The 56,685-nt window shown below is 60.2% G+C and carries 51 protein-coding genes and 1 pseudogene; 34 read left to right on the forward strand and 18 right to left on the reverse strand.

The genetic code is table 11. From position 1 onward, the window contains the following. Positions 1-214: 214 nt before the first annotated feature. On the forward strand, positions 215-1,147 hold the full coding sequence (locus tag C9383_RS06175; RefSeq protein WP_090365966.1) for an IS110 family transposase: 933 nt from the start codon (positions 215-217) through the stop codon (positions 1,145-1,147). Between the two features lie 176 nt (positions 1,148-1,323). Here the strand turns inward: C9383_RS06175 and C9383_RS06180 are convergent, their stop codons facing one another. The 4 genes from C9383_RS06180 to C9383_RS06190 all read right to left on the reverse strand — a co-directional run bounded on the left by C9383_RS06180 (position 1,324) and on the right by C9383_RS06190 (position 4,267). Next, on the reverse strand, positions 1,324-1,929 hold the full coding sequence (locus C9383_RS06180) for a TetR/AcrR family transcriptional regulator (RefSeq protein ID WP_060754529.1): 606 nt from the start codon (positions 1,927-1,929) through the stop codon (positions 1,324-1,326). A gap of 63 nt (positions 1,930-1,992) precedes the next feature. Further along, a complete protein-coding gene (locus C9383_RS28110) occupies positions 1,993-2,154 on the reverse strand; it encodes a hypothetical protein (RefSeq protein WP_159438925.1) in 162 nt (53 codons plus the stop codon). Between the two features lie 33 nt (positions 2,155-2,187). Beyond that, positions 2,188-2,976, reverse strand: a complete 789-nt coding sequence (locus C9383_RS06185; RefSeq protein WP_060754527.1) for an MlaA family lipoprotein — start codon at positions 2,974-2,976, stop codon at positions 2,188-2,190. Continuing rightward, positions 2,969-4,267 (reverse strand): serine/threonine protein kinase, encoded by a 1,299-nt coding sequence (locus C9383_RS06190; RefSeq protein ID WP_060754526.1) that lies wholly within the window; start codon positions 4,265-4,267, stop codon positions 2,969-2,971. The genes C9383_RS06185 and C9383_RS06190 overlap by 8 nt, the downstream gene beginning before the upstream one ends. A 236-nt stretch (positions 4,268-4,503) precedes the next feature. Here C9383_RS06190 and C9383_RS06195 point away from each other — a divergent pair, with 236 nt between their 5' ends. Next, the gene (locus C9383_RS06195; protein WP_090365963.1) at positions 4,504-4,872 is read left to right on the forward strand and encodes a hypothetical protein; all 369 of its coding nucleotides are present in this window, start codon (positions 4,504-4,506) and stop codon (positions 4,870-4,872) included. Positions 4,873-4,970: 98 nt separating this feature from the next. Here C9383_RS06195 and C9383_RS06200 read toward each other — a convergent pair whose 3' ends face one another. Then, complete coding sequence (locus tag C9383_RS06200) at positions 4,971-6,524, reverse strand: glycoside hydrolase family 17 protein (protein ID WP_090365962.1); 1,554 nt, start codon at positions 6,522-6,524, stop codon at positions 4,971-4,973. 332 nt (positions 6,525-6,856) lie between these two features. Between C9383_RS06200 and C9383_RS06205 the strand changes: the two genes are divergently transcribed. The 3 genes from C9383_RS06205 to C9383_RS06215 all read left to right on the forward strand — a co-directional run bounded on the left by C9383_RS06205 (position 6,857) and on the right by C9383_RS06215 (position 9,871). Continuing rightward, the gene (locus C9383_RS06205) at positions 6,857-7,708 is read left to right on the forward strand and encodes a glycine betaine ABC transporter substrate-binding protein (RefSeq protein ID WP_060754523.1); all 852 of its coding nucleotides are present in this window, start codon (positions 6,857-6,859) and stop codon (positions 7,706-7,708) included. Between the two features lie 196 nt (positions 7,709-7,904). Further along, entirely contained in the window at positions 7,905-8,216 is a 312-nt protein-coding gene (locus C9383_RS06210; protein ID WP_003190001.1) for a DUF485 domain-containing protein, read from the forward strand. Further along, a complete protein-coding gene (locus tag C9383_RS06215; protein WP_060754522.1) occupies positions 8,213-9,871 on the forward strand; it encodes a cation acetate symporter in 1,659 nt (552 codons plus the stop codon). The genes C9383_RS06210 and C9383_RS06215 overlap by 4 nt, the downstream gene beginning before the upstream one ends. Before the next feature lie 702 nt (positions 9,872-10,573). On the opposite strand, the gene gltA is transcribed toward C9383_RS06215, so the two are convergent. Beyond that, the gene (gene gltA / locus C9383_RS06235; protein ID WP_060754521.1) at positions 10,574-11,863 is read right to left on the reverse strand and encodes a citrate synthase; all 1,290 of its coding nucleotides are present in this window, start codon (positions 11,861-11,863) and stop codon (positions 10,574-10,576) included. Between the two features lie 362 nt (positions 11,864-12,225). On the opposite strand from gltA, the gene sdhC reads away from it, so the two are divergent. The 11 genes from sdhC to C9383_RS06295 all read left to right on the forward strand — a co-directional run bounded on the left by sdhC (position 12,226) and on the right by C9383_RS06295 (position 26,232). Next, on the forward strand, positions 12,226-12,600 hold the full coding sequence (sdhC, locus tag C9383_RS06240; RefSeq protein WP_016979564.1) for a succinate dehydrogenase, cytochrome b556 subunit: 375 nt from the start codon (positions 12,226-12,228) through the stop codon (positions 12,598-12,600). Beyond that, the gene (gene sdhD / locus C9383_RS06245; RefSeq protein WP_003172805.1) at positions 12,594-12,962 is read left to right on the forward strand and encodes a succinate dehydrogenase, hydrophobic membrane anchor protein; all 369 of its coding nucleotides are present in this window, start codon (positions 12,594-12,596) and stop codon (positions 12,960-12,962) included. Before sdhC ends, sdhD begins: the two co-directional genes overlap by 7 nt. A gap of 3 nt (positions 12,963-12,965) precedes the next feature. After that, on the forward strand, positions 12,966-14,738 hold the full coding sequence (sdhA, locus tag C9383_RS06250; RefSeq protein ID WP_060754520.1) for a succinate dehydrogenase flavoprotein subunit: 1,773 nt from the start codon (positions 12,966-12,968) through the stop codon (positions 14,736-14,738). An 11-nt stretch (positions 14,739-14,749) separates the two neighbouring features. Further along, entirely contained in the window at positions 14,750-15,454 is a 705-nt protein-coding gene (locus C9383_RS06255) for a succinate dehydrogenase iron-sulfur subunit (RefSeq protein WP_003172807.1), read from the forward strand. 261 nt (positions 15,455-15,715) lie between these two features. After that, entirely contained in the window at positions 15,716-18,547 is a 2,832-nt protein-coding gene (locus C9383_RS06260) for a 2-oxoglutarate dehydrogenase E1 component (RefSeq protein WP_090365959.1), read from the forward strand. Between the two features lie 44 nt (positions 18,548-18,591). Next, positions 18,592-19,818 carry a 2-oxoglutarate dehydrogenase complex dihydrolipoyllysine-residue succinyltransferase gene (gene odhB / locus C9383_RS06265; RefSeq protein ID WP_060754518.1) on the forward strand — a complete coding sequence of 409 codons (1,227 nt, stop codon included), beginning with the start codon at positions 18,592-18,594 and terminating at the stop codon, positions 19,816-19,818. 98 nt (positions 19,819-19,916) lie between these two features. Beyond that, entirely contained in the window at positions 19,917-21,353 is a 1,437-nt protein-coding gene (gene lpdA / locus C9383_RS06270; RefSeq protein WP_090365957.1) for a dihydrolipoyl dehydrogenase, read from the forward strand. A 204-nt stretch (positions 21,354-21,557) separates the two neighbouring features. Continuing rightward, entirely contained in the window at positions 21,558-22,724 is a 1,167-nt protein-coding gene (sucC, locus tag C9383_RS06275; protein ID WP_060754516.1) for an ADP-forming succinate--CoA ligase subunit beta, read from the forward strand. Then, positions 22,724-23,605 (forward strand): succinate--CoA ligase subunit alpha, encoded by an 882-nt coding sequence (gene sucD, locus C9383_RS06280; RefSeq protein ID WP_003172813.1) that lies wholly within the window; start codon positions 22,724-22,726, stop codon positions 23,603-23,605. The genes sucC and sucD overlap by 1 nt, the downstream gene beginning before the upstream one ends. 419 nt (positions 23,606-24,024) lie before the next feature. Further along, a complete protein-coding gene (gene brnQ, locus C9383_RS06290) occupies positions 24,025-25,338 on the forward strand; it encodes a branched-chain amino acid transport system II carrier protein (protein WP_060754515.1) in 1,314 nt (437 codons plus the stop codon). A 165-nt stretch (positions 25,339-25,503) separates the two neighbouring features. Next, positions 25,504-26,232 (forward strand): DUF599 domain-containing protein, encoded by a 729-nt coding sequence (locus C9383_RS06295; protein ID WP_060754514.1) that lies wholly within the window; start codon positions 25,504-25,506, stop codon positions 26,230-26,232. 108 nt (positions 26,233-26,340) lie between these two features. Here C9383_RS06295 and C9383_RS06300 read toward each other — a convergent pair whose 3' ends face one another. Then, the gene (locus C9383_RS06300; RefSeq protein ID WP_090365956.1) at positions 26,341-26,616 is read right to left on the reverse strand and encodes a hypothetical protein; all 276 of its coding nucleotides are present in this window, start codon (positions 26,614-26,616) and stop codon (positions 26,341-26,343) included. 158 nt (positions 26,617-26,774) lie between these two features. On the opposite strand from C9383_RS06300, the gene C9383_RS06305 reads away from it, so the two are divergent. The 4 genes from C9383_RS06305 (at position 26,775) to C9383_RS06320 (ending at position 30,490) form a co-directional block, all read left to right on the forward strand. Then, on the forward strand, positions 26,775-27,251 hold the full coding sequence (locus tag C9383_RS06305) for a PaaI family thioesterase (protein WP_060754512.1): 477 nt from the start codon (positions 26,775-26,777) through the stop codon (positions 27,249-27,251). Further along, complete coding sequence (locus tag C9383_RS06310; protein ID WP_090365954.1) at positions 27,248-27,700, forward strand: PaaI family thioesterase; 453 nt, start codon at positions 27,248-27,250, stop codon at positions 27,698-27,700. The genes C9383_RS06305 and C9383_RS06310 overlap by 4 nt, the downstream gene beginning before the upstream one ends. Before the next feature lie 89 nt (positions 27,701-27,789). Beyond that, positions 27,790-29,694: a molecular chaperone HtpG gene (gene htpG, locus C9383_RS06315; RefSeq protein WP_060754543.1), complete on the forward strand. Its 1,905-nt coding sequence runs from the start codon at positions 27,790-27,792 to the stop codon at positions 29,692-29,694. Between the two features lie 67 nt (positions 29,695-29,761). Beyond that, a complete protein-coding gene (locus C9383_RS06320) occupies positions 29,762-30,490 on the forward strand; it encodes a dienelactone hydrolase family protein (protein WP_090365953.1) in 729 nt (242 codons plus the stop codon). A gap of 61 nt (positions 30,491-30,551) precedes the next feature. Here the strand turns inward: C9383_RS06320 and C9383_RS06325 are convergent, their stop codons facing one another. From C9383_RS06325 to C9383_RS06355, 7 genes are all read right to left on the reverse strand, one after another. Beyond that, on the reverse strand, positions 30,552-31,418 hold the full coding sequence (locus C9383_RS06325; RefSeq protein WP_090365952.1) for a pirin family protein: 867 nt from the start codon (positions 31,416-31,418) through the stop codon (positions 30,552-30,554). 64 nt (positions 31,419-31,482) lie between these two features. Beyond that, positions 31,483-31,899, reverse strand: a complete 417-nt coding sequence (locus C9383_RS06330) for an OsmC family protein (protein ID WP_090365950.1) — start codon at positions 31,897-31,899, stop codon at positions 31,483-31,485. A 202-nt stretch (positions 31,900-32,101) separates the two neighbouring features. Next, the gene (fabB, locus tag C9383_RS06335; protein ID WP_016979549.1) at positions 32,102-33,322 is read right to left on the reverse strand and encodes a beta-ketoacyl-ACP synthase I; all 1,221 of its coding nucleotides are present in this window, start codon (positions 33,320-33,322) and stop codon (positions 32,102-32,104) included. Between the two features lie 11 nt (positions 33,323-33,333). Continuing rightward, positions 33,334-33,849 carry a 3-hydroxyacyl-[acyl-carrier-protein] dehydratase FabA gene (gene fabA, locus C9383_RS06340; RefSeq protein WP_003210552.1) on the reverse strand — a complete coding sequence of 172 codons (516 nt, stop codon included), beginning with the start codon at positions 33,847-33,849 and terminating at the stop codon, positions 33,334-33,336. Positions 33,850-34,098: 249 nt separating this feature from the next. Further along, positions 34,099-36,000: an ATP-binding protein gene (locus tag C9383_RS06345; RefSeq protein WP_090365949.1), complete on the reverse strand. Its 1,902-nt coding sequence runs from the start codon at positions 35,998-36,000 to the stop codon at positions 34,099-34,101. Beyond that, the gene (locus C9383_RS06350) at positions 35,997-36,923 is read right to left on the reverse strand and encodes an ABC transporter substrate-binding protein (RefSeq protein ID WP_090365948.1); all 927 of its coding nucleotides are present in this window, start codon (positions 36,921-36,923) and stop codon (positions 35,997-35,999) included. The genes C9383_RS06345 and C9383_RS06350 overlap by 4 nt, the downstream gene beginning before the upstream one ends. A gap of 1 nt (position 36,924) precedes the next feature. After that, positions 36,925-39,045: a TonB-dependent receptor plug domain-containing protein gene (locus tag C9383_RS06355; RefSeq protein WP_327194339.1), complete on the reverse strand. Its 2,121-nt coding sequence runs from the start codon at positions 39,043-39,045 to the stop codon at positions 36,925-36,927. Between the two features lie 195 nt (positions 39,046-39,240). On the opposite strand from C9383_RS06355, the gene C9383_RS06360 reads away from it, so the two are divergent. The 9 genes from C9383_RS06360 to C9383_RS06400 all read left to right on the forward strand — a co-directional run bounded on the left by C9383_RS06360 (position 39,241) and on the right by C9383_RS06400 (position 47,089). Beyond that, the gene (locus tag C9383_RS06360; RefSeq protein WP_090365947.1) at positions 39,241-40,266 is read left to right on the forward strand and encodes an NAD(P)H-dependent glycerol-3-phosphate dehydrogenase; all 1,026 of its coding nucleotides are present in this window, start codon (positions 39,241-39,243) and stop codon (positions 40,264-40,266) included. A gap of 10 nt (positions 40,267-40,276) precedes the next feature. Next, positions 40,277-40,624, forward strand: a complete 348-nt coding sequence (locus C9383_RS06365) for a DUF4389 domain-containing protein (RefSeq protein ID WP_090365945.1) — start codon at positions 40,277-40,279, stop codon at positions 40,622-40,624. Continuing rightward, positions 40,621-41,070 carry a phosphohistidine phosphatase SixA gene (gene sixA / locus C9383_RS06370; RefSeq protein WP_090365943.1) on the forward strand — a complete coding sequence of 150 codons (450 nt, stop codon included), beginning with the start codon at positions 40,621-40,623 and terminating at the stop codon, positions 41,068-41,070. Before C9383_RS06365 ends, sixA begins: the two co-directional genes overlap by 4 nt. Positions 41,071-41,158: 88 nt before the next feature. After that, positions 41,159-42,808 carry an AMP-binding protein gene (locus C9383_RS06375; RefSeq protein ID WP_090365941.1) on the forward strand — a complete coding sequence of 550 codons (1,650 nt, stop codon included), beginning with the start codon at positions 41,159-41,161 and terminating at the stop codon, positions 42,806-42,808. 30 nt (positions 42,809-42,838) lie between these two features. Further along, positions 42,839-43,282 carry a hotdog fold thioesterase gene (locus tag C9383_RS06380; protein WP_060754500.1) on the forward strand — a complete coding sequence of 148 codons (444 nt, stop codon included), beginning with the start codon at positions 42,839-42,841 and terminating at the stop codon, positions 43,280-43,282. Positions 43,283-43,379: 97 nt separating this feature from the next. Continuing rightward, a complete protein-coding gene (locus C9383_RS06385; RefSeq protein WP_090365940.1) occupies positions 43,380-44,183 on the forward strand; it encodes an alpha/beta fold hydrolase in 804 nt (267 codons plus the stop codon). Beyond that, positions 44,180-45,034, forward strand: coding sequence for an alpha/beta hydrolase (locus C9383_RS06390; RefSeq protein ID WP_090365938.1), 855 nt, complete (start codon positions 44,180-44,182; stop codon positions 45,032-45,034). The genes C9383_RS06385 and C9383_RS06390 overlap by 4 nt, the downstream gene beginning before the upstream one ends. Positions 45,035-45,136: 102 nt before the next feature. After that, complete coding sequence (locus tag C9383_RS06395; protein WP_090365936.1) at positions 45,137-45,955, forward strand: DUF4892 domain-containing protein; 819 nt, start codon at positions 45,137-45,139, stop codon at positions 45,953-45,955. A gap of 72 nt (positions 45,956-46,027) precedes the next feature. Then, positions 46,028-47,089 (forward strand): AI-2E family transporter, encoded by a 1,062-nt coding sequence (locus C9383_RS06400; protein ID WP_090365935.1) that lies wholly within the window; start codon positions 46,028-46,030, stop codon positions 47,087-47,089. Here the strand turns inward: C9383_RS06400 and C9383_RS06405 are convergent. Beyond that, on the reverse strand, positions 47,086-48,120 hold the full coding sequence (locus C9383_RS06405) for an ATP-binding protein (RefSeq protein ID WP_060754495.1): 1,035 nt from the start codon (positions 48,118-48,120) through the stop codon (positions 47,086-47,088). The two genes, C9383_RS06400 and C9383_RS06405, sit on opposite strands and share 4 nt — an antisense overlap. Beyond that, positions 48,120-48,884 (reverse strand): response regulator, encoded by a 765-nt coding sequence (locus C9383_RS06410; protein WP_090372210.1) that lies wholly within the window; start codon positions 48,882-48,884, stop codon positions 48,120-48,122. Before C9383_RS06410 ends, C9383_RS06405 begins: the two co-directional genes overlap by 1 nt. Before the next feature lie 260 nt (positions 48,885-49,144). On the opposite strand from C9383_RS06410, the gene pyrF reads away from it, so the two are divergent. Beyond that, complete coding sequence (gene pyrF, locus C9383_RS06415) at positions 49,145-49,843, forward strand: orotidine-5'-phosphate decarboxylase (RefSeq protein ID WP_060754493.1); 699 nt, start codon at positions 49,145-49,147, stop codon at positions 49,841-49,843. 31 nt (positions 49,844-49,874) lie between these two features. On the opposite strand, the gene C9383_RS06420 is transcribed toward pyrF, so the two are convergent. Continuing rightward, the gene (locus C9383_RS06420) at positions 49,875-50,879 is read right to left on the reverse strand and encodes an NADP-dependent oxidoreductase (RefSeq protein WP_090365933.1); all 1,005 of its coding nucleotides are present in this window, start codon (positions 50,877-50,879) and stop codon (positions 49,875-49,877) included. Between the two features lie 227 nt (positions 50,880-51,106). Here C9383_RS06420 and C9383_RS06425 point away from each other — a divergent pair, with 227 nt between their 5' ends. The 4 genes and pseudogenes from C9383_RS06425 to C9383_RS28600 all read left to right on the forward strand — a co-directional run bounded on the left by C9383_RS06425 (position 51,107) and on the right by C9383_RS28600 (position 55,565). Then, positions 51,107-51,868, forward strand: a complete 762-nt coding sequence (locus C9383_RS06425; protein WP_090365932.1) for an SDR family oxidoreductase — start codon at positions 51,107-51,109, stop codon at positions 51,866-51,868. A gap of 203 nt (positions 51,869-52,071) precedes the next feature. Beyond that, entirely contained in the window at positions 52,072-53,484 is a 1,413-nt protein-coding gene (locus C9383_RS06430; protein WP_090365929.1) for an aminotransferase-like domain-containing protein, read from the forward strand. A 1,022-nt stretch (positions 53,485-54,506) separates the two neighbouring features. Further along, positions 54,507-54,704 (forward strand): annotated as a pseudogene (locus tag C9383_RS28595) (HAMP domain-containing protein); the annotation flags it as partial. An 18-nt stretch (positions 54,705-54,722) separates the two neighbouring features. Continuing rightward, a complete protein-coding gene (locus C9383_RS28600; protein WP_411984597.1) occupies positions 54,723-55,565 on the forward strand; it encodes a methyl-accepting chemotaxis protein in 843 nt (280 codons plus the stop codon). A gap of 36 nt (positions 55,566-55,601) precedes the next feature. On the opposite strand, the gene C9383_RS06440 is transcribed toward C9383_RS28600, so the two are convergent. After that, entirely contained in the window at positions 55,602-56,414 is an 813-nt protein-coding gene (locus tag C9383_RS06440; RefSeq protein WP_090365926.1) for an alpha/beta fold hydrolase, read from the reverse strand. Positions 56,415-56,685 lie beyond the last annotated feature (271 nt).

A 56,685-nucleotide genomic window follows, 5' to 3' on the forward strand; every position in this document is an offset into this window, starting at 1 on the left:
CCCCTTGTGTCTTAAGTCAGGAATAAACTGAGGGTGAGAGCGGTGAGTAGCAAGCTGAATGCCCCGAGTGCTCAAAGCACGTGTGGGAGCCCATGCTGCTACTCACCTCTCCGCTCTGGACATGAGCCCGAACAGTTGAACGAGCCCACCTCGAACAGTTACAAGCGTGGGCCAAGCCAGAGCGCTCTCACCCTGAGTGTAAGAGGATTTGGCCATGTTTTCCTATTCAGCAGGCATTGATGTTTCCAAAGACAGCCTCGAGGCTCGGATTCATTTACTTGAGGCTGGGGTAAGTTGTTCAAATACTGAGAAAGATTTGCCGGCGCTGATTGGATGGCTGCGGCTTTACCAGGTCAGCCGCGTGTTGGTGGAAGCGACGGGCGGTTACGAGCGAAACGTTGTTAAAGCGGCGCAAGCGGCTGGCCTTCAGGTCATTTGCGTTAACCCTCGTCGCGCCAAAGCGTTTTCCAGAGCGATGGGCCAAAAAGCCAAAACCGACCCGATAGACGCAAAGTCTCTTGCACAATTTGCAGCCGTCATAGACTCGCCAAGCGCCCGAATCACAAGCCCTGAGCATGAAAGACTGCGCGCATTGGTCCAGCAGCGAGAGCATTTTGTTCAGCAAAGAGATGACGACAGGCGGCGCCTGAAAACGGCGTCCTGCGATGCGGTGAAGCCTGCATTGCAGAGCCATATCGAGTATTTGAGCGCAGCAGTGGAAGCGATAAATCAGCTGATTCGTCAAAGTGCGAACGAGCTAGATCGCGAAAAGGTGGCTCGACTGTGCTCGGTCAAGGGAATTGGGCTGATTACGGCCAGCAGCCTTATGGCTTACCTTCCCGAGTTGGGCGAAATCGGGGGACGCCCGATCGCGGCACTTGCAGGCCTCGCGCCCTACAACAACGACAGCGGAAAGCACAAAGGTGCACGCCACATTAGTGGCGGAAGATTTGCAGCCCGCCGCTCACTGTATATGGCCTGCTGGGTGATCATTCGGGACCAGCCGGAATTCCAAGCTCGATACCAGTTGTTACGTGATAAAGGTAAATGCGCCAAGGTTGCACTGATCGCCTGTATGCGCGTTTTATTGGTACGCCTGAACGCGATGCTGCGTGACGGCACTGAATGGAAAGAGCACACCGCTTAGCACGGCAGCAGCTCTTTCGTTCAGCATTGCATGGCCTAGAGCTGTGGGAGTCTTGCTGCCTATGAATATGACTTCTGAATTGAATCCATTTAGACAGTTGCTCCCACATTTAACTGTGAGCACAGTAAAAATTGTGGGAGGGGGCTTGCTCCCGACGGCACAGGCCACTCGGTGTATCAGTCCAGCTCACAGCCTTTGAGCACTAACCGGATAATCGTCTGCGCCGCTGCCTCATAATCGGCTTCATCCAGCTTGGCCTTGCCGGTCACTGCCGAGATCTGCCAGTCGAAGTCCGCATAGGTCTGCGTCGCCGCCCAGATGCTGAACATCAGGTGATGGGGGTCGATGGCTGCGATCAGGCCGCGTTCCACCCAGCTCTGGATGCAATCGATATTGTGCTTGGCCTGGGCATTAAGCTGCTCGACCTGGTCGGCACTGAGGTGCGGCGCGCCGTGCATGATTTCGCTGGCGAACACTTTGGAGGCAAAGGGCAGGTCGCGGGAGATGCGGATTTTCGAGCGGATGTAATTGCTCAACACTTCCTTGGGGGCACCCTGCGGGTTGAACGGCGTGGAAGCGGCCAGGATCGGCTCGATAATGCTTTCGAGCACCTCGCGGTAGAGGTTGTCCTTGGACTTGAAGTAGTAATAGACGTTGGGCTTGGGCAGCCCGGCCTTGGCGGCGATGTCACTGGTTTTGGTCGCGGCGAAGCCTTTGTCGGCGAACTCCTCGCTGGCCGCCCGCAGGATCTTTTCTTTGTTGCGCTCGCGAATGCTGCTCATAAACCAGTTGATTCCTTGCCAAGACAGGCGGTCGGGCATGGTAGCACCGGCCTTGCGCGACGCTCAAGAATCCTTGCGCAGCCCTGCGGCGCGGGTGTTACGACTGAAATAGTCAGTCTTGATGCTGAGCCCATGCGCATTCGCTTGGGCTGTTGGCGTGTCGTTGGGTTTGGCGCCGGTGAGTCGAAAAATCTGGTTTATCTCAGCCGCAATAAAAAAGGCCATTCAATGCAATGGCCTCTTTTTTTGGGGGGGCGTTTATTCGGCAATCTGCAACTTGCGCGATTCCGTATAGATGTACCGCACCTTCTCGTATTCGAACGGCGAGTTCATCTGCCCATAACGGAAGCTGGTCTGGTAACGCTTGTCGACTGCGCGCAGGGCCCAGATTTCCGGGTGGTTTTCGCTGACCTTGGACACGTTGAGGAAGTTGACCTCGGTTTCGGCGCCGTAGTCGACGATCAGACCGGTGGTGTCGCGCAGGTTCGATGGGCCGAAGATCGGCAGTACCAGGTACGCGCCGCCGGGCACGCCGTAGAAGCCCAGGGTCTGGCCGAAGTCTTCGCTCTGGCGTGGCAGGCCCATGGCGGTGGCCGGGTCCCAGAGGCCGGCGATGCCGATGGTGGTGTTGAGCAGCAGGCGCCCGGTGGTTTCCAGGGAGCGGTGGCCCTTGAGCTGCAGCAGGCTGTTCAACAGGTTGGGCACGTCGCCCAGGTTGTTGAAGAAGTTGCTCACGCCGGTACGCAGGAAGCGTGGAGTGATGTAGGTATAACCGTCGACCACGGGCAGGAACACCCATTGGTCAAACCGGTAGTTGAAGTGGTAGACGCGGCGGTTCCACGATTCCAGCGGGTCGTAGACGTTGAGCGCGGTCAGCGAGGAACGTTCGAACTCACGCTGGTCCAGGCCGGGGTTGAACTTGAGCTTGGACAGCGGCTCCTTGAAGCCATCGGAGTCAACCTTGATCGGCTCGTGGGCCTTGCTGTTGTCGGCGTTGGCCACGCCCGCGCACATCAAGGCGGCGAGCAGCAAAAGATATTTAGCCACGGAAGAACTCCAGCATGGCGTCGGCGTTGACGCGGTAATTGAGGTTGCCGCAGTGGCCGCCCAGCGGGTAGACGGTCAAGCGATCGCCGAAGGTTTGACGCAGGAAACCGAGGTCGCCAGGGCCGAGAATCACGTCGTCGGCGTTGTGCATGACCGCGATTTTCGGGCTGCTGTGCAGGTAGTCCTTGAGGGCGTAAAGGCTGACCTGGTCGACCAGTTGCAACAGGCTGCCGCCGTCGGTGCGCGCGCGCCACATCGGGATGACCTGCTGGGTCAGGTAGCAATCGAAGTCGCATTGCAGCGCACGCCTGAGGAAGGGCGTGAGGCTGGTGCCTTCGCTGATGGGGTATTTCGGCGGGGTGATCAGGCCGCGACGGTTGATCAGGTCCGAAGTGAACGCAATGTCGGCCGCCGAGAAACGGAACGAGGTGCCGATCAGCATGGCCATCTGTTCGTTGGTCAGGTGTTGCTTGGATTGCTGGAAGTCATAGAGCAGGGCGTCGTTGAGGTCGATGTAGCCCTTCTGCTGGAAGTAGCGGGTCAGCTTGCCCAGCACCAGCTCATAGAAGGTGGTGGTGTTGTTGATGCCCTTCACCTCGGTCTGTACCAGTTTGTCGAGGTTGGTGATCGAGGTGTAGAGGTTGACCGGCGGGTTGAGCAACAGCACTTTCTTGAAGTTGAAGCTGCGCCGGGTTTCGTCGAGTTTGCTGACGAATGCCGCGTCCAGCGCGCCCAGGCTGTAGCCGGACAGGTAGTAGTCAGTGACGGGCAGCGACGCATTCTGCGCGCGCACCGCTTGCATCACCCGGTACATGTCTTCGGCGTCTTCCTGGGTGATGCCCGGGGTGGCGAAGCGAGAGGCGGCCGCGATGAAGTCGAAGCTGGTGGGCGAGGAGAGCTGCACCACGTGGTAGCCGGCCTGGTAGTAGAGCTTTTTCAGGTATTCGTTGAGGCTGCTGTCATACCGAGCGCCGGTGCCGGCAATCAGGAAGATCAGCGGCGCGGCGCGGTCTTGCTTGGCGATACGGTAGGTGAGCTTCTTGACGGCCCAGAAGTTGTCCGGGAGGCTGAACTCACGCTCCGGGCGCATGGTCAGGCTGTAGTCGGACTGGTTGATCTCATCGTTGCTCGGCAGCTTTGGCCGCAGGTCGGGCGGTGTCGTCGCGATGGTCGCTTCAAACGGGTTGGTCAAAGGGTAGCCATAGGTGGCTTGGTCGATATCGACCGCCAGTGCTGACGCACTCAAAAATAGGCTGCCCAACAGGGCCGCACAGCGCAAGGAACGGAGCATGACTTAATCCCTAAGAGGAAACGTGCTGAATGAAGATCGCAGGCTATGACCACCGCCCTGTCGCCGAAGTGCCATCACACGGCACGAAATATCGGAAAATAACGTAGGAATCGGGGGTGTAGCAGCCAGACGATACACTTTGCCAGGCCCTGCTGAACACTAATTGTATGTTTGTACCTTGCCAATGGGCGTCGGAGCATTAAGCTGGGCGCCGTTTTTGTCTATCGGAGTGCCCCATGTCTCGTCGTTTGCCGCTGATCCTGCTGCTTATTGCCCTGCCGTTATGGTTGGCCGCCAGTTATGGCGCTCGCTACGGTTTCATGGAGGATGGCCGGTGGGTGGGTATTTGCGTCGATGAAGCCAGCCGCTGGGAATGCCAGTTGCGCTCCAACCTGGGGTTGATGATTCACTTCAAGGTGCTGGGTTGGGCAGCGTTGGTGGCGTCGGTGCTGGCGTTCTTTGTGCCGGGTCGCGCGGGGTGGGGGCTGGCTGTGTTGGGGATGGTGTTCGGGTTGCCGGCGTTGGCGTTGTACAACACGACGTTTGCGGTATTTGCGGTGGTGATTGCCGGGCTGCGGTTGGTCCGCAAGCCGCGCGGCGTCTGATAGGGCCTTATCGGGAGCAAGCCCCCTCCCACAGTGGACTTCATTGCCTCAGGCAAATGCATTCAACTGTGGGAGGGGGCTTGCTCCCGATAGCAGTTTCAGACCTTGCGCACCCGCAAGCAACGCCACAAAGCTGCAACCATCAGCACGCTGACCACCGCCCAACCCCAAGCCTGCTGGTTCAACACCCCTTCGCGGTACAGCTGCGGCGCAATGCCGGCTCCGATGATGAAGGCCAGCAGGGCAATCTCCCGGCGTGGCCCGGTCACCGGGCGTACCAGATACACCAGGGCCGGCAGCACCAGCGCCGCACTCGGAAAGCTGCGATAACGCGGGTCGAACACCAGCGCCAGCATCATCACCGCCCCTGCAAACCCGGCGATTGCGATCAGCCAGCCGGCACGCTGCTCAAGCCAGTTGAAGGCTCGCCCGCGCCAGCCCTGACGGGCGCTGAGGGCGAGGGCGGCGTGGGCCAGCACCAGCAGGTTCAACACCACCAGCAAGCCTGCCCATACCCATTCATCATTGAAGCGTGCGGTCACGCGGGTCAGTTCCGCCCAGGTGCCGATGGAGCAGGCTGCGACGGCACCGAGCAATGGCAGCACCAGGGCGCTGCGAGGGCTGCGAACGCGCCCGCCCAGCGTCAGGCTGCCCAGCAGGATGAGGCCACCTACGCCGAGCCACAGCGGCCAGTACGGCACATTGCTCACCGGGCCGGCGAGGATGCCTTTGTCCTGGCGATCGGCATCGAACAAGCCCCAGTAGCCCCCGACGGCGCCTTCACTGGCGCGTTTCCACGGCTGGTCGAAGGCTTCGATCAAGTTGTAGCGCCAGCCATTGGCTTCGGCCATGGCCACGAAACCGCGCATGAACCTGGCTTCGTTGACCCGGCTCGGCACAGCCGTTTCGCGCTGGCGGCCTTCGCTGGGCCAGCCGGTTTCGCCGATCAGTACATCTTTAGGGGCGAACTTGTTGCCAAAGGTCTGGCGTACATCACCGACATGCTTGAGAGCCTGGTCGATGCCGGAAGGATCATCTTCCCAGTACGGCAGCAGGTGAATGGTCAGGAAGTCCACTGCCGGGGCGATTTCCGGATGTTTCAGCCAGAATTCCCAGACGTCGGCATAGGTGACCGGCTGCTTGATCTGGCTTTTGACTTTATGGATCAGCGTGACCAGTTGCCTGGCCGTGACTTCCTTGCGCAACAAGGCCTCGTTGCCGACGATCACCGAGGTGATCACGTCGGGGTTGGCGTTGGCGGCTGCAATCAGTTCGTCGACTTCTTTTTCAGTCGCAATCGGGTCACTGCTGACCCAGGCGCCGGCCATTAACTTCAGCCCGTGTTTGCGCGCCATGTCCGGCAACGCTTCCAGGCCGGTCATCGAGTAGGTGCGGATGCATTCAAAGCGCGTGGCCAGCAGCGCAAGGTCGGCATCCATGCGCTCGGGGCGCAGCTTGAATGGCTGGTCAAAGGGCGATTGGTCTTTATCGAAGGGCGTGTAGGACGCGCACTGCATCTTGTGTGTGGCGCTGGCGACGTCCGGCAGCACCACGGGCCGGCCGATGCCGTACCAATAGCCGACGATGGCAAGCAAGCCGAGGAACAAAGCGAAAAAGTAGGGCAGGGCAGGAATGCGGGCAGTCGCGGGCATGGTCAGCTTATCTGGGGAGCAAAGGCGCGCATCTTACCCCGATTTAGCCCGTTTCAGTGGGCTGCATGATTTTGACATGCAAAGTTCGGGCGGGATTTTGACGTCAGGTAAGACAAAGCGTCCTACTGGCTATGTGATGTCGTTTCTTGCTCGTACAAGGTCGCTGACAGAGCAGGTCCAACACCCCGGCAGGTTGATTATCGCAAGGTCAGCACTCCACTGATGCCGCAACATCCGGATCGATGCGCGTGAAGGGCGCGCGGCGCACCCTAAAACAACACAGGTTGATGTCGCCCGGCATCCGTCGGGCGCAGCACTTTCGGGGAAGTATTATGAAGATGCGACGACTCTTGGGCGCAGCTGCCACTCTGGTAGTTGCGATGAGCTCCACACTGGCCAGCGCCGACAGCAAAACCCTGAGCATCGGCTATGTGGACGGTTGGTCCGACAGCGTTGCCACTACTCATGTGGCGGCAGAGGTGATCAAGGAAAAACTCGGTTACGACGTGAAGCTGCAAGCCGTCGCCACCGGGATCATGTGGCAGGGCGTCGCCACCGGCAAGCTCGACGCCATGCTCTCCGCGTGGCTGCCTGTGACCCACGGTGAGTACTGGGCCAAGAACAAAGACAAGGTGGTCGACTACGGCCCCAACTTCAAGGATGCGAAGATCGGCCTGATCGTGCCGGAGTACGTCAAGGCCAAATCCATCGAAGACCTCAAGACTGATACGACCTTCAAGAACAAGATCGTCGGCATCGATGCCGGTTCAGGCGTGATGCTCAAGACCGACGAAGCCATCAAGCAATACGGTCTGGACTATAAGCTGCAAGCCAGCTCGGGCGCGGCGATGATCGCCGAACTGACCCGTGCCGAAGACAAGCAGGAATCCATTGCCGTCACCGGTTGGGTGCCGCACTGGATGTTCGCCAAATGGAAACTGCGCTTCCTGGACGATCCAAAGGGCGTTTATGGCGCTGCTGAAACCGTCAACAGCATCGGCAGCAAGGGCCTGGAGAAGAAAGCGCCGGAAGTCGCGGCCTTCCTGAAGAAATTCCAGTGGGCCTCCAAGGACGAAATCGGCGAAGTCATGCTGGCGATCCAGGAAGGTGCCAAGCCTGATGCCGCGGCCAAGGATTGGGTGGCCAAGCACCCTGAGCGCGTCGCTGAGTGGACCGCTAAGTAATATTCTCTGATTTAACCTTGTGGGAGGGGGGCTTGCCCTTTCCCACAGGGGTATCCCCCCCTCTGCAAATCCTCCTGCACCCTCGAAAACCCTCGCTACACTCCCTCTAATACTAAGGTCGTCTGGAACCTGTTCCAGAGCCGCATACAGTGGATACGTTCCAATAATAAAAAGCTGTGCTGCGAGGATAAAAACAATGAACGACAGCATTTACCTCTCGATTCAAAACAGCCCGCGTTTCAAGGAGCTGGTGAGAAAAAGGGAAAGATTCGCCTGGATTCTCTCGGCGATCATGCTTGGGCTTTACTCCGCTTTCATCCTGTTGATTGCCTATGGACCGCAAGTGCTGGGCGCCAAGATCAGTCCTGGCTCCTCGATTACGTGGGGCATTCCCTTGGGCGTCGGATTGATTGTGTCCGCTTTCATCCTGACCGGCATTTATGTGCGCCGGGCCAATGGCGAATTTGACGACCTGAACAATGCGATTCTCAAGGAGGCTGCGCAATGATCCGGCGTCTATTGGCAGTATTCGGCGCTTCGCTGTTAGCTCCAGCTGTTTGGGCTGCGGATGCATTGACCGGCGAAGTGCACAAACAACCGCTGAACATCTCGGCGATCGTGATGTTTATCGCCTTTGTCGGCGCGACCCTGTGCATCACTTACTGGGCGTCCAAGCGCAACAAGTCGGCGGCCGACTACTATGCGGCCGGCGGCAAGATCACCGGGTTCCAGAATGGCCTGGCGATTGCCGGTGACTACATGTCGGCAGCGTCCTTCCTGGGCATTTCCGCACTGGTCTACGCCTCGGGTTATGACGGGTTGATCTACTCGATCGGCTTCCTCGTGGGCTGGCCGATCATCCTGTTCCTGATCGCCGAGCGCTTGCGTAACCTGGGCAAGTACACCTTTGCCGACGTGGCGTCCTATCGCCTGGGCCAAACCCAGATCCGCAGCCTGTCGGCCTGCGGCTCGCTGGTGGTGGTCGCGTTCTACCTGATCGCGCAGATGGTGGGTGCGGGCAAGTTGATCCAGTTGCTGTTCGGCCTGGATTACCACGTTGCGGTGATCCTGGTGGGTATCCTGATGTGCCTGTATGTGCTGTTCGGCGGCATGCTGGCGACCACTTGGGTGCAGATCATCAAGGCGGTGCTGTTGCTGTCCGGTGCCTCGTTCATGGCGCTGATGGTGATGAAGCACGTCAACTTCGACTTCAATACGTTGTTCTCCGAGGCGATCAAGGTCCACCCTAAAGGTGAAGCGATCATGAGCCCCGGCGGCCTGGTCAAAGACCCGATCTCCGCCTTCTCCCTTGGCCTGGCCCTGATGTTCGGGACCGCCGGCCTGCCGCATATCCTGATGCGCTTCTTCACCGTCAGCGACGCGAAGGAAGCGCGTAAGAGCGTGCTGTATGCCACGGGCTTCATCGGCTACTTCTATATCCTGACCTTTATCATCGGCTTCGGCGCGATCCTGCTGGTCAGCACCAACCCGGCGTTCAAGGATGCGGCAGGCGCCTTGTTGGGTGGCAATAACATGGCGGCGGTGCACCTGGCCAATGCGGTGGGTGGCAGTATCTTCCTGGGCTTCATCTCGGCCGTGGCTTTCGCCACCATCCTGGCGGTGGTCGCGGGCCTGACCCTGGCCGGTGCGTCTGCGGTGTCACACGACCTGTATGCCAGCGTGATCAGGAAGGGCAAGGCCAACGAGAAAGATGAGATTCGCGTGTCGAAGATCACCACCGTGGCCTTGGGTGTCTTGGCGATCGGCCTGGGTATTCTGTTCGAAAGCCAGAACATTGCGTTCATGGTCGGCCTGGCGTTCTCGATTGCTGCCAGCTGTAACTTCCCGGTACTGCTGCTTTCCATGTACTGGAAAAAGCTCACGACCCGTGGCGCGATGATCGGCGGCTGGCTGGGGCTGGTCAGTGCTGTCGGCCTGATGATCCTCGGTCCGACCATCTGGGTCTCGATCCTGCACCATGAAAAAGCTATCTTCCCGTATGAATACCCGGCGCTGTTCTCGATGATCATTGCGTTCATCGGCATCTGGTTCTTCTCCATCACCGACAAGTCGGCGGCGGCAGAGAAGGAGCGTGCGCTGTTCTTCCCGCAGTTTGTGCGTTCGCAGACTGGCCTGGGGGCGAGCGGGGCGGTCAATCACTAAGGTTGGCGCTGGATAAGAATGCCCCGGTCGAAAGGCCGGGGCATTTTTTTGGCCTGGCGTTTGATCGTTCCCACGCTCTGCGTGGGAATGCCTCTTGTGACGCTTTGCGTCACGCCTTGGGACGCAGAGCGCCCCGGTATGCATTCCCACGCGGAGCGTGGGAACGATCAGCTTGGTTGCGATTTTCCAGCTTCGTAATATCACGCGACTGGTTTTGATCGTTCCCACGCTCTGCGTGGGAATGCCTCTTGTGATGCTCTGCGTCACGCCTTGGGATGCAGAGCGCCCCGGTATGCATTCCCACGCGGAGCGTGGGAACGATCGGCTTGGTTGCGATTTTCCAGCTTCGTAATATCACGCGACTGGTTTTGATCGTTCCCACGCTCTGCGTGGGAATGCCTCTTGAGACGCTCCGCGTCACGCCTTGGGACGCAGAGCGCCCCGGTATGCATTCCCACGCGGAGCGTGGGAACGATCGGCTTGGTTGCGATTTTCCAGCTTCGGAATGTCACGCGACTGGTTTTGATCGTTCCCACGCTCTGCGTGGGAATGCCTCTTGTGATGCTCTGCGTCACGCCTTGGGACGCAGAGCGCCCCGGTATGCTTTCCCACGCGGAGCGTGGGAACGAACAGGTCAGCCGACACAAACAAAAACGGCCTCCACGAAGGGAGGCCGTTTTCATTGCAACAAGCAGTCGGTGCTTACTTGCGATCTTCCAGCTTGGTAATGTCACGCGACTCGTAGCCGGTGTACAGCTGGCGCGGGCGGCCAATCTTGTACGGGCTGGAGAGCATTTCTTTCCAGTGGGAGATCCAGCCCACGGTCCGCGCCAGAGCGAAGATCACGGTGAACATGCTGGTTGGAATGCCGATCGCCTTGAGGATGATCCCCGAGTAGAAGTCGACGTTCGGGTACAGCGAGCGTTCGATGAAGTAAGGGTCGGTCAGGGCGATCTCTTCCAGGCGCATGGCCAGTTCGAGTTGCGGGTCGTTCTTGATGCCCAGTTCCTTCAACACTTCGTCGCAGGTCTGCTTCATCACGGTGGCACGCGGGTCGCGATTCTTGTAGACGCGGTGACCGAAGCCCATCAACTTGAACGGATCGTTCTTGTCCTTGGCCTTGGCGATGAACTTGTCGATGTTGGAGACATCGCCGATTTCATCGAGCATGGTCAATACGGCTTCGTTCGCACCGCCGTGGGCAGGGCCCCACAATGCGGCGATACCGGCGGCGATACAGGCGAACGGGTTGGCACCCGAAGAGCCGGCCAGGCGTACGGTAGAAGTGGAGGCGTTTTGCTCGTGGTCGGCGTGGAGGATGAAGATCCGGTCCATCGCCTTGGCCAGTACCGGGCTGATCGGTTTGATCTCGCACGGGGTGTTGAACATCATGTGCAGGAAGTTTTCCGCGTACGACAGGTCGTTGCGCGGGTACATCATGGGTTGACCCATGGAGTACTTGTAAACCATCGCGGCCAGGGTCGGCATCTTGGCAACCAGGCGGATCGCGGAGATTTCGCGATGCTGCGGGTTATTGATGTCCAGGGAGTCGTGATAGAAGGCCGACAGGGCGCCGACCACGCCACACATGACCGCCATCGGGTGGGCATCGCGACGGAAACCGTTGAAGAAGGTCTTCAACTGCTCGTGAACCATGGTGTGGTTCTTGACGTTACTGACAAACTTGGCTTTCTGCTCGGCGGTTGGCAATTCGCCATTTAGCAGCAAATAGCAGGTTTCCAGGTAGTCCGACTTCTCAGCCAGTTGCTCGATCGGGTAGCCCCGATGCAGCAGGATGCCATTATCCCCATCGATATAGGTGATCTTCGACTCGCAAGAGGCGGTCGACATGAAGCCTGGGTCGAATGTGAAACGGCCCGTGGCCGTCAGGCCCCGTACGTCGATTACATCGGGACCAACGGTGCCGGTTAAAATGGGCAGCTCGACGGGGGCTGCGCCCTCGATGATCAACTGCGCTTTTTTGTCAGCCATGTGGCCTCCTATTTATGCTTCAAATCATCAGACAGACCCCCCACGCAGGGCCCGCACCACTATAGTGAGATAAATTCAGATGTCAATTTGCCTAAAGTCTTGCTCCAGAAGGCTTTAACCATACTTTTTCGTCGAAATTGCCTGCCATTTACGCCTTTTATCCGGTTAAAGCAATGCGCTATTCGGGTGAGGAGTGCGCGTTGTCATTAGTAACCTAACTGTCTATACTCGGCCTCCGACCGCCAGGGGCTTTTGGGCCTGATTTGATGGGGGTCGCATCCCTGGGTGGTGGTTACCTGACCAGTGCACTCCCCAACAACTTTGCCCTGATTGTTAGGGGCTCTTCAGTGTGAAAAAAAGCCGTGAATAGCCAACGACCTGTAAACCTAGACCTAAGGACCATCAAACTCCCCATCACCGGCGTTACGTCGTTCCTGCACCGTGTTTCCGGCATCATCCTCTTCCTGGGCTTGGGCATCATGCTTTATGCATTGAGCAAATCCCTGGGTTCCGAGGAAGGATACGCCGAGGTGAAGGCATGCTTGACCAGCCCGCTGGCCAAGTTCGTAGCATGGGGCCTCCTGTCCGCTCTGCTTTATCACCTGGTAGCCGGTGTGCGCCACTTGATCATGGATGCGGGTATCGGTGAGACGCTGGAAGGCGGCCGCCTGGGCTCGAAAATCATCATCGCCATTTCCGTGGTGCTGATCGTTCTGGCAGGAGTTTGGATATGGTAACCAGCGTTACGAACCTTTCGCGTTCGGGCCTCTATGACTGGATGGCACAGCGTGTGTCTGCGGTCGTTCTCGCGGCTTATTTCATTTTCCTGATCGGATACCTCGTCGCAAATCCGGGCATCGGCTATGAGCAATGGCACGGCCTGTTTTCCCATAATGCGATGCGAATCTTCAGTCTGCTGGCCCTTGTAGCCCTGGGCGCTCACGCCTGGGTCGGCATGTGGACCATCGCGACCGACTACCTGACGCCGATGGCGCTGGGCAAGTCCGCGACCGCAGTACGTTTCCTCTTCCAGGCAGTATGCGGCGTCGCGATGTTCGCTTACTTCGTCTGGGGTGTGCAGATTCTTTGGGGTATCTGATTCATGGCTAACATTCCAACTATTTCCTTCGACGCCATCATTATTGGTGGCGGCGGTGCGGGCATGCGCGCAGCGCTGCAGCTGGCCCAGGGCGGTCACAAGACTGCCGTGATCACCAAGGTGTTCCCGACTCGTTCTCACACCGTATCGGCCCAGGGTGGCATCACTTGCGCCATCGCCTCCGCCGACCCGAACGATGACTGGCGCTGGCACATGTACGATACCGTCAAGGGTTCCGACTACATCGGTGACCAGGACGCTATCGAATACATGTGTCAGGAAGGCCCGGCCGCGGTGTTCGAGCTGGACCACATGGGTCTGCCGTTTTCCCGTACCGAGCAAGGCCGTATCTACCAGCGTCCATTCGGCGGTCAGTCGAAGGATTACGGCAAGGGCGGGCAGGCTGCCCGTACCTGCGCCGCTTCCGACCGTACCGGTCACGCGCTGCTGCACACCCTTTATCAGGGCAACCTGAAAGCCGGTACCACGTTCCTGAACGAGTACTACGCGGTGGATCTGGTGAAGAACGCCGACGGTGCATTCGTCGGCGTGATCGCCATCTGCATCGAAACCGGTGAAACCACCTACATCCGCGCCAACGCTACCGTTCTGGCGACAGGGGGCGCAGGCCGTATCTACGCTTCGACCACCAACGCCCTGATCAACACCGGTGACGGCGTCGGCATGGCTCTGCGTGCTGGCGTGCCGGTACAAGATATCGAAATGTGGCAGTTCCACCCGACCGGTATTGCCGGCGCCGGTGTACTGGTGACCGAAGGTTGCCGTGGTGAAGGTGGTTACCTGATCAACAAGCATGGCGAGCGTTTCATGGAGCGTTACGCTCCGAACGCCAAAGACCTTGCCGGTCGTGACGTCGTGGCCCGTTCGATGGTCAAGGAAATCATCGCCGGTAACGGCTGTGGCCCGAATGGCGACCACGTACTGCTGAAACTCGATCACCTGGGTGAAGAAGTACTGCACAGCCGCCTGCCAGGTATCTGCGAACTGTCCAAGACTTTCGCCCACGTTGACCCGGTAGTTGCCCCGGTTCCGGTTGTTCCGACTTGCCACTATATGATGGGCGGCGTGCCGACCAACATTCACGGCCAGGCGATCACCCAGAATGCCGACGGCCAGGACGAGATCATCCACGGTCTGTTCGCCGTAGGCGAAGTGGCTTGCGTATCGGTACACGGCGCCAACCGTCTGGGCGGCAACTCGCTGCTCGACCTGGTGGTATTCGGCCGCGCTGCCGGCCTGCACCTGGAAAAGGCGCTGACCGACGGTATCCATTACGACGACGCGACCGAAGCCGACATCAACCGGGCCATGGCGCGCCTGAACGCTCTGAACGAGCGTACCGATGGCGAAGACGTGGCTACCCTGCGTCGCGAGCTGCAAAGCTGCATGCAGAACTACTTCGGTGTATTCCGTACCGGCGAATACATGCAGAAGGGTATTGCTCAGCTGGCTGACCTGCGCAAGCGCATCGCCAACGTCAAGATCAACGATAAGAGCAAGGCGTTCAACACTGCCCGTATCGAAGCCCTTGAGCTGCAAAACCTGCTGGAAGTGGCTGAAGCGACTGCGATCGCCGCCGAGGTTCGTAAAGAATCCCGTGGTGCCCACGCCCGTGAAGACTTTGAAGATCGCGACGACGAAAACTGGTTGTGCCACACCCTGTACTTCCCGGGTGACAAGCGCGTAACCAAGCGTGCCGTGAACTTCTCGCCGAAGACGGTTCCGACGTTTGAACCGAAGATTCGGACTTACTAAGGGTGGCTGCCATGTTGAAAGTCAGTGTTTATCGCTACAACCCTGATCAGGACGCTGCGCCGTTCATGCAGGAGTTCCAGGTCGATACCGGTGGTAAAGACCTGATGGTGCTGGATGTATTGGCACTGATCAAAGAGCAGGACGAAGGTTTCTCCTATCGTCGCTCTTGCCGCGAGGGCGTTTGTGGCTCCGACGGCATGAACATCAACGGCAAGAATGGCCTGGCGTGCATCACGCCGCTGTCCGCCGTGGTGAAAGGCAACAAGCTGATCGTTCGTCCTCTGCCAGGTTTGCCGGTTATCCGTGACCTGGTCGTCGATATGAGCATCTTCTACAAGCAATACGAGAAAGTTAAGCCGTTCCTGCAGAACGACACGCCGGCTCCGGCCATCGAGCGTCTGCAGTCCCCGGAAGAGCGTGAAAAGCTCGACGGTCTGTACGAGTGCATCCTGTGCGCTTGCTGCTCGACTTCGTGCCCGTCCTTCTGGTGGAACCCGGACAAATTCCTGGGTCCAGCCGCTCTGCTGCAAGCTTATCGCTTCCTGGCAGACAGCCGTGATACCAAGACCTCCGAGCGTCTGGCTTCACTGGATGACCCGTTCAGCGTATTCCGCTGCCGCGGGATCATGAACTGCGTCAACGTATGTCCCAAAGGCCTGAACCCGACTAAGGCCATTGGTCACATCCGTAACATGCTGCTGCAAAGCGGCGTGTAAGCGACGTTGTAGCAAAGCAGGACCGTTGTGCCCGTAGATGCTGCGGCGCAGGCTTCAACCGGCGCCGTAGTTTTAACCTGAGCAGCGACTTACAAGGTCGCGGCTCTTATTTTGAAGAAATGAGACAAGCAGGGGCATCCGGGTTGGTACCCGGACTATCAGCGTGATCCTAAGTGGCTTGTTTTGGTCGCTGCACTCGGCCTTTTGCAAGCAGACTCGGTGTCTTCGCCGGTGGTGTCCCCTAACCGAGGGTGACCAAGCATGCAAGAAAGCGTGATGCAGCGCATGTGGAACAGCGGCTATCTTTCAGGTGGTAACGCTGCCTATGTGGAAGAGCTTTATGAGCTCTACCTGCACGACCCTAACGCTGTGCCAGAAGAATGGCGCACCAAATTTCAGACGTTGTCTTCAGACGGCAACGCTGCCACCGATGTATCGCATGCAACAATTCGCGATCAGTTTGTGCTGCTGGCAAAGAACCAGCGCCGCGCCCAACCGGTTTCCGCCGGCAGCGTGAGCAGTGAGCACGAGAAGAAGCAAGTTGAAGTACTGCGACTGATCCAGGCCTACCGGATGCGTGGCCACCAGGCGGCCCAGCTTGACCCGCTGGGGCTCTGGAAGCGTCCTGCACCTGCTGACCTGTCGATCAATCATTACGGCTTGACCAATGCCGATCTTGATACGACCTTCCGTGCCGGCGACCTGTTCATCGGCAAAGAGGAAGCGAGCCTACGCGAAATTCACGAAGCGTTGCAGCAGACATATTGCCGCACCATCGGCGCTGAGTTTACGCACATCACCGATTCCGAGCAGCGTCACTGGTTCCAGCATCGCCTGGAAGGCGTGCGTGGCCGTCCGGTGTTGTCCGCCGATGTGCGCAGCCACTTGCTCGAGCGCGTAACCGCCGCCGAAGGCCTGGAAAAATACCTGGGCACCAAATACCCAGGCACCAAGCGTTTCGGCCTGGAAGGCGGCGAAAGCCTGATTCCGATGCTCGACGAGCTGATCCAGCGTTCCGGTTCCTACGGCACCAAGGAAATCGTGATCGGCATGGCTCACCGTGGTCGCCTGAACGTGTTGGTCAACACCTTCGGCAAGAACCCGCGTGAACTGTTCGACGAGTTCGAAGGCAAGAAGAAGGTCGAGCTGGGTTCCGGTGACGTTAAATACCACCAGGGCTTCTCGTCCAACGTAATGACCACCGGCGGTGAAGTTCACCTGGCCATGGCCTTCAACCCATCCCACCTGGAAATCGTTTCTCCAGTGGTCGAGGGTTCGGTGCGTGCTCGCCAGGACCGTCGTAACGACGCCACCGGTGAGAAGGTTCTGCCGATTTCCATCCACGGTGACGCGGCATTCGCCGGTCAAGGCGTGGTCCTGGAAACCTTCCAGATGTCGCAGACTCGCGGCTTCAAGACCGGCGGTACCGTTCACATCGTCATCAACAACCAGGTGGGCTTCACCATCAGCAACCCGTTGGACGCGCGTTCCACCGAGTACGCCACCGACGTTGCCAAGATGATCCAGGCGCCGATCCTCCATGTGAATGGTGATGATCCGGAAGCCGTGCTGTTCGTGACCCAGCTCGCTGTCGACTACCGCATGCAATTCAAGCGTGACGTGGTGATCGACCTGGTTTGCTACCGCCGTCGCGGTCACAACGAAGCGGACGAGCCAAGCGGCACCCAGCCGTTGATGTACCAGCAGATCACCAAGCAGCGCACCACCCGTGAGCTGTACGCCGACAACCTGATCAAGGCCGGTGTGGTAGACGATGCGCGTGTTCAGGCGAAAGTCGATGAATACCGCAACGCGCTGGACAATGGTCTGCACGTAGTGAAAAGCCTGGTTAAAGAGCCGAACAAAGAGCTGTTCGTGGACTGGCGCCCATACCTGGGCCATGCCTGGACTGCGCGTCACGACACGACGTTCGACCTCAAGACCCTGCAGGAACTGTCCGCCAAGCTGCTGGAAATTCCAGAAGGTTTCGTGGTGCAGCGCCAGGTTGCGAAGATCTACGAAGACCGTCAGAAGATGCAAGCTGGCGGCCTGCCGATCAACTGGGGTTACGCCGAAACCATGGCGTACGCGACCCTGGCGTTCGAAGGTCACCCGATCCGCATGACCGGCCAGGACATCGGCCGTGGTACGTTCTCGCACCGTCACGCGGTATTGCACAACCAGAAAGACGCCAGTACCTACATTCCGCTCAAGCACCTGTACGAAGGCCAGCCACGTTTCGACCTGTACGATTCGTTCCTGTCCGAAGAAGCCGTACTGGCGTTCGAATACGGTTACTCCACCACCACGCCAAACGCGCTGGTGATCTGGGAAGCCCAGTTCGGCGACTTCGCCAACGGTGCCCAAGTGGTGATCGACCAGTTCATCACCAGCGGTGAGCACAAGTGGGGCCGCCTGTGCGGTCTGACCATGCTGCTGCCGCACGGTTATGAAGGTCAGGGGCCGGAGCACTCCTCGGCCCGTCTGGAGCGCTACCTGCAACTGTGCGCCGAGCACAACATCCAGGTGTGCGTGCCGACCACCCCGGCCCAGATCTACCACTTGCTGCGTCGCCAGGTGATCCGCCCGCTGCGCAAGCCGCTGGTAGTGCTGACCCCGAAATCGCTGTTGCGTCACAAATTGGCCATCTCGACCCTGGAAGATCTGGCCGATGGTTCGTTCCAGACCGTGATTCCAGAAATCGATACGCTGGACGCAGCCAAGGTCACTCGCCTGATCCTGTGCAGCGGCAAGGTTTACTACGATCTGCTGGAAAAACGCCGTGCCGAAGGCCGCGAAGACATCGCCATCGTGCGTATCGAGCAGCTTTACCCGTTCCCGGAAGACGACCTGATGGAGGCCATCGCGCCTTACACCAACCTCACTAACGTGGTGTGGTGCCAGGAAGAACCGATGAACCAGGGCGCGTGGTACAGCAGCCAGCATCACCTGCGTCGCAGCATCGGTAACCACAACAAGGCCCTGGGCCTGGAGTACGCCGGCCGTGATGCATCTGCTGCACCTGCGTGTGGTTATGCGTCGATGCACGCCGAGCAGCAGGAAAAACTGCTGCAAGATGCTTTCACTGTTTAACGCCTTCGCGCTGACTGAAACCGAATTTTAAGGACCCACAGATAATGGCTATCGAAATCAAAGCCCCGTCATTCCCGGAATCGGTTGCCGATGGCACCGTTGCCACCTGGCACAAGAAACCTGGCGACGCTGTAAAGCGTGACGACCTGATCGTCGACATCGAGACTGACAAAGTCGTACTGGAAGTATTGGCCGAGGCTGACGGCGTGCTGGGCGCGATCGTTGCTGAAGAGGGCGCTACCGTCCTGTCGAACCAGGTCCTGGGCTCGATCGAAGAGGGCGGCGCTGCTGCCGCTCCTGCTCCTGCCGCCGCTGCCGCACCGGCTGCGTCGGCTCCAGCTGCCGCCCCGGCTGCTGGCGCTGAAGACCCGATCGCTGCACCGGCTGCGCGCCAGTTGGCTGAAGAGAACGGCATCAACCTGGCTTCCGTCAAAGGCACCGGCAAAGACGGTCGCATCACCAAGGAAGACGTGGTTGCTGCTGTTGAAGCCAAGAAGAACGCTCCGGCCGCCGCACCTGCCAAGGCTGCCGCACCGGCTGCCGCTGCTCCAGTGTTCGCTGCCGGCGACCGCACCGAGAAGCGCGTACCGATGACCCGCGTGCGCGCCACTGTGGCCAAGCGCCTGGTAGAAGCGCAGTCGAACATGGCGATGCTGACCACGTTCAACGAAGTCGACATGACCGAAGTCATGGCACTGCGTTCGAAGTACAAGGATCTGTTCGAGAAGAGCCACAACGGCGTGCGCCTGGGCTTCATGTCGTTCTTCGTGAAAGCGGCCACCGAAGCACTCAAGCGCTTCCCGGCAGTCAACGCGTCGATCGACGGCAGCGACATCGTTTACCACGGCTACGCGGACATCGGCGTTGCCGTTTCCAGCGATCGTGGCCTGGTCGTACCGGTTCTGCGTAACGCCGAGCTGATGAGCCTGGCTGAAATCGAAGGCGGCATTGCCACCTTCGGCAAGAAAGCCCGTGACGGCAAGCTGTCCATCGACGAGATGACCGGTGGTACCTTCACCATCACCAACGGTGGTACCTTCGGTTCGATGATGTCGACTCCGATCGTCAACCCGCCACAAGCTGCGATCCTGGGCATGCACAACATCATCCAGCGTCCGATGGCCATCAACGGCCAAGTCGTGATCCGCCCGATGATGTACCTGGCGCTGTCGTACGATCACCGCCTGATCGATGGTAAAGAAGCCGTGACTTTCCTGGTGACCATCAAGAACCTGCTGGAAGACCCGGCTCGTCTGCTGCTGGATATCTGATAGAAGCAGCTGCAGGCTTCGGGCAGGTTGCCGGATAAGGCGGCCTGGCCTGGAGCTTGCGGCTTGAAAGCTTGCTGCTAAATAGAGGAACTATTTTCATGTCGCAGAAATTTGACGTTGTTGTGATTGGTGCAGGTCCTGGCGGCTATGTTGCCGCCATCAAGGCCGCACAACTGGGCCTCTCGACTGCTTGCATCGAAAAATACACCGACAAGGAAGGCAAACTGGCACTGGGCGGTACTTGCCTGAACGTTGGTTGCATTCCTTCCAAGGCGCTGCTGGACAGCTCCTGGAAATTCCACGAAGCCCAGGATGGTTTCGCGATCCACGGTATCAACCATGCTGGCGTCACCATGGACGTACCCGCAATGGTCGGCCGTAAAGCCAACATCGTTAAAGGCCTGACTTCCGGCGTTGCCACCTTGTTCAAGGCCAACGGCGTGACTTCGATCCAGGGCCACGGCAAGCTGCTGGCCGGCAAGAAAGTCGAAATCACCAAGCCGGACGGTTCGGTGGAAGTCATCGAAGCCGAAAACGTGATCCTGGCACCAGGTTCGCGTCCAATCGACATTCCACCCGCTCCAGTTGACCAGAAGGTGATCGTTGATTCGACCGGCGCCCTGGAATTCCAGGCTGTGCCAAAACGCCTGGGCGTGATCGGCGCTGGCGTAATCGGCCTGGAACTGGGTTCGGTATGGTCCCGTCTGGGCGCTGAAGTGACTGTGCTGGAAGCCCTGGACACGTTCCTGCTGGCTGCCGACACGGCTGTGTCCAAGGAAGCGCTGAAAACCCTGACCAAGCAAGGTCTGGACATCAAGCTGGGCGCTCGCGTGACCGGTTCGAAAGTCAACGGTGAAGAAGTTGTCGTCAACTACACCGACAAGGATGGTGAAAAGACCATCACTTTCGACAAGCTGATCGTAGCCGTGGGTCGCCGTCCAGTGACCACCGACCTGCTGGCGGCTGACAGCGGCGTGAACATCGACGAGCGTGGCTTCATCCACGTTGACGATCACTGCGCTACCACCGTGCCTGGCGTCTACGCCATTGGCGACGTGGTTCGCGGCATGATGCTCGCGCACAAAGCCTCCGAAGAAGGCATCATGGTTGTCGAGCGCATCAAGGGCCACAAAACCCAGATGAACTACGACCTGATCCCATCGGTTATCTACACCCACCCGGAAATTGCATGGGTCGGCAAGAACGAACAGCAGTTGAAAGCTGAAGGCGTTGAAGTTAACGTCGGCACCTTCCCGTTTGCCGCTTCTGGCCGTGCCATGGCAGCCAACGACACCGGTGGTTTTGTCAAAGTCATCGCTGATGCCAAGACTGACCGCGTATTGGGCGTCCACGTGATTGGCCCAAGCGCTGCAGAACTGGTTCAGCAAGGCGCGATCGGTATGGAATTCGGCACCAGTGCCGAGGACCTGGGTATGATGGTCTTCTCCCATCCGACCCTGTCCGAAGCGCTGCATGAAGCCGCGTTGGCAGTGAATGGCGGCGCCATCCACATCGCCAACAAGAAGAAGCGCTAAGCGAGATAATAAGAAACCACGGCGGAGTTGCCCGTCGTGAGCCTTGTGCGCAAGACTCACCGCGGAATATCCGCCGGACGCAGCCTTGCGCAGCTTTACGGGCCTTGAGCCCTGCAAGTTGTGCAAGCAGCAGTCACAGGTGGCGCGGCACTCATAATGAGCGCAGCGCCGAATGCGCAGTACCTAACGAAGACGGTAAAAAGCATGAATCTTCACGAGTATCAGGGTAAGCAGCTGTTCGCTGAATACGGCCTGCCAGTTTCCAAGGGCTACGCAGTAGACACCCCGGAAGCAGCAGCAGAAGCTTGCGACAAAATTGGCGGCACTGAATGGGTCGTCAAAGCCCAGGTTCACGCCGGTGGTCGCGGTAAAGCGGGCGGCGTCAAGCTGGTTCGCAGCAAAGAAGACGCCAAGGCCTTCGCACAGCAGTGGCTGGGCAAGCGTCTGGTGACTTACCAGACTGATGCCAATGGCCAACCAGTCACCAAGATCCTGGTTGAATCGTGCACTGATATCGCTAAAGAGCTGTACCTGGGCGCTGTCGTTGACCGTTCGAGCCGCCGTATCGTGTTCATGGCCTCCACCGAAGGTGGCGTGGACATCGAGAAGATCGCTCACGAAACCCCAGAAAAAATTCTGAAAGCCACTATCGACCCACTGGTTGGCGCTCAGCCATTCCAGGGTCGCGAGCTGGCTTTCCAGCTGGGCCTGGAAGGCAAGCAAGTTGCCCAGTTCGCCAAGATCTTCGTAGGTCTGGCCAAACTGTTCCAGGATCACGATCTGGCCCTGCTGGAAGTGAACCCGCTGGTGATCAAGGCTGACGGCGATCTGCACTGCCTGGACGCCAAGATCAACATCGACGCCAACGCCATGTACCGTCAGCCTAAGCTGAAGACTTTCCACGATCCGTCGCAAGACGATCCGCGCGAAGCGCACGCTGCCAAGTTCGAACTGAACTACGTAGCCCTGGAAGGTAACATTGGTTGCATGGTCAACGGTGCCGGCCTGGCCATGGGTACCATGGACATCGTCAACCTGCATGGCGGCAAACCAGCCAACTTCCTCGACGTAGGTGGTGGTGCTACCAAAGAACGCGTAACCGAAGCCTTCAAGATCATCCTGTCCGACGCCAATGTCGCTGCAGTACTGGTCAACATCTTCGGCGGCATCGTTCGTTGCGACATGATTGCCGAAGGCATCATCGGTGCAGTGAAAGAAGTCGGCGTTAAAATCCCGGTTGTTGTTCGCCTTGAAGGTAACAACGCTGAACTGGGCGCTAAAGTACTGGCAGAAAGCGGTTTGAACATCATCGCGGCTACCAGCCTGACCGACGCTGCTCAACAAGTTGTCAAAGCTGCGGAGGGCAAATAATGAGCGTCCTGATCAATAAAGACACCAAAGTTATCTGCCAGGGTATTACCGGTTCGCAAGGTAGTTTCCACACCCAGCAAGCCATCGAATACGGCACCAAGATGGTTGGCGGCGTAACTCCGGGCAAAGGCGGCACCGAGCACCTGGGCCTGCCAGTGTTCAACACCGTGAAAGACGCTGTAGCTGCCACTGGCGCCACCGCCAGCGTGATCTACGTTCCAGCTCCTTTCTGCAAGGACTCCATCCTGGAAGCGGCATTCGGCGGCATCAAGCTGATCGTGTGCATCACCGAAGGCATTCCTACCCTGGACATGCTGGACGCTAAAGTTAAGTGCGACGAGCTGGGCGTAGTCCTGATCGGCCCTAACTGCCCAGGCGTGATCACTCCAGGCGAATGCAAGATCGGCATCATGCCAGGTCACATTCACTTGCCAGGTAAAGTCGGTATCGTTTCCCGTTCCGGCACCCTGACCTACGAAGCTGTGAAGCAGACTACTGACGCCGGTTTCGGTCAGTCGACTTGCGTCGGCATCGGTGGTGACCCGATCCCGGGCTCCAACTTCATCGACATCCTGAAGCTGTTCCAGGAAGACCCGAAGACCGAAGCGATCGTGATGATCGGTGAGATCGGCGGTTCGGCTGAAGAAGAAGCGGCTGCCTACATCAAGGCACACGTGACCAAGCCGGTTGTTTCCTACATCGCTGGTGTGACTGCCCCTGCTGGCAAGCGCATGGGCCATGCTGGCGCAATCATCTCCGGCGGCAAAGGCACTGCAGACGAGAAATTCGCTGCACTGCAAGACGCAGGCGTGAAAACCGTGCGTTCGCTGGCGGACATCGGCAAGGCCCTGGCCGAGCTGACTGGTTGGGCTGTCAAGTAAGCTTCGCGCTTAGCTGACGCTTTACCAGGCAAAGGCCACCTTCGGGTGGCCTTTGTGCTTTCTGGTATGGGTGATGATCAAAAGTGTGGGAGCGGGCTTGCTCGCGAAAGCGGTGGATCAGTCTATGCATTCGGTGACTGGCATACCGTATTCGCGAGCAAGCCCGCTCCCACATTTTTTGTGCATGTTTCCAATTAAGTATGAAAACGCGACATTTGAATGTCGCTTATCGGACAGTACGCCCCGCAACAGTGCGTTTGTCAGGTTAATTCTGTACGCTAGCCGCCTCTTTATGCGCCCGCATCCCAAAAGGACGCTGCGCGCTAGACCGGTCGGCTCCCATAAGGGCCGGCAGCATTTCCCTCATCCATAGGGAAGCCCTCTCTAAATTCCGATTCAGCAGTGTGGTATTTCCTCAAATGAAAGTGTTGAAAAGCCAGGACATCCTGGCGCTGGGCTTTATGACCTTTGCCCTGTTCGTGGGCGCCGGCAACATCATCTTCCCGCCTATCGTCGGTCTGCAGTCCGGGCCGAGTGTCTGGATGGCGGCGCTGGGCTTCCTGGTTACCGCTGTGGGTCTGCCGGTGGTTACCGTCATCGCCCTGGCCAAGGTTGGCGGTGGTATGGACGCGTTGAGCAGCCCGATCGGCAAGATCGCCGGTGGCTTGCTTGCGGCGGCGGCGTATCTGGCGGTAGGGCCGCTGTTCGCTACCCCGCGTACCGCGACCGTTTCGTTCGAGGTGGGCCTGGCGCCGCTGACCGGCGAAAGCCCGCTGGCGTTGTTTCTCTACAGCTCGGTGTATTTCCTGGTGGTGTTCTTCGTTTCCCTGTACCCAGGTCGACTGCTGGACACCGTGGGGCGTTTCCTGGCCCCGCTGAAGATCATCGCGCTGGCCATCCTTGGCATCGCCGCGTTTGCCTTGCCGGCAGGGGATGTGGGCGTCGCTACCCCGGAATACGTCGCCGCTCCGTTCTCCCAAGGCTTTATCAATGGTTACCTGACCATGGATACCCTGGGTGCGCTGGTGTTCGGGATTGTCATCGTCAATGCCATCCGCTCCCGTGGCGTGGAGTCGCCGCAGTTGATCACCCGTTACGCGATCATTGCCGGGCTGATTGCCGGCGTGGGCCTGGCGCTGGTGTACATCAGCCTGTTCCGCCTGGGTTCGGGCAGCCATGCCATCGCCGCCGGTGCGAGCAACGGTGCGGCGGTCCTGCACGCTTACGTGCAATACACCTTCGGCTCCCTGGGCAGTGGCTTCCTTGCCGTGCTGATTTCCCTGGCGTGCCTGGTCACGGCCGTGGGCCTGACCTGTGCCTGCGCCGAGTACTTCAGCAAAGTCCTGCCGTTGTCCTACAAGACGCTGGTCGTGATCCTGGCGCTGTTCTCGCTGTTCGTATCGAACCTGGGCCTGACCAAGCTGATTGCATTCTCGATCCCCGTACTCACCGCGATCTACCCGCCGTGTATCGTGCTGGTGGCATTGAGCTTCTGTAAAGGCTTCTGGCAGGAGCAGGGGCGTATTGTCGGGCCGGTGATGCTGGTGTCCTTCATCTTTGGCTGCATCGATGCGCTTAAAGGCGCAGGCCTGGCGGATTGGCTGCCTGCCCAGCTGGCACACCTGCCGCTGAGTGAGCAAGGCCTGGCCTGGCTGGTGCCGTCGGTGATGATCCTCGCCGTGGCTGTGGTGATTGACCGTATGCTCGGCAAGCGCAGCGAAGCCATCGCCTGATCCACGGGTTTCGTGCTGCACTGAAATGCCCCGTATCAATCGATACGGGGCATTTTTTATACTTGTGAGGCAGCACCTTCTAAAGTTGAAACTCGGTCAGTCTTGGGCGGCTTGCGTCCACCCAGTGTCCGGGCTCATCACTTTTTCTTGTGTAATAGGACCCGCATGTCGTTCGTCGAAAACAATCAGATTCACTTGCTGGCTGCCCTCTGGTTCATCCTGTGCTGGGGCGGCTACACCCGATACGCCACTTGGAAAGCCCGCGACACTGCGTGTCTGGCCAGCGTGCTGCATCTGTATCGTGAAGACTGGATGCGCCGCATGCTGCTGCGGGACAACCGTATTGCCGATGCCAGCGTGATCGGCAACCTGGAGCGCAACGCTTCGTTCTTTGCCTCCAGTACCCTGATCATTCTCGCCGGGATTCTCACCGTGCTGGGCGCCTCGGAGCGTGCGGTGTCGCTGCTGGCGGACATTCCCATGGTGCAGCAGGCCTCCCAGGGCATGTCGGAAATCAAGCTGTTGTGCCTGGCGCTGGTGTTTGTCTACGCGTTCTTCACCTTCAGCTGGTGCATGCGTCAATACAACTTTGCGGCGGTATTGGTCGGGTCGGCGCCGATGATCGGTGAGCGCGATGTGTCGGAGCAGGAGCGCAAGGCATTTGCTTTGCGAGCGGCAAGGGTTATTTCCATGGCCGCCAACCAGTTCAACTTCGGCCTGCGCTCTTATTACTTCGGCATGACCATGCTCGCCTGGTTTGTCAGCCCCTGGTTGTTCATGTTGATGAGCAGCGGGGTTGTGCTGGTGTTGTACCGCCGGGAATTTCACTCAGACGTATTGCAGGTGATGGTTTATACGCCGACGCCTGAAGTGCCTAAAGAGGCGGTGTCTTAGTCGGTCACCGCGACGCCCACTTCGTGTCGGCAGAAAAAACAGCAGACAAAGTAAAGCCCGCTATAAGCGGGCCTTCTTTTTGCAGCGCTGCTAATTCAAACCCGGCGATTACTGCTTGGCAGGTTCTGCAGGGGTGGCAGGTGCAGCAGGTGCAGCAGGTGCGGCTTCTTTTGCAGCGGCGGCGTTCGATTCAGCCTGAGCTTTGGCGGCTTCGGCGTTTTCTTTCGCGGCGTCGTTCACTTTATCCTGTGCTTTAGCCATGTCTTTCTGAGCTTGCTCAGAATGGGCTGCAGCATCTTGGGCTTTGTCTTCGGATTTCTTGTCGCAGGCAGCGAGGCCGAGGGCAGCAGCCAACATCATGGAAATAGCTAAAGTCTTGCGCATGGGGTGTTTCTCCTTATTGAAGATATCTACTGGCCTTTCGAGCCTAAGGGGCCACCATTAGTTCCTTTTATCCTACAGATATATAAAGCTTTTCCTGCAAGGAACTTTCACCGCAGAGCTTCATCCGCCGTTTCCACACTAATAAGAGTCTGAAACCAATGACCGAAAACCCTTTGTTGGCACGCGCTACCCGCTTTATTTCAGCGCTGCGCCATTGCCAAGTGCTCGGTGTAAGCGTGCATGCCGCCAGTGAGGAGGGCATGACCCTGATATTGCCCTACGGCTCACATATCGTCGGCGATCCGCGCACGGGCGTGATACACGGCGGCGCGCTCACATCCCTGATGGACACCGCCTGCGGCATGGCCACGCTGTGCGTATTGCCCGAATTCGAGGTGTGCCCGACGCTGGATCTGCGCGTTGACTACATGCATCCCGCCGAACCGCATAAACCGGTGTATGGCTTTGCCCAATGCTACCGGGTGACGACCGACGTGATTTTTACCCGTGGCTTCGCGTATCAGGATGACCCGCAGCAGCCGATCGCCCATGTGGTCGGCACCTTCATGCGCATGGGCAAACGCCTCAAGGGCACGCAAGGGCTGGGCAGCGCGATCAAGGGAGAGCAGGCATGACACACCGATTCAAGACGCGTATCGAACAGGCCCATGCGCGAGGTGATTACACGGCGTTGCTCGACCTGATCCCCTATGCCAAGTTGATCGGCATCGAATGCACGCGGTTGGGCGACGAGTTGCTGTTTCGCCTGCCGGCCAGCCAGGACAACATTGGTAACCCGATATTGCCGGCGCTGCACGGCGGGGTGATTGCCGGCTTCATGGAGCTGTCGGCGGCCTTGCATCTGTTGGTGTTCACGGGCGCGCCCGGTGTGCCGAAGATCATCGACTTTTCCCTGGATTACCTGCGCGCCGGCCAGTTTCGCGACACTTACGCCAAATGCCAGGTATGGCGCCAGGGCCGGCGGGTGGCGAATGTGGCGGTCACGGCCTGGCAAAGCACAGCGGCGGAGCCGATTGCCACCGCTCGGGCACATTTCAAGATCGAGGAGGTGGAGCGCTCTTGAAATCCTGGTCTTAGCCCCCAACTTTGATGACAACCCGCCGCCAACCCTCAAGGGCGCGGCCACTGCCATCCAATTGGAGTTTGATGACCATGAGTGTGGAAACTCAAAAGGAAACCCTGGGCTTCCAGACCGAGGTGAAGCAACTGCTGCACCTCATGATCCATTCGCTGTATTCCAACAAGGAAATCTTCCTTCGCGAATTGATCTCGAACGCCTCTGACGCTGTCGACAAATTACGTTTCGAAGCCCTGTCCAAGCCTGAATTGATGGAAGGTGGCGCCGAACTGAAAATCCGTGTGAGCTTCGACAAGGACGCCAAGACCGTCACCCTCGAAGACAACGGTATCGGCATGAGCCGTGACGATGCGATCACCCACCTGGGTACCATCGCCAAATCCGGTACTGCCGACTTCATGAAGAACCTGTCGGGCGACCAGAAGAAGGATTCGCACCTGATCGGTCAGTTCGGCGTGGGCTTCTACTCGGCTTTCATCGTCGCCGACAAGGTTGAAGTGTTCAGCCGTCGCGCCGGTCTCGATGCGAGCGAAGGCGTGCACTGGGCTTCCAAAGGCGAAGGCGAGTTTGAAATCGCCACTATCGATAAAGCGGATCGCGGCACCCGCATTGTCTTGCACCTCAAGTCGGGTGAAGACGAGTTCGCTGACGGCTACCGTCTGCGCAACATCATCAAGAAGTACTCCGACCACATCGCTCTGCCGATCGAGTTGCCGAAAGAACAAGCGGCTGTCGAAGGTGAAGAGAAGCCTGCCCAGGAATGGGAAGTGGTCAACCGTGCCAGCGCCCTGTGGACTCGTCCTCGCACCGAAGTGAAGGACGAGGAATATCAGGAGTTCTACAAGCACATCGCCCACGATTACGAGAACCCGCTGAGCTGGAGCCACAACAAGGTCGAAGGCAAGCTGGAATACAGCTCGTTGCTCTACGTGCCGGCCCGGGCTCCGTTCGACCTGTACCAGCGTGAAGCGCCTAAAGGCCTCAAGCTCTACGTGCAGCGCGTGTTCGTCATGGATCAGGCGGAGTCCTTCCTGCCGCTGTACCTGCGCTTCATCAAAGGCGTGGTCGATTCCAACGACCTGTCACTGAACGTGTCGCGGGAAATCCTGCAGAAAGACCCGATCATCGACTCCATGAAGTCGGCGCTGACCAAGCGTGTCCTCGACATGCTGGAAAAACTGGCGAAGAACGAGCCTGAGCAATACAAAGGTTTCTGGAAAAATTTCGGCCAGGTCATGAAAGAAGGCCCGGCTGAAGATTTCGCCAACAAGGAAAAAATCGCCGGTCTGCTGCGCTTTGCCTCCACCCAGGGTGAAGACGGCGAGCAGGTGGTGTCCCTGGCCGAGTACCTGGCACGCGCCAAGGAAGGCCAGGACAAGATCTACTACCTGACCGGCGAAACCTACGCCCAGGTCAAGAACAGCCCGCACCTGGAAGTCTTCCGCAAGAAAGGCATCGAAGTGTTGCTGCTGACCGACCGTATCGATGAGTGGCTGATGAGCTACCTCAGCGAGTTCGACGGCAAGACCTTCGTCGACGTCGCTCGTGGTGACCTGGACCTGGGTAACCTGGACTCCGAAGAAGAGAAGAAAGAGGCCGAGGAAGTCGCCAAGGCCAAGGAAGGGCTGGTTGAGCGGATCAAGGCTGCCCTGGGCGATACCGTCAGCGAAGTACGGGTTTCCCATCGTCTGACCGACTCCCCGGCGATTCTGGCCATCGGCGAGCAGGACCTGGGCCTGCAGATGCGTCAGATCCTCGAGGCCAGCGGCCAGAAGGTTCCGGATTCCAAGCCGATCTTCGAATTCAACCCGGCTCACCCGCTGATCGAGAAACTCGACGGCGAGCAGAGCGAAGAGCGCTTTGGCGACTTGTCGCACATCCTCTTCGATCAGGCGGCCCTGGCGGCTGGCGACAGCTTGAAAGACCCGGCGGCCTATGTCCGTCGACTGAACAAGCTGCTGGTTGAACTGTCGGTTTAACACCGTGGTAGAAAAACCCGCTTCGGCGGGTTTTTTCGTTCTACTGCACCTCAAACTGGAGTAAATGATGAGCCAAGTCACTGTGCGTTCCGTGGTCTATCAGATTGATGGCCAGTCTTATGAAAGCCGCCTGGCATTCGATGCCAGCCATAAGGGGCCGTTGCCGGGCCTGCTGATGGCGCCGAACTGGATGGGGGTGAGTGCGGGTGCCGAAGAAATCGCCAAGCGTGTGGCCGGCCAGGGCTACGTGGTGCTGGTTGCCGACCTGTATGGCCAAGGCGTGCGCCCCTCGAACGGCGATGAGGCCGGCGCGGCGATGATGCCTTTGAAAAATGATCGCCCGCTGCTGAACAAGCGCATGCAGGCGGCCCTTGAGCAACTGAAAGGGCAGACCGAAGCCGCGGTGGATACGTCGAAACTGGCGACTTTCGGCTTCTGCTTCGGTGGTTGCTGCTCCCTGGAGCTGGCCCGCACGGGTGCGCCTTTGAAGGCGGCCGTGTCGTTCCACGGCACCCTCGATACGCCGAACCCAGCGGATGCGAAGAACATCAAGGGCTCGGTATTGGTGTTGCACGGTGCATCTGACCCATTGGTGCCGAAAGAGCAGCTACTCGCGTTCGAAGATGAAATGAACGCGGCCGGCGTGGATTGGCAGCTGTTGAGCTACGGCGGCGCGGTGCATTCTTTCACCGACCCTCACGCCAATGTACCGGGCAAGATGATGTACGACGTGAAGACCGCTGCCCGGGCTTTCCAGTCGATGCATAACTTGCTGGACGAAGTGTTCCAGCGGTAAAGCTGCTGGGTTGTTCCGACCTCGTCGGGGGTAAATCGAGCCATCGCACCGCCCCCGATGCCTACCTTACAGGCAATTCAATTCTCTCCGACTCCCCTGGCACCGTCGGCCAATCCCCGGCCGCCCAGCGCTGTCGAGCCTGTTCGATCCTCAAAGGATCACTCGCCACAAAATTCCAATTGATCCGTCGCGGTCCATCCAGCGGCGCGCCGCCAAACACCACCAAATGGCAATCGGTTTCGGCAGACAATGTCATCTGCTGACCGCTCGGCAACACCACCAGGCTGTGCACTTCCAGCGGTTCGTCGTCGAGCTTCGCATCGCCTTCCAGCACATACACCGCCCGTTCTTCGTGTTCATCCGGGACCAGCAGGGTGGTGGCCGTCTGCATCCGTACTTCGGCATACAGGGTTGGCGACAAGACAGGAACCGGCGAGTCGAGACAGAAACCGCTGCCGGCGATCAGGCGGATCTGGACGCCGAGGTTATCGCTCAACGGCAGGCTCGCGGCCGGGTGATGGCTGTAATGCCCTGGCCCGGTCTCGTGGTCCTTGGGCGAGGCCAGCCACACTTGCAGGCCATGCAGGCTGAACCCGCTGGCCTTGATTGCCTCGGGCGTACGCTCGACGTGGGCGATTGCGCTGCCGGCGGTCATCCAGCTGACATCGCCGGCCTGTACCACTTGATCCGAGCCCAGGCTGTCCTTGTGCTGCAAGGTGCCTTCAAACAGGTAGGTGAGGGTCGACAGCCCGATATGCGGGTGTTGGCGGATATTCATGCCGCTGCCCGGCGCATAGCGTGTGAGCAGCATATGGTCGAAAAATACAAAAGGCCCGACGCTGCGGCATTCGCGCGATGGCAGTGGACGCAGGATGGGTTGGCCTTCGACATCTTCGGGGCGAGGGTGGATCACGGTGAGGCGGGTCATGGTGCATCCCAGTCTGAGCGGGTTGGATGATGCTGAGCATAACCCGCTCGACGGGAAGTTGGTGCTATTGGCTGAAGGCGCCTTCCGATAGGCGGGTGTCAATGCTGATCTCGGCGGTGGTCATCAGCTTGTGTACCGGGCAACGATCGGCCACTCGGTGCAGCTCCTCGCGTTGCGCGTCGGTGAGTACGCCCTTGAGCGTGAGTTTGACGTTGAGCTGGTATTTGCCCTTTTGCTCTTCACTGGCGTCGTGGGTGACTTCCACGGTGACGCCGGTGAGCGGGATGCCTTTTTTCTGCGCGTAAAGCTTGAGGGTCAGGGCTTTGCACGAGGCCAGGGCTGCGTCGAAATAATCATGGGGTGAGGGCGCCGAATCGTCGCCGCCCAGGCTTTTGGGCAAGTCGGTAAATAGCTCGTGGTTGTCGATGTTGAGGCTATGACGGAAGTTGTCGGTGTTCAGTGTGTTTACGATAACGGGCATGGCAAACCTCACAGGGTCGCAGGATGAAGGGCATGCAGTTATAGAACATCCTGGCACTTGAGTGTTCCAGGTTTTTTCGTGGCGGCTGGGTTTTGGTGTGCTGGCGCTGTCATCCGTGTTGGATGCCGAGTCACCCAGCGCCCGTAGCGCATAAAAAAGCCCCGAACCAGTCGGGGCTTTTCAGGTGATCAACCTGCGGGGCTTACTGGCCCTGCCAGCGTTTCAGTACCAGGGTGGCGTTGGTGCCACCGAAGCCGAAGCTGTTGCTCATCACGGTGTCGATCTTGGCGTTTTCAACGGTCTTGGTCAGGATCGGCATATCGGCGACGACCGGGTCGATCTCGTCGATGTTGGCCGAACCGGCCATGAAGTTGCCTTCCATCATCAGCAGGCAGTAGATCGCCTCGTGAACGCCGGCGGCGCCCAGGGAGTGACCTGACAGACTCTTGGTGGAGCTGATGGCCGGAGCCTTGTCGCCGAATACCGCACGTACGCCTTCCATTTCCTTGGCGTCGCCGACCGGAGTCGAAGTGCCGTGGGTGTTCAGGTAGTCGATTGGGGTATCAACGGTGGACATGGCCATCTGCATGCAACGGATGGCGCCTTCACCGCTTGGGGCAACCATGTCGTAGCCGTCGGAAGTGGCGCCGTAACCGACGATTTCCGCGTAGATCTTCGCACCACGGGCCAGAGCGTGTTCCAGCTCCTCGACCACCACCATGCCGCCACCGCCGGCGATGACGAAACCGTCACGCTTGGCGTCATAGGCGCGGGAGGCTTTTTCCGGGGTTTCGTTGTACTGGGTGGACAGTGCGCCCATGGCGTCGAACAGGAATGACTGGCTCCAATGTTCTTCTTCACCGCCGCCGGCGAACACGATGTCCTGTTTGCCCAGCTGGATCTGCTCAACGGCAGTACCGATGCAATGAGCACTGGTGGCACAGGCGGAGGAGATCGAATAGTTCACGCCCTTGATCTGGAACGGCGTGGCCAGGCAGGCGGAAACGGTGCTGCCCATGGTCCGCGTGACACGGTAAGGGCCAACACGCTTGACGCCTTTTTCGCGCAGGATATCCAGCGCTTCCATCTGGTTCAGGGTCGATGCGCCGCCGGAGCCGGCGATCAGGCCGGTACGTACGTTGGACACCTGGTCTTCGCTCAGGCCGGAGTCGGCGATCGCGTCTTTCATGGCCAGGTAGGCGTAGGCGGCAGCGTGGCCGACGAAGCGATAGATCTTGCGATCGATCAGTTCTTCGAGGGGCAGGTCGATGGAGCCGGAAACCTGGCTACGCAGACCCATTTCGGCATACTCCGGGTTGAAGCGGATGCCAGGGCGACTTGCACGCAGGTTAGCGGTGACGGTCTCTTTGTCATTGCCCAGGCAAGAAACAATGCCCAGACCAGTGATAACGACGCGGCGCATGCGGATAACCCTTAAAAGTTGTCAGTGGAAGTGAATACGCCGACCCGAAGGCCTTCGGCAGTATAGATCTCGCGACCGTCGACAGTCACCGAACCGTCGGCGATGGCCAGGTTCAGCTTGCCCTTGAGGACGCGCTTGATTTGAATGTTGTAGGTGACTTTCTTGGCGGTCGGCAGGACCTGGCCAAAGAATTTCACTTCGCCCGAACCCAGGGCGCGACCGCGACCTGGCAGGCCTTGCCAGCCAAGGTAAAAACCGACCAGTTGCCACATGGCGTCGAGGCCCAGGCAGCCTGGCATGACCGGGTCACCTTCGAAGTGGCAGGCGAAGAACCAGAGGTCCGGGGTGATATCCAGCTCGGCGACCAATTCACCTTTGCCGTACTTGCCGCCTTCTTCGCTGATATGGGTGATGCGATCCACCATCAGCATGTTCGGGGCGGGCAGTTGCGCGTTACCTGGGCCGAACAGCTCACCGCGACTGCAGCGCAGCAGATCTTCCCGGGTAAAGGCGTTTTGTTTGGTCATGCGAGCTCCTCAATAATCCCATGCGGCAGGGTAGGGTCAATCTTCCCGAACCGAATGAAGCGTTCATGCCTCATAGCGGCAGCCTACACATAGACTATTGCGTTGTAGTGAAAGTCACAGCGTCAAGGCACTCAATGTACACTTGTTCACTGAAATTTTAAACCGGGCCTGTTTATCAGCCCGTTTGGGTGCCTAAGACTGCCGCACTTTCGTGTTTCACGCCAGTCGCAGTTGGCTGATGGCGCGGCGCTATTGCACCCAGCGTTGCAGGATTTGCTGCAAATCCGTGCGTTTGAATGGCTTGGCCAGGTAATCGTTCATTCCAGCTGCCAGGCAGGCTTCGCGGTCACCCTGCAAGGCATTGGCCGTCAGGGCGATGATCGGCAAGTCGGCGCAGCCGGGCAACTGGCGGATTTGTCGGGTCGCTTCGTAACCGTCGATCAGTGGCAGGCGGCAGTCCATCAGGATGGCGGTGAAAATCAGGCTCTCGGCACTGCGGATCGCCTCGGCGCCGTCGGTGGCCAGGCTCACTTCAAAACCCAGGCTGCGCAGCATGGCTTCGACCACGGTACGATTGACCGGGTTGTCTTCCACCAGCAGTACGTGTCGTCCATCACCGGCGCTGGCTTTGCCGTCGGCGTCGGGGGCTAGCGCCGGCAGGCTTTTCTGATCGATGGCCAATGGAATTTCCAGGGTAAACACCGAGCCTCGGCCTTCCTCGCTTTGGGCGCGCAAGGTGCCCCCCATGCGTTCGGCCAGCGTGCGGGCGATGGGCAGCCCAAGGCCGGTGCCGCCGTAACGTCTTGAAATGGAACTGTCGGCTTGCTGGAATGCGTTGAACATCATTTCCAGGCGTTCGGGGGAGATCCCGATACCGCTGTCGCGCACGGTGCAGGTGAACCACACCAGTTCATGATCAAGGGTTTGCCAATGCGGCTCGACGGTCACGGTGCCGTGTTCGGTGAATTTCAGCGCGTTGCCGATCAGGTTCACCAGAATTTGCCGGATACGCGTCGGGTCACCCCGCACCTGCAGTGAGTCCATGCCCAGGGGAATGGGCAGTTCCAGGGCCAGGCCGCGTTGCTGGGCGCTGTGCTGGAAAGCTTGGGCGCAGCTGCTGATCAAGTCCGCCAGGTTGAACGAGATATGTTCCAGCTCCAGCGCGGCGCGTTCGATGCGCGAGAAGTCGAGGATGTCGTTGATGACCTTGAGCAGATGTTCGGTGGACTCGGAGGCCAGCGCCGCATACTCGGTCTGCTCCTCGGTCATTTCGGTGGTTTCCAGCAGTTGCAGCATGCCCAGCACACCGTTCATGGGGGTGCGCAATTCGTGGCTCATCATCGCCAGGAAGTCCGACTTGGCGTTGTTCGCGCGTTCGGCCTCTTCGCGGGTCTGGATCAACTGCGCCATCGCTTGTTCTTGTTCGCGGCTGGCCTGGTTGAGGCCTTCGGCGAGGTTGTTGATATGGCGTGACAGGTCGCCCAGCTCGGAATCATCGACAATCGGCAGGGGCGTCTTGTAGTCGCCTTGCTGGATGGCTTTGACCGCGTGGCCCATCGCGCTGATCGGCTGCGACAGGCTGGCGGCCAGGCGGCGCGCGAGCAGGAAGGTAAACAGCAGGGCGAAGAGGGCGAGGATGCCGGCCTTGAACAGGATCTCCTGCTGGCGCTGGCTGAAGGCATCGTTGGACATGCCGACGATCACCCGGCCAAGGTAATCCGCCCGTGGCGCCTTGGGTTCGTTGAGGTTGTCCTGGAAAAAGTCCGTGCCCAGCTGGATATGCTGCAGGCGGATCGGCGCCTGGAACACCTTCACCGACAGTGAGCGGTCGTGTTTTTCGGTCGGTTGCTCAACGTACACCAGAATGTTTTCGGCGCTGTCCTGGATTTCCAGGAAGCGCACGTGGGGCGTGGCCAAGGTGGCGCGCAGCAGGCTCTCGAGCACGTCATTGTTGCCGGAAATCACCCCGTACTCGGTCGCCGGTGCGAGCTGGTTGGCGATCAGCTGGCCGGTATGGTCCAGTTCCTGGCGCAGGTCCTGGATACGCACGAAGGTAAAGAAACTGATCAACAGCAAGGTCAGCAACAAGGCCGGGCCCAGGGTGATGAGCTGGGTGCGGGTGTTGATATCCCAACGACGACGCAAGGTCATGGGCGTTTTTCTCCTTCGGCCAATCGGGCGGCGACGTCGGATTCGTCAACCTGTTCGATGCCCAGTGAGCGCGCGACTTGCGGGTTGCCCACGACTTTGAAGTGTTCCGGGTACAACGAGCGTGGCCAGTTGGCCGGTGAATGGTCCAGCAGCCGGTCGAGCACATCGAGCCAGTCGGTCTGGTCGCTGTAGGTGCTGGCCAGGCTGCCGGCCTTGACGAAGCCGGCGTTGGGCCCCACCAGCGGCAATTGTTGGGCGTAGCTGCTGAGCAACAGGTTCTTCACGGTTTTCGGGTTGTACAGTTGCGGGTCGTCGAGCCCCAGCAGGACATCGCTGTTCTTGAACAGGTTTTGCAGTGGCCGGCTGTCATTGATGTTGTCCCAGCGCTGCGGCACGATTTCCAGGCCTATGGGCGCTGCGTATCGGGTCAATTCGGGTAGCAGGAACTCACTGTCGGTGCCGTAGAGCACGCCGATGCGGCGGGCCTGAGGCAAAATCTGCGCGATCAGGTGCAACTGGCGCTCCAAGGGTGGGTCGCTCCACAACAGGCTGATTTTGGCCGGGTGCGTGGTGCCCAGGCGCTGCCGGGCTTGCAGGCGGCTGATACGCAGCACCAGGGTGGGTGGGCCCTGGGAGTCCTGCAGGCGCCAGTCGAGGCCGGGCAGGTCGAGCAGGATCAGGCGAGTGGCGGCGGGCAACTGGTTCGGTGTCGGCATGTTTTTGAGCGGGGTGAAGGTCACGTGGTCTTCGGGGCGTTGCCGGGCCAGGGCCTGGGCGAACGCTTGCACGCCGGCACCGTCTTCGGCGGCGGTGAGCAGGATGTCGGCGCTCCTGGCCTGCGTCGTCAACAGCAGGCACACCAGCAGCAGGCCGCGCCGCCACAGCCTTGAGAAGAAGGCGGTCATCCGTGACTGATCGGCCATGTCAGAATTCCAGCTCCGCGCTGAAGTAGAGGACATGACGACTGTCGTAGTTGTTATCGGCCCAGGTGGTGGGCTGGTTATCCAGGCGTTGTTGCAGCATGCCGGCCAGCTCCACGTTGGCTTTGCCCAGGGCAATGCGCTTGGCCACCCGCAGGTCGACCCGTTCGAAGCGATATTGGTTGAGTGCGTCGTCGCCATAGTAGAACAGCGCACTGGACCAGCCGTGGCCCCATTCACGCAGCCAGCCGGCCGAGCCGCTGTTACGTGCGGTTTGTGCCTTGTCCAACGGGTTGCTGGCGCTGGCATCGACATAAGCATAGGTGAGCCGCAGGCGGTCGGCGTTGCTCATGCGCCAATCGAACTGTGACTCGGCACCGGTGAACCGTGAGCTGTTGGCGTTGCTGGCAATGTATTGGTTGTTGCGCAGCGGTGAGCTGATCATGTCAGTGATTTCGTCGTAGAACAGTTTCACGTCGACATTCAGCCCGAGGTCGGCAAAGAAGCCGTTGTAGCCCAGCTCTCGCGAGCGCATCAACTCTTTATCGAGGTTGCCAGGGCCGCGCGTCACCACAAAATATTGCCCCGAATTCTGCCCGTAGGCCGGGGAGCTGAGGTTGGTGACGCGGTAGCTCCAGTTGACGTTGTTCTCGAACATGTCCGGTGAGCGGATCGCTTCGGAATACACCGCTCGCAAGCCATGGCGCGGGTTGATCAGGTAGTTGACTGCTATTCGTGGCGTCAGCGAGTTGCCGCTCAAGTGGGTGTCTTCGTACATCGCCCCACCCTGCACCAGCCAGTGTTCGCTGGCGCGCCACTCCAGATGGCCGAACAGGCGCCAGGTGGTGTCGTCCAGGGTGCCATTGAAATAGGTGTCGGAGTCGGCGCGGTCGTAGCGGTAGTTCATACCGCTGACCAGGCGCAGGCTATCGGACAGGCTGAGGGTGTCCTGGATCTCCAGGTCGTAACGGCTTTCTCGAGTACTTTGATCGATATCGCCGCAGACCGGGTCTTTGCCGCCGCTACCCCATTGCTGCAAGACCTGCTTGGCCAGGGCCTGTTCGGCGTCGCTGCCGGGCGGCAGGTTTTCCGGGGTGTAGGCGTTCATGTGCCGGGCCAGCAACTCGGCATAGTTGGGGTTGATTTGCCAGAGGCGGGTCAGCTCCGGGCTGAATGAGACCTTGGCATCACAGGCTTTCCAGACCTGCTGGCGGTCCCATTGCTGGGCCGAGCCTTGAACATACAAGCTGTGCTCGGGGTTGATATCGATGTTCCAGCGCAGAGAGGTGGCATAGTCCTTGGCGGTAACGTCGGAGTTCGTACCGCCTTCGGTAATCCCGGCAAATACCGGGCTGTAGGTATAAGGACGCTGGTTGGACCCTTCCTTGGCGTTCAATTGCCAGTCGATGCTCTGCTGCGCGTTCAGGCTCTGGCTCACGGCCAGGCTGAAGCGACTGAGGCGCCGGCCGTCACGGCGATCGGCGCCGGCGGCATCGCTGTCAAACCCATCATCCTGTTGCCCGGACAGCGACAGGCGCAGGTCGCCGGTCTCCCATCCCGCGCCCTGGCTGGCGTAGAAATCGTTGATCCCGCGTGCGCCACGGATGACTTTGACCCGTGAACCATGGCTGTTGGCCGGTGACCGCGTGAGGATGTTGACCACCGCCATCAGTGCATTGGCGCCATAGCTGACGGTGTTGGGGCCGCGGAACACCTCGATGCGCTCGATGTCTTCCATGGCCACCGGAATATCGCTCCAGTCCACGGTGGCCAGGCCGGCGCGGTACACCGAGCGCCCGTCGATCAACACCTGCATGCGCCGTGCATCGCTGGCACTGGTGCCGTGATAGTTCACCGCCGCCTGGTTGCCGGTGGTGTAGCCGACCATCATCCCGGGCACCAGGCGCAGCAATTCGGCGATGTCCCGTGCGCCGCTGGCCTTGATCAACTCGCTGTCGATCACCGTCATGCTGCCGGGTACGGCGGCAGCGGATTGCTTGAGGCGTGTGGCGGTCAATACCTGCGGCAGCGGCTGGCCGTCCAGGAACAGATCGTCGGCCAGCGCGGGGGCGCTGCACAACAGCATCAACAACAGCGATGAGCGAGGAGGAGGGCCCAGATACACGGCGCGGCCTTGATAATGACGAATAGCCGCCCATGTTAACTGAGGTGGGGCCATTTGCCAGTCGTCGAACTTGCAATTACTTCACGTATATGTGGCATTTTCCGACAAGCATGGGAATTGATGCGGGGGCTGGCCGCAAGCGGGTCGCCCCGTATAATGCCGCTATCGCCACTGGTATGGATTAACGGATTGCATATGACTGAACAGCGCCCTATTGCGGTCCTGGGAGGCGGAAGTTTTGGTACCGCCGTGGCTAACCTGCTGGCTGAGAACGGCCACGCGGTGCGCCAGTGGATGCGCGATCCCGAGCAGGCCGAGGCCATCCGCGTGCATCGGGAAAACCCCCGTTACCTTAAAGGCATCAAGATTCATCCGGCGGTGGAACCGGTCACGGACCTGCTGGAGACCCTCACTGACTGCGACCTGTGCTTCGTCGCATTGCCGTCCAGCGCCTTGCGCTCGGTGCTGGCGCCCCACGCCGAACGCCTGGCAGGCAAGCTGCTGGTCAGCTTGACCAAGGGTATCGAGGCGCACACGTTCAAGCTGATGAGCGAAATCCTCGAAGAGATTGCGCCCCAGGCACGTATCGGCGTGCTCTCCGGGCCGAACCTGGCGCGGGAAGTCGCCGAGCACGCGCTGACGGCCACCGTGGTGGCCAGTGAAGATGAAGCGCTGTGCGAGCGCGTGCAGGCGGTCCTGCATGGCCGTACGTTCCGTGTTTACGCCAGTGGCGATCGTTTTGGTGTTGAGCTGGGCGGTGCGCTCAAAAACGTTTACGCGATCATCGCCGGCATGGCGGTGGCCCTGGGCATGGGCGAGAACACCAAGAGCATGCTGATTACCCGTGCCCTGGCCGAGATGACCCGCTTTGCGGTGAACCAGGGCGCCAACCCGATGACATTCCTGGGCCTGGCCGGGGTCGGGGATTTGATCGTCACCTGTTCGTCGCCCAAGAGCCGCAACTATCAAGTCGGTTTTGCCTTGGGCCAGGGTTTGAGCCTGGACGACGCCGTTACGCGCCTGGGGGAAGTGGCCGAGGGCGTCAACACCCTCAAAGTGTTGAAGGCCAAGGCCCAGGAAGTCGGTGTGTACATGCCGTTGGTCGCTGGGCTGCACGCGATCCTGTTTGAAGGGCGCACCTTGAACCAGGTCATCGAGTTGCTGATGCGGGCTGAGCCGAAAACCGATGTCGACTTTATTTCCACCAGTGGTTTCAACTGAGGAACGCGTCATGAACGATCCGAAAGCAGCGCCCAAGTACGAATCCATCGTCCTGCGTATTGTGTGGATGCTGGTATTTGCCCTGGTGTGGCAAGTGGCGCAGTTCCTGCTCGGCGCGCTGGTGCTGGTGCAACTGATCTATCGCCTGGTCTACGCCGCGCCGAACCTGGGCCTGATGAACTTCGGTGACAGCCTCAGCCAGTTCCTGGCGCAGATCGGCCGTTTCGGCAGCTTCCACACTGAGCAAAAGCCTTGGCCATTCGCCGATTGGCCGACGCCGCGTGCACCGGAAGGCGAAGCCGCCCACAGCGTGCCGCCGGCACCGCATCCGGTACGTGATGAAGAGCCAAAACTGTGAAACTGTGGATCTTGCGGCACGGTGAAGCCGAAGGCTATGCGCCCACCGACGCCGAGCGCAACCTGACCGAACATGGCCGCGCCGAAGTGTTGCGCAGTGCTGCGCACCTGATCGGCCAGCCCCTCGGCGCGATCATCGCCAGCCCATATGTGCGGGCGCAGCAGACCGCGCAGCTGGTTCGCGAGGCGCTGGGTTTCACGCCCGATATCCGTACGGTGCCGTGGCTGACACCCGAAGGCAACCCGCTGCGGGTGCTGGAAAAGCTCGACACCGATGACAATGTGCTGCTGGTCAGTCACCAGCCTTTGGTGGGCTGCCTGATCAGCTTCCTGCAGCATGGTCATCAGCGCCAACCGCAACCGATGCATACCGCCAGCCTGGCGGAGCTGGAAGGTGATTTTCCGCTGGCGGGGCTGATGAACCTGGTCAGTGTGAAGAACCCGTAGGAAAAGTGATCGCTGCTGTGTGTGCTATATAGTCAACCAAGCAAGTGCTTGGTTGGCTATCATCCGGTCACACAAAGGAGCGCGTCCCATGCCAGTCGCTTTTCGTTTGCCGTTGCAGGTCTTCTTCGAACGTGAAGCGCGGCATCCGCGCAAACCCTTTCTCGTGCAGCCCATCGGCGGGGGCGAGGTGCAAACCCTGACCTGGGGCGACGTCGGCCATCAGGCCCGGTGCGCCGCACACTGGCTGCGTGCTCGGGCGTTGCCGCAAGGCTCGCACATTGCCCTGATCTCGAAAAACTGTGCGCACTGGATCATCGCCGACCTGGCGATCTGGATGGCCGGGCATGTCTCGGTGCCGTTGTACCCGAACCTGACGGCCGACTCCGTGGCCCATGTGCTGACCCATTCCGAGGCGGCATTGGTGTTGATCGGCAAGTTGGACGACTGGCCGGCCATGGCGCCCGGTATCCCGGCCGGTTTGTCGACTGTCCATCTGCCGCTGGCCCCGGCCGGCGACTTCGATTTCACTTGGGCCGATCTGCTGGCCTGTTCACCCATTCAAGATAACCCCGAATCCGACGCCACCCGCTTGGCCACGATCATTTATACCTCCGGCACCACCGGCTTGCCCAAGGGTGTGATGCAAACCTTCGGCGCCTTGGGCTTCGCCGCCACCCGTGGCACCGAGTTGTTTGGCCTGGGGGAGGACGACCGGCTGCTGTCGTACCTGCCGTTGTGCCACGTGGCGGAGCGCATGTTCGTCGAACTCGCGTCAATTTATACCGGGCAAACGGTATTTTTCGCTGAAAGCCTCGAGACCTTTCTGACCGACCTGCGCCGGGCCCGGCCGACAGCGCTGTTCGGAGTGCCGAGGATCTGGACCAAGCTCCAGATGGGGGTGTATGGCAAGGTTTCACAAAAGCGTCTGGACCGGCTGTTGCGCCTGCCTTTCATCGGGCCATTTGTAGGCCGCAAGGTGCTGTCGGGTCTGGGCCTGGACGCCCTGCGTATTGCGCTATCCGGTGCGGCGCCGGTGCCTGAGGCGCTGCTGCGTTGGTATCAGCGGCTGGGGCTGGATGTGCTCGAGGTGTACGGCATGACGGAAAGCTGTGGCTATTCCCACGTATGCCGCCCCGGGCAACAGACACTGGGCTGGATCGGCCTGCCATGCCCTGGGGTGGAAGTGCGCATCGACCCGTTGGGCGAAGTGCAGGTGCGCAGCGGCGCGACCATGCTCGGCTACTTCAAGGACGCGCAGAAAACCGCCGAGACCCTCACCAATGACGGTTTTCTGCGCACCGGCGACAAGGGTGAGCAGGACGCGGCCGGCCGCTTGCGCCTGACCGGGCGGCTCAAGGAGATCTTCAAGACCAGCAAGGGTAAATATGTGGCCCCGGCACCGATTGAAAACCGCCTGGCCGAACATCCACGCATCGAGCAGGTGTGCGTGGTCGGCGAAGGGCTGAGCGCGCCGATAGGTTTATGCGTACTCGCGGCGGCGGGCGAGGAGCGTCAGGCCCTGCGCGATAGCCTGGAACGCTGGTTGGAACAGGTCAACCAGGCCCTGGACAAGCCTGAGCGTCTGCGCCAACTGGTGGTGGTCAAAGACAACTGGGCCGTCGAAAACGGTTTCCTGACCCCGACCCTGAAGATCAAGCGCAGTGTGATCGAATCGACCTATGGTGCTCAATTGCATGCTTGGAGCGAGCGCGGCGAATCGATTCTGTGGCAGGATTAGGGGCGTAATAAAATCAATAAGGACACTGCTATGAGCTTGTGGCGCACCCAACCCAATATCGAGCAACTCAACAGCCTGCAGAAAAACACCATCGGTGAGTTGCTGGATATTCGTTTCGAAAGCTTCGACGACGAGTCACTCACCGCCAGCATGGTGGTCGACCATCGCACCCATCAGCCGTACGGCCTGCTGCACGGCGGCGCGTCGGTGGTGCTGGCGGAGAGTATCGGCTCCATGGCGGCCTACCTGTGCATCGATCCGAGCAAATTCTATTGCGTGGGCCTTGAGATCAATGCCAACCACTTGCGCGGCGTGCGCAGCGGGCGAGTGACGGCGGTGGCGCGAGCCATCCATATCGGCCGTACGACCCAGGTGTGGGACATCCGCCTGACGGCCGATGACGGCAAGACCAATTGCGTCTCGCGCCTGACCATGGCCGTGGTGCCGCTGGGCGAGAACCCGCCGGTGCGATAGACATGGCGTGAGTGTCATCATTCCTGGCAGTTACAGTCATTGCTGTACGGCTTGGGGCTGGTGACAATCCACTTCTGTTTCTGTAGATGAGTCCGGTATGTCGCAGCACGTGTTTTTTGCCCACGCCAATGGTTTTCCTTCGGCCACCTACGGCAAGTTGTTTGCCGCCCTGGCCCCGGAATATACGGTGGCTCACTTGCCGCAGCACGGCCACGACCCGCGATTTCCAGTGGATGACAACTGGCGCAACCTGGTGGACGAGTTGATCCACCACTTGGAGCAGCAACCGCAGCCGGTGTGGGGTGTCGGGCACTCCCTCGGTGGGGTGTTGCACCTGCACGCGGCCATGCGTTGCCCGCAGTTGTATCGCGGTGTGGTGATGCTGGATTCGCCGGTGCTGACGCGTGCCGACCGCTGGGTGATCCGCGCCGCCAAGCGCTTGGGGTTCATCGATCGCCTGACCCCGGCCGGGCGCACCCTGGGCCGGCGTGAAGAGTTCAGCGACCTGGACGCCGCGCGCAACTACTTCGCCGGTAAAACCCTGTTTCGCGGGTTCGACCCTGACTGTTTTGATGCCTACCTGCAACATGGCCTGCAACAGGTGGGCGATCGCCTGCGCCTGCGCTTCGACCCCGCCACCGAAATCAGCATTTATCGAGGCGTGCCCCACACCAGCCCGGGCCAGGTGCGCCAGTTGAAGGTGCCGCTGGCGGTGGTGCGTGGACGCCAGAGCCGGGTCGTGATGCGTCACCATGCCAGTGGGGTTGACCGCCTGCCCATGGGCGAAATGCTCACCATGCCCGGCGGGCACATGTTTCCCCTGGAGCGGCCGCAGGACACCGCAGCCTTGATCAAGAACCTGTTCTCCCGCTGGGAAGCCCGTGAGCGCAGTTGCGCATGAGTACGCCGGTCGAAGAGGTTCGCCTCAGCTTGCCGCATATTGAGTTGGCGGCGCATCTGTTCGGGCCCGAAGACGGTCTGCCGGTGATCGCCCTGCATGGCTGGCTGGACAACGCCAACAGCTTTGCGCGGCTGGCGCCGAAACTGCAGGGCTTGCGCATCGTCGCGCTGGATATGGCGGGGCACGGTCATTCGGCGCACCGTCCTGCGGGGGCCGGTTATGCCTTGTGGGATTACGTGTTTGACGTGCTGCAAGTCGCCGAACAGCTGGGTTGGAAACGTTTTGCATTACTTGGCCATTCCCTCGGCGCCATCGTCTCCTTGGTGCTCGCAGGCGCCTTGCCGGAGCGGGTGACGCACCTGGGGTTGATCGACGGCGTGATCCCGCCGACCGCCACCGGTGAGAACGCGGCGGAGCGATTGGGCATGGCGTTGCAGGCGCAATTGAACCTGCAGGGCAAGCGCAAGCCGGTCTACAGCACCCTGGACCGGGCGGTTGAAGCGCGGATGAAAGGTTTGGTCGCAGTCAGTCGCGAGGCCGCCGAATGGCTGGCCCAGCGCGGTTTGATGCCCGTGCCGGGCGGCTACACCTGGCGCACCGACAGCCGATTGACCCTGGCTTCGCCGATACGACTGACCAATGAGCAGGCGATGGCTTTCGTGCAACGTGTGGCTTGTCCTGCACAGTTGGTGGTCGCGGCTGACGGCATGTTGGCGAAACATTCCGAATTGCTTTCTCAGCTACCCTTTACGGTGACCACGCTGCCGGGGGGCCATCATTTGCACCTGAACGATGAGCCCGGTGCGGCTCTTGTTGCAGACTGTTTCAATCGGTTCTTCTCCACGCCTTGACTTGGCGGGGTCAACTGCCGAGGCTGGGCGGATTGAAAGGGAGTCAACCATGAACCATCTTGAAACTGCTGCGACCTCCAATGGCCAGGGCTCAATCATCCGATGAGCCTGCGTGAAGGATGTATACGTGCCCTCGGGCTGTGCTGCTTCAGCCCCTTGGTGTTCGCCGCCGATGTGCCGGGCAGCCAGGATCTGCCGGCAGTGTCCCGCCAGGTCGACGCGCAGATCGTCGATTACCGCCCCGCTGAAGCCAGGGAGCGCATCTACCCCATGGGGGCGATCCGCAAGATCAGCGGCCAGTTGCGCTACGAGGGCCAAGCCACCGCGCGCGGCCAAGCCACTGCGATTACCTATGAACTGCCCGCCGAGCACACCTCCAGCGCCGCCTTTACCGCGACCCGCGAAGCGTTGCAGGCCAAGGGCGCGCAGCTGTTGTTCTGGTGCCAGGCCCGCGATTGCGGTGAAAGCAGCCTGTGGGCCAATGAAGTGTTCGGCAACGCCAAGCTGGTCGGCGCCGATGGCCAGCAGGAATACCTGCTGTTACGGCTGGCGGCGCCGCAGGACAACTCCCTGGTGGCGCTGTACGGCATCACTCGGGGCAACCGTCGTGCCTATCTGCATGTGGAACAGCTGGACGCCAGTGCGCCCCTGGGTGACTTGCTGCCCACTTCGGCAACCTTGCTTCGTGAGCTGAAAAGCACCGGCGAGCTGGATTTCCCTGCACTGGGGAGCGAACCCGATCCGGCCTGGCTCACCTTGATCTCCCGTGGCTTGAACCTGGACGCCACCTTGCGTGTCAGTTTGACCGGGCCAACGGCCGAAGCCTGGCGCCAGGGCCTGATCGACAGCGGTGTGCGTGCCGCACGCATGGAAACCGGCACCGGTGACGCTAAGGGTTTGCACCTGCATCTGATACGCTGACCGTCACCAGGCGAACGGACCCGCGCCGTTCGCCTAAGCTCTCCTCCTACAGCCTTATTCTCGAGATACCCGATGCTCAATAACGATCGCCTGCTGGTGCAAATCCTGCTGCTGGTGCTGTTCGGTGCCAGCTTCTGGGTGATGGCGCCATTCTGGTCGGCGCTGTTCTGGGGCGCAGTGCTGGCGTTCGCCAGCTGGCCGCTGATGCGTTTGCTCACCCGCTGGCTGGGGGGGCGCGAGTCCCTGGCTGCCGGCATCCTGACCCTGTGCTGGATGCTGTTGGTGGCGGTGCCGCTGGTGTGGCTGGGCTTCAACCTGGCCGATCATGTGCGTGATGCGGTGGGCCTGATCAAGGATATCCAGGTCGACGGCCTGCCGGCAGCACCCGCTTGGCTGAACTCAATCCCCTTTGTCGGCGAGCGCCTGGTGGCGACCTGGGACAGCATCGACCAGCAGGGCGCGGCGCTGATGGTCAGCATCAAGCCTTATCTGGGCCAGGTCGGCAATTGGCTGCTGGCGCGCAGCGCGCAGATCGGCGGCGGCATCCTTGAGTTGACCCTCAGCCTGGTGTTCGTGTTCTTCTTCTACCGGGATGGGCCTCGGCTGGCGGTGTTTGTGCACCGTCTGCTGGAGCGTTTGATCGGCGAGCGGGCCGGTTACTACATCGAACTGGTGGCAGGCACCGTACAACGGGTGGTCAATGGCGTGATCGGCACCGCAGCGGCTCAAGCCTTGCTGGCACTGATCGGTTTCCTCATCGCCGGCGTGCCTGGCGCGCTGGTGCTGGGCATCGTCACGTTCCTGCTCAGCCTGATTCCCATGGGGCCACCGCTGGTGTGGATTCCGGCGACCGCCTGGCTGGCCTGGAAAGGGGATTACACCTACGCGGTGTTCCTCGGGGTGTGGGGCACGTTCATCATCAGCGGCGTGGACAACGTGCTCAAGCCGTACCTGATCAGTCGAGGCGGCAACCTGCCATTGGTGATTGTGCTGCTGGGGGTGTTCGGCGGCTTGATTGCGTTTGGTTTCATCGGCCTGTTTATCGGCCCGACCTTGCTGGCGGTGGCCTACAGCCTGCTGACGGATTGGAGTGCGACCCAGGCGCAGGGGCGTCGCGAAGACAACCCCCGTTAAATCCTCGGCAACCACATCACGGCGGTCAAGCCACCGCCTGGCGTGTCTTCCAGGCTGAGGTGGCCGCCGAGACGCTCCACCGCTTCCTTGGCAATCGTCATGCCCAGGCCGACCCCGCCGGAGTTGCGGTTGCGCGAGCCCTCCAGGCGAAAGAACGGTTCGAAGACCGCCTCGCGCTTGTCGGCAGCAATCCCGGGGCCGTGGTCGATCACACGGATCACCAGGGCCTCGCGGCTGTCCGCCAACTCCACGCGTGCGGTGCCGGCATAGCGCAGGGCGTTGTCGATCAGGTTGTTCAGGCAAGAACGCAGGGCCATCGGCTGTACCTGCAACGGCGCACAGGTGCCGGCGAACTGCACGTCGGAGCCTTGGTCCTGGGCATTTTCGCTGAGGGATTCGACCAGCGCCTGTACGTCGAGCCAGTGCCGGGTTTCGCTGGTGCGCTGTTCGTGCAGGTAGCTTAAGGTCGCGTCGAGCATGCCGATCATGTCGTCCAGGTCCTGGCGCATCTGACCTTGCAATTTGGTGTCTTCGATCTGCTCCAGGCGCAGCTTGAGGCGTGACAGCGGGGTACGCAGGTCGTGGGAGACCGCACCGAGCATGCGTGCGCGCTGGCTGACCTGCTCGCGGATGCGCTTTTGCATCATGTTGAAGGTCGATGCGGCCTGGCGTGCCTCTCGTGGCCCGGACTCGTTGAGAGGCGGGCTGTCGAGGTCGACACTCAAGCGCTCAGCCGCCGCACTCAGGCGCTGGATCGGCCGGCTCAGCAGCTTCGCGCCATACCAGGCGGCGATGATCAGCGAGATGAACTGGAAGGTCAGCGGCACCACCGGGCCGCCGAACCAGGGGCGATGGTGCTTGCGCAGGGGCTTCATCGTACCGTCCGGCTGCTCGACGAAGGTCTCCTGGGGCGGCGGTGGCGGCGGGCCGTAGTGGTGAAACCAAAAGAACGCCAGCACGTGCGCCAACACAATAGCCACCAGCAATACACCGAACAACCTGCCGAACAACGTATTGAAGGTGGCACGCATCAACCGATGTCCCGGGCGTCGAAAAGGTAGCCTTCGCCACGTACGGTTTTGATCAGTTGCGGGGCTTTCGGATCATCCCCGAGTTTTTGCCGCAGGCGCGAGACCAGCAAGTCGATGCTGCGATCGAAGGCTTCGATGGACCGGCCGCGGGCCGCGTCCAGCAATTGTTCGCGGCTGAGCACCCGGCGCGGGCGTTCGATAAACACCCACAGCAGGCGGAACTCGGCGTTGGACAGTGGCACCACCAGGCCGTCGTCGGCCACCAGTTGGCGCAACACGCTGTTCAAGCGCCAGTTGTCGAAGCGGATATTGGCGCGTTGCTCGGTGCGGTCATCGCGTACACGGCGCAAAATGGTCTGGATGCGTGCCACCAGTTCACGCGGCTCGAACGGCTTGGCCATATAGTCGTCGGCGCCCAGTTCCAGGCCGATGATGCGGTCGGTCGGTTCGCAGCGGGCGGTGAGCATCAGGATCGGGATGTCCGATTCGGCGCGCAGCCAGCGGCACAGCGACAGGCCATCTTCGCCCGGCAGCATCAGGTCGAGCACCACCACGTCAAACGTTTCGGCTTGCATGGCCTGGCGCATGGCGCCGCCGTCGGTCACGCCGGTGGCGAGAATATTGAAGCGTGCCAGGTAGTCGATCAGCAGTTCACGAATCGGCACGTCATCATCGACGATCAGCGCACGGGTGCTCCAGCGCTTGTCTTCGGCGATCACCGCGCCTTTTGGCTCTTCGTTTACAGAGACGGTAGGGGTATGCATAGGTGCGATCATCTGCCTGGTCATTGCTGTCAGCATAGGCGCCCAGCCCCATGGCTGGAAGTGCTGGACGGGCGGTCATGTGCGCGAGGCTAGTCGTGGGGCGTGTAGGGCGCATGTCGGGAATGTATCGTGCTGGATACAATCACCCGAAACGCCGTGAAATGGACGGCTGAACAGTATTTACCGATCATCGGATCCCGCAACGGCGCTGCTTGCGCTACAATCCGCGCCGATTTCGACTTGCCTGAGAGCCCATTCCAATGTCCGCCTGCCAGACTCCTATCATCGTCGCCCTGGATTACCCCACTCGTGACGCCGCACTGAAGCTGGCTGACCAGTTGGACCCCAAGCTTTGCCGGGTCAAGGTCGGCAAGGAACTGTTCACCAGTTGCGCGGCGGAAATCGTCGGCACACTGCGTGACAAAGGCTTCGAAGTATTCCTCGACCTGAAATTCCACGATATTCCCAACACCACCGCGATGGCCGTCAAAGCCGCTGCGGAAATGGGCGTATGGATGGTCAATGTGCACTGCTCCGGTGGCCTGCGCATGATGACGGCCTGCCGTGAAGTGTTGGAGCAGCGCAGTGGTCCCAAGCCGCTGTTGATCGGTGTGACCGTGCTGACCAGCATGGAGCGCGAGGATCTGGCCGGCATCGGCCTGGATATCGAGCCTCAGGAGCAGGTGCTGCGCCTGGCCGCCCTGGCGCAGAAGGCCGGCCTGGACGGCCTGGTCTGTTCGGCGCTGGAAGCCCAGGCCCTGAAGACCGCGCACCCATCGCTGCAACTGGTCACTCCGGGCATTCGCCCGGCGGGCAGTGCCCAGGATGACCAGCGCCGTATCCTGACCCCGCGCCAGGCTCTGGATGCGGGCTCCGATTACCTGGTGATTGGTCGCCCGATCAGCCAGGCGGCTGATCCGGCGAAGGCGTTGGCGGCGGTGGTTGCCGAAATCGCCTGATACATCCGTGTAGGAGCGAGTCAGCTCGCTCCTACACCTTCAGTACCAACTTCCCAAAGTTCTCGCCATTGAACAGCTTCATCAGCGTCTCCGGGAACGTCTCCAGCCCCTCTACGATGTCCTCCTTGCTCTTGAGCTTGCCTTGGGCCATCCAGCCGCCCATCTCTTGCCCGGCGGCGGCAAAATTGGCCGCGTGATCCATCACTACAAAGCCCTCCATGCGCGCACGATTGACCAGCAATGACAGGTAGTTGGCCGGACCCTTCACCGCTTCCTTGTTGTTGTACTGGCTGATTGCACCGCAAATCACCACGCGTGCCCTCAAGGCCAGGCGGCTGAGCACCGCGTCGAGAATGTCGCCGCCGACGTTATCAAAATACACATCCACCCCGTTGGGGCACTCGCGCTTGAGCGCTGCGGGGACGTCTTCGTTTTTGTAGTCGATGGCCGCGTCGAAACCCAGCTCATCCACCAGGAATTTGCACTTGTCGGCACCGCCGGCGATACCCACCACGCGACAGCCTTTGAGCTTGGCGATCTGCCCGGCAATGCTGCCCACCGCACCGGCCGCGCCGGAGATCACCACGGTTTCGCCGGCCTTGGGCGCGCCAGTGTCGAGCAAGGCGAAGTAGGCGGTCATGCCGGTCATGCCCAGGGCCGACAGGTAACGGGGCAGGGGAGCCAGTTTCGGATCGACTTTGTAGAAACCACGCGGTTCTCCCAGGAAGTAATCCTGCACCCCCAGCGCGCCATTCACGTAGTCCCCCACCGCAAACTTTGGATTGTTCGACGCAATCACCTTGCCCACGCCCAGCGCTCGCATCACTTCGCCGATTCCCACAGGTGGAATGTAGGACTTGCCTTCGTTCATCCAGCCACGCATCGCCGGGTCCAGGGACAGGTATTCATTGTGCACCAGCACTTGCCCCTCTCCAGGCGTGCCCACCGGCACTTGCTGGTAGGTAAAAGTGTCCCGCGTGGCGGCGCCGACCGGACGTTTGGCGAGCAGGAATTGGCGATTAGTCAGGGCAGTCATGGCAAGGACTCTTTAGAAATGAACCTTGAGTGATAGACCCTCAATGGCCGGTGAGCAAGGTTGTCCGAGTGGCGCGAATGCACCGCGATAGGTTGGGTTGATAGTCAGGCTGGGGCAGTTATCACTGGGATTCATGCAGCGCCAACCGGCCTTCTGATAGTGCTGACGCGCCGTACAGGCCGTTGGCTAGACTCGAACCACCGCCATTTCTTGCAAAGGATATTCCCATGAGCATGACGTTTTCCGGCCAGGTCGCCCTGGTGACCGGCGCCGCCGCCGGTATTGGCCGCGCCACCGCACTGGCGTTCGCTGCCGAAGGCTTGAAAGTCGTGGTCGCGGACCTCGACGTCGACGGCGGTGAGGGCACCGTCGCGCTGATCCGCCAAGCCGGCGGCGAGGCATTGTTCGTGCGTTGCAACGTCACGCTGGAAACCGATGTGCAGCAGTTGATGGCACAGACCGTTGCCGCCTATGGCCGCCTGGATTATGCCTTCAACAACGCCGGGATCGAGATCGAGAAGGGCAAGCTGGCGGACGGCAGCCTGGATGAGTTCGACGCCATCATGGGGGTCAACGTCAAAGGTGTGTGGCTGTGCATGAAGTACCAATTGCCGCTGTTGCTGGCCCAGGGCGGTGGGGCGATCGTCAATACGGCCTCGGTCGCGGGGTTGGGGGCGGCGCCGAAGATGAGCATCTATGCCGCGTCCAAGCACGCGGTCATCGGCCTGACCAAGTCGGCCGCCATCGAATATGCGAAAAAGAAAATCCGCGTCAACGCCGTGTGCCCGGCCGTTATCGATACCGATATGTTCCGCCGTGCCTACGAAGCGGACCCGCGTAAGGCGGAATTTGCCGCCGCCATGCATCCGGTCGGGCGCATTGGCAAGGTCGAGGAAATTGCCAGCGCGGTGTTATACCTGTGCAGCGATGGTGCGGCTTTCACCACGGGCCACGCGCTGGCGGTAGACGGTGGCGCGACGGCAATCTAGGAATCCATGCAGGCCGTTATTTGAAAAGGTTTGATGGGATGTGAGGTTTTTCCAGAGCTGGCAATTGGCCTTGGCTGAATGTGTGTCATAAGGTAAATAAGTCAATAAAATCAATACTTTAATAACAATGTAGAGCGGGGCGACAAGGGCTTCTGTGCTTAACTGTTTTGGGTTGAATAACAGACAGTTGAAGTGAGTGGCGCATGGATTTAGGGATCGATCGACAAGCCCTTGTACCGGTGGTGCAGCAAATCGTCTGCGCGGTGACGCAATGGATTCGCACAAGTGGGATTACGCCCGGCACTCGACTGCCCTCTGTCCGGCAACTGGCGCTGGATAACCTGCTGAGCCAGTCCAGTGTGGTCGAGGCATTTGATCGGCTGGTGGCTCAGGGGCTGCTGGTCTCGAAGCAGGGCTCGGGGTTCGTCGTGGCCCAGCCTTCGGTCCTGCATGAAAACCACTGGTATGAAGGTGCGGAGCGGGGTTGGGGGGCTTATACCGATGGGCCGCTGGGTGAGTTGAAACTGGGATGTGGCTGGTTACCGGATGCCTGGCGCGAGAGCGATGACCTCATTTATGCGGTACGTGAAGTCAGCCGTACCGATACCCGTGGCCTGTTCAGTTACACCCCGCCCCTGGGGCTGCCGGCGCTGCGTGAACAACTGCTCAAACGCCTGACCCGGATCAAGGTCGCCACCAGCCTCGACCGTATCCTCACCACCGATGGCGCCAGCCATGCCCAGGACCTGCTCATACGTACCTTGCTGAAGGCGGGTGATACGGTGGTGGTCGAAACACCGGGGTATGGCAACCTCTATCGCCAGTTGGCGTTCCATGGCGTCACGCTGCTGGAGGTGCCGCGTACACAGGGTGGCCCGGATATCCCGGTGCTGGAAGCGCTGCTGCGCACCCATCGGCCCAAGTGCCTGTTCATCCACAGCCTGTATCACAACCCTACCGGTACCAGCCTGTGCCGTGAGGTCGCCGAACGCTTGCTGCAATTGGCGCGCAACGACGATTTCCTGATCATCGAGGAAGACGTTTATGGCGACCTGCAGCACGCCAGCTGCACACGGCTTGCGGCGCTGCCCCATGATGACCGGGTGATCTACATTTCCAGTTTTTCCAAGACCCTGAGCAGCGCCCTGCGGGTGGGCTACCTCAGTGCCAGTGCTTCTGTCATTGCACAATTGGCGAGCCTCAAGACCCTGACCGGCCTCGGTACTTCGCGTTTTGCTGAAACGGTGGTTGCCACGTTGCTGGCCAACGGCACGTACCGTAAGTGGGTGCAACGCCTGCGCAAGCGCCTGAATACACAGATGGCCTCGACCTTGCAGGTATTGGAAGACGAAGAATGGCAGGTGTTTGCCGTACCTTCCGGCGGTATGTTCCTGTGGGCACGCCCAGGCTGGGCGGATCATTCTCATCTGCAGGCCTGCGCACGACGGCTCGGTGTGCTTCTGTCGCCGGGAGCGTTGTTCAACCCGGGCGGTGAACACAGTGACTGGCTGCGCATCAATGTGGCCTATGCTGCTGATCAGCGGGCGTTGGCGCTGTTCCGCGCCATGGGGCCTGCCAGATCGACCTCGACCATCCTGAAAACGACGGGCATGTAGCTTTTTGCCATTATTCCGACGCCAGCATCTTGTGTCGTTGGCGTGTGGTTGCGAATCTCGCTGCATGGAAACCACGCTTGATGGCATCTGCCATTGCAAGAGGATCAAGTGCAATGATTTCGGCCGTGCAACGACGTTTCGCCAACCTCGGTATGGCAAAAAAACTGGGCCTGGGTTTCGCCTTGGTGCTACTGCTGACGGCCGTCGTGGCGGCCATTGGTGTGTGGTCCCTGCAAACGGTTGGTCAGCGCTTCGAGGGCCTCAAGGCGATGTCTTCGCTCAATAGCGGCTTGTTCAAGGTGCGCCTGATCGAGCAGGACTACGCCCTGCACGCCGACCCCAAGGCCGTCGACGCCTTGCATGAAAGTGTCGATGCCCTGGCGGCCCAGGCCGCCGCCCTCAAAGCTGGGTCCGCCGCCAATGTGCCGGTGATGACCGAGGTCGAGCAGGCGCTGGCGGCCTATCGCAAGGCGTTCGACGAATTTGTCGAGCTGACCCAGGCCAAGGACTTGGCCCTGGAAATGGCCACTTGGTCGGTCTCCAGCGTGGCCAACAACCTTGACGTGTTGCAGTCGGGGCTGGCGGATGACGGTACTTATGGCCTCAAGGAAAGCCAAGGCAAGGAAGGCGCGGAGTTTATCGAGCAGGCGGGTCAGGTCGGCCAGGTGTCCAGGCTGATGTTGCAAGCCATGAACGAAGCGCGCGTACGCCTGGACCAGAGCCGCAAGGCCGAGGCCGATGATGCCGAGCAGGGCAAGATCGAGCAGGCGGACCAGGCCCTGGCCCAGGTCGAACAACTGAAAACCTCGGTCAAGGATGCGGGTTACCAGACCGTACTCAATGAAGTGTCCGGGCATATTGCCGCGTTCAGCGAAAAGCTCGGCGAGTACACGGGCCTGCTGGCTCAGGAAAAACAGGTCTATAAGCAGTTGCATGACCGGGCCGAGCAAGTGGTCAGCCGGGTCAACCAGGCCTATGCCGCCGAAGACCAGTCGATGCAGGAGCAACTCAAGAAAAGCGCAATGCTGATTATCGGATCGTCAGCCCTGGCGTTGTTGGTGGGCTTGATTGCGGCCTGGGTCATCACGCGGCTGATTGTGGCTCCGCTGCGCAGCGTGATAGCCGTGGCCCAGCAGATTGCCGCAGGCGATCTGAGCGGGCGCATGGAGGTCAGTCGCCGTGATGAAATGGGCCAGCTGATGCAAGCCATGCAGCAGATGGGCAGCGGCTTGAGCCATATGGTCAGTGGCCTGCAGGCGGGCATCGAACAGTTGGCCAGCTCGGCGCATTCGCTGTCCAGCGTGACGGAGCAGACCAACGTCGAAGTCAGCAGTCAGAAGGAGGAAACCGAGCAGGTGGCCACGGCGATGAACCAGATGACGGCCACGGTGCACGATGTGGCGCGCAACGCCGAAGAGGCGGCTCAAGCCGCGCAGACGGCGGATGACAAGGTCGACAGCGGTCAGCAGGTGGTTCGCCAGAGCTTGCAGCGTATCGAGTCGCTCGCCGCCTCCAGCAACAGTGCCAGCGCCAGCATCGAAAGCCTGAGCGCGGAAATCCAGAATATCGGCACCGTATTGAGTGTGATCAAAAGCGTCGCCGAGCAAACCAATCTGCTTGCTCTCAACGCTGCCATCGAAGCGGCCCGCGCGGGTGAGCAAGGCCGTGGTTTTGCGGTGGTGGCCGATGAAGTGCGGGCGCTGGCCAAGCGCACGCAGCAATCGACTGAGGAAATCGAGCGGCTGGTCAGCACCCTGCGCCACGCGGCGCAGGCGTCGGTGCAGCAGATCCAGCAAAGTGGTGAGCTGGTGAAGCTGGCTGTCAGTGATGCCCTGGAAACCGAAAGTGCGCTGGGTAGTATCGCCGTAGCGGTGTCACTGATTCAGCAGATGAACCAGCAGATCGCCGCCGCCGCCGAGGAGCAGAGCTCTGTTGCTGAAGAGATCAACCGTAGCGTCACCAGCATCCGCGCCAGTGCCGATCAGTCGGCGCTGAGCATGCAGGGTAACGCGGCGTCGAGCATTGAGCTGGCGCAGCTGGGCGCGGAGCTCAAGGGGATGGTCGGGCATTTCCGCCTTTGATCGCAGCGCGAAGGCCGCGATCAAGGAGGAGGGCGATCAGGCGTTGTTGGCGAGGAAGGTCAGCAGGGCTTCGTTGACGAAGTCCGGATTCTCCCGGGAAGAGATATGCCCGGCCTCCGGAATCAGGATCAGGTCGCAGCCGATCAGCCTGGCCATTTCCTGGGACTCGGCAAGGGGTCGGGGTTTGTCCTGCTCGCCGCACAGGATCAAGGTCGTGTCCGCGTCCAGCTTTGGCAGTTGGTCCAGCAGGTCGGCGCGACTGAAAATCTGCCGGCCCAGGGGCACGATGCTTTGCAGCAGGCGCTCTTTGGAAAAACCCTGCAGTGCCTGGCGAAAATCCTGATACAGCGCCGATTCCCGGTCGATACCCGGGCGGAAGAAGATCGGTGCGATCACATCGAGCAATGGCTCGGGAATGGCGCTGGCGTCTTCGATCATCTTGAACAGCGAGAAATAATACTGGCGCGTGGCCTCGGGCTCTGCGCCCAGGTAGGTGTCCATCAGCATCAGGCTGTTGATCCGCTCAGGTGCGCTCAATGCCAGGCGCGCACCCCACATGCCGCCGACCGAGAGGCCCACCAGGTTGACCTGGGCAATGTCCAACTGGTCGAGCAGGGCCAGGGCCTGGCGCGCCAGGTCGTCCAGACTGCGGGTCTGGGCGGGCAACGGCCCCGATTCACCATGGCCCCACAGCTCGGGGACGATGACTCGGTACTGTTGCGACAGGGCCTCGATCTGCGGCGCCCACATGTGGCGGTCCCACAGGTAACTGGAGCCCAGCAGGACGGCTGGGCCGGTGCCTTCGTCGAGATAGTGCAGCGGCTGTCCATCAATCACAGCAACGGGCATAGCGGGCCTCTAACTTCATTGAGTGAGGGGGACTTTTTTACGCTAGTCGAGGGAAGGGGGATAGGTGCAAATTGATGGCACGTTGTGCTGGGCTTATGTAGTGAGCGGGCTTGCCCTAATGCCAGTCAGTTAAGCGATAGAGCGGACGATGGATAACCTGTGGGAGGGGGCTTGCTCCCGATAGCGGTGTGCCAGTCAGCAGTTTATCGACTGACCCACCGCTATCGGGAGCAAGCCCCCTCCCACAGTGACAGCGTTAAGCCTTAACTGA

The sequence above is a fragment of the Pseudomonas palleroniana genome, assembly GCF_003031675.1.
GTDB classification, from domain to species: domain Bacteria; phylum Pseudomonadota; class Gammaproteobacteria; order Pseudomonadales; family Pseudomonadaceae; genus Aquipseudomonas; species Aquipseudomonas palleroniana.

Coding starts and splice junctions, on each gene's coding strand:
- C9383_RS06175 (WP_090365966.1), top strand. CDS start 215: ATGTTTTCCTATTCAGCAGGCATTGATGTTTCCAAAGACAGCCTCGAG.
- C9383_RS06180 (WP_060754529.1), bottom strand. CDS start 1,929: ATGAGCAGCATTCGCGAGCGCAACAAAGAAAAGATCCTGCGGGCGGCC.
- C9383_RS28110 (WP_159438925.1), bottom strand. CDS start 2,154: ATGGCCTTTTTTATTGCGGCTGAGATAAACCAGATTTTTCGACTCACC.
- C9383_RS06190 (WP_060754526.1), bottom strand. CDS start 4,267: ATGCTCCGTTCCTTGCGCTGTGCGGCCCTGTTGGGCAGCCTATTTTTG.
- C9383_RS06195 (WP_090365963.1), top strand. CDS start 4,504: ATGTCTCGTCGTTTGCCGCTGATCCTGCTGCTTATTGCCCTGCCGTTA.
- C9383_RS06200 (WP_090365962.1), bottom strand. CDS start 6,524: ATGCCCGCGACTGCCCGCATTCCTGCCCTGCCCTACTTTTTCGCTTTG.
- C9383_RS06205 (WP_060754523.1), top strand. CDS start 6,857: ATGAAGATGCGACGACTCTTGGGCGCAGCTGCCACTCTGGTAGTTGCG.
- C9383_RS06210 (WP_003190001.1), top strand. CDS start 7,905: ATGAACGACAGCATTTACCTCTCGATTCAAAACAGCCCGCGTTTCAAG.
- C9383_RS06215 (WP_060754522.1), top strand. CDS start 8,213: ATGATCCGGCGTCTATTGGCAGTATTCGGCGCTTCGCTGTTAGCTCCA.
- gltA (WP_060754521.1), bottom strand. CDS start 11,863: ATGGCTGACAAAAAAGCGCAGTTGATCATCGAGGGCGCAGCCCCCGTC.
- sdhD (WP_003172805.1), top strand. CDS start 12,594: ATGGTAACCAGCGTTACGAACCTTTCGCGTTCGGGCCTCTATGACTGG.
- sdhA (WP_060754520.1), top strand. CDS start 12,966: ATGGCTAACATTCCAACTATTTCCTTCGACGCCATCATTATTGGTGGC.
- C9383_RS06255 (WP_003172807.1), top strand. CDS start 14,750: ATGTTGAAAGTCAGTGTTTATCGCTACAACCCTGATCAGGACGCTGCG.
- C9383_RS06260 (WP_090365959.1), top strand. CDS start 15,716: ATGCAAGAAAGCGTGATGCAGCGCATGTGGAACAGCGGCTATCTTTCA.
- odhB (WP_060754518.1), top strand. CDS start 18,592: ATGGCTATCGAAATCAAAGCCCCGTCATTCCCGGAATCGGTTGCCGAT.
- lpdA (WP_090365957.1), top strand. CDS start 19,917: ATGTCGCAGAAATTTGACGTTGTTGTGATTGGTGCAGGTCCTGGCGGC.
- sucC (WP_060754516.1), top strand. CDS start 21,558: ATGAATCTTCACGAGTATCAGGGTAAGCAGCTGTTCGCTGAATACGGC.
- sucD (WP_003172813.1), top strand. CDS start 22,724: ATGAGCGTCCTGATCAATAAAGACACCAAAGTTATCTGCCAGGGTATT.
- brnQ (WP_060754515.1), top strand. CDS start 24,025: ATGAAAGTGTTGAAAAGCCAGGACATCCTGGCGCTGGGCTTTATGACC.
- C9383_RS06295 (WP_060754514.1), top strand. CDS start 25,504: ATGTCGTTCGTCGAAAACAATCAGATTCACTTGCTGGCTGCCCTCTGG.
- C9383_RS06300 (WP_090365956.1), bottom strand. CDS start 26,616: ATGCGCAAGACTTTAGCTATTTCCATGATGTTGGCTGCTGCCCTCGGC.
- C9383_RS06305 (WP_060754512.1), top strand. CDS start 26,775: ATGACCGAAAACCCTTTGTTGGCACGCGCTACCCGCTTTATTTCAGCG.
- C9383_RS06310 (WP_090365954.1), top strand. CDS start 27,248: ATGACACACCGATTCAAGACGCGTATCGAACAGGCCCATGCGCGAGGT.
- htpG (WP_060754543.1), top strand. CDS start 27,790: ATGAGTGTGGAAACTCAAAAGGAAACCCTGGGCTTCCAGACCGAGGTG.
- C9383_RS06320 (WP_090365953.1), top strand. CDS start 29,762: ATGAGCCAAGTCACTGTGCGTTCCGTGGTCTATCAGATTGATGGCCAG.
- C9383_RS06325 (WP_090365952.1), bottom strand. CDS start 31,418: ATGACCCGCCTCACCGTGATCCACCCTCGCCCCGAAGATGTCGAAGGC.
- C9383_RS06330 (WP_090365950.1), bottom strand. CDS start 31,899: ATGCCCGTTATCGTAAACACACTGAACACCGACAACTTCCGTCATAGC.
- fabB (WP_016979549.1), bottom strand. CDS start 33,322: ATGCGCCGCGTCGTTATCACTGGTCTGGGCATTGTTTCTTGCCTGGGC.
- fabA (WP_003210552.1), bottom strand. CDS start 33,849: ATGACCAAACAAAACGCCTTTACCCGGGAAGATCTGCTGCGCTGCAGT.
- C9383_RS06345 (WP_090365949.1), bottom strand. CDS start 36,000: ATGACCTTGCGTCGTCGTTGGGATATCAACACCCGCACCCAGCTCATC.
- C9383_RS06350 (WP_090365948.1), bottom strand. CDS start 36,923: ATGGCCGATCAGTCACGGATGACCGCCTTCTTCTCAAGGCTGTGGCGG.
- C9383_RS06360 (WP_090365947.1), top strand. CDS start 39,241: ATGACTGAACAGCGCCCTATTGCGGTCCTGGGAGGCGGAAGTTTTGGT.
- C9383_RS06365 (WP_090365945.1), top strand. CDS start 40,277: ATGAACGATCCGAAAGCAGCGCCCAAGTACGAATCCATCGTCCTGCGT.
- C9383_RS06375 (WP_090365941.1), top strand. CDS start 41,159: ATGCCAGTCGCTTTTCGTTTGCCGTTGCAGGTCTTCTTCGAACGTGAA.
- C9383_RS06380 (WP_060754500.1), top strand. CDS start 42,839: ATGAGCTTGTGGCGCACCCAACCCAATATCGAGCAACTCAACAGCCTG.
- C9383_RS06385 (WP_090365940.1), top strand. CDS start 43,380: ATGTCGCAGCACGTGTTTTTTGCCCACGCCAATGGTTTTCCTTCGGCC.
- C9383_RS06390 (WP_090365938.1), top strand. CDS start 44,180: ATGAGTACGCCGGTCGAAGAGGTTCGCCTCAGCTTGCCGCATATTGAG.
- C9383_RS06395 (WP_090365936.1), top strand. CDS start 45,137: ATGAGCCTGCGTGAAGGATGTATACGTGCCCTCGGGCTGTGCTGCTTC.
- C9383_RS06400 (WP_090365935.1), top strand. CDS start 46,028: ATGCTCAATAACGATCGCCTGCTGGTGCAAATCCTGCTGCTGGTGCTG.
- C9383_RS06405 (WP_060754495.1), bottom strand. CDS start 48,120: ATGCGTGCCACCTTCAATACGTTGTTCGGCAGGTTGTTCGGTGTATTG.
- C9383_RS06410 (WP_090372210.1), bottom strand. CDS start 48,884: ATGCATACCCCTACCGTCTCTGTAAACGAAGAGCCAAAAGGCGCGGTG.
- pyrF (WP_060754493.1), top strand. CDS start 49,145: ATGTCCGCCTGCCAGACTCCTATCATCGTCGCCCTGGATTACCCCACT.
- C9383_RS06420 (WP_090365933.1), bottom strand. CDS start 50,879: ATGACTGCCCTGACTAATCGCCAATTCCTGCTCGCCAAACGTCCGGTC.
- C9383_RS06425 (WP_090365932.1), top strand. CDS start 51,107: ATGAGCATGACGTTTTCCGGCCAGGTCGCCCTGGTGACCGGCGCCGCC.
- C9383_RS06430 (WP_090365929.1), top strand. CDS start 52,072: ATGGATTTAGGGATCGATCGACAAGCCCTTGTACCGGTGGTGCAGCAA.
- C9383_RS28600 (WP_411984597.1), top strand. CDS start 54,723: ATGGTCAGTGGCCTGCAGGCGGGCATCGAACAGTTGGCCAGCTCGGCG.
- C9383_RS06440 (WP_090365926.1), bottom strand. CDS start 56,414: ATGCCCGTTGCTGTGATTGATGGACAGCCGCTGCACTATCTCGACGAA.